Genomic DNA, 57671 nt, shown 5'->3' on the forward strand with positions numbered 1-57671 from the left:
TGGTCGGCCAGATCTCCAACCTCTCAATGCCTGAGATTATACAGAAGCTGGATTTGCAGGATCGCAGGGATAGACCGCTCTCGACGAAAGAACGAGACCCGGAAGAACAGCGCGGACGTAATCGTCCTGTGCCCTGCCAAGAGGGGTAGTCGGGCGCTAATCTACCGTGCGACTCCCGCCGAGAACGCGGATTTGATGAGTGTTTCGGTATATTCCGCCGTCGGCCTGTTGAATATGTCGTCCGTTTCTCCCTCCTCCACAATCTTCCCGTTTCTCATGACGATGACGTAATCCGAAATGGCTTTGACGACAGAAAGGTCGTGGCTGATGAAGATGTAAGAAAGGCCGTGCGTTTTTTGCAAATCGCGCAGCAGGTCGATAACCTGGCCCTGAACGGATCGGTCCAGCGCCGATGTAGGTTCGTCGAGAATGACGACATCAGGCTTAAGGATGATCGCGCGGGCAATTGCGATACGCTGACGTTGTCCGCCTGAAAACTCGTGAGGGTAACGGTTGCGGGCGGCGGGATCGAGACCGACTTCTTTCAGCGCTTCGATTGCGCGTTTGTCACGCTCCGCCCGGCTGAGTTGCTGCTCATGCACGAACAGACCTTCGGTGATTATTTCTCCGACAGTCTGTCTCGGCGAGAGAGAGCCATAGGGATCCTGGAACACCAGCTGTAGATGCCGTCGCAAAGGCCGCATGGCCTTTCGGTCGAGGCCGCTGATTTCCGTCGCGCCAAAGAAAATGCGGCCATTTGCATGGGCAAGACGCAAAAGCGCGCGACCGAGCGTGGACTTGCCCGATCCCGATTCACCGACGATGCCGATGGTCTGTCCCTGGTGAAGGCTGAAATTGACGTCATCGACGGCCCGAAACCTGCTCGGCTTCGACAGGAAGCCGCCGGGGATTTTATAATCGACTGTCACGTTCTGGCCGGAAAGAACGATCGGCGCCTCTTTACCGACTGCAGGCTTGTGCCCGCTGGGTTCTGCGTCAAGAAGCATCCTGGTGTATTCCGCCTGCGGACGATCGAAGATATCCTCCGTCGTGCCGGTCTCGACAATCTCGCCGCAGCGCATGACGGCGACGCGATCGGCAAAGTGGCGGACAACGCCGAGATCATGCGTGATCAGGACTATGGCCATGCCGAAGCGTTGCTGCAACGACTTCAGAAGGTCGAGAATCTGCGCCTGGATCGTTACATCAAGCGCAGTCGTCGGCTCATCTGCAATCAGAATGTCCGGTTCATTTGCGAGAGCCATGGCAATCATGACTCGCTGGCGCTGGCCGCCGGAGAGTTCGTGTGGGTAGCTGTCTATGCGCCGCTCCGGATCAGGAATTCCCACGAGCTTCAGGAGTTCGAGAACGCGTGCACGCGCTTGTCTTTTGCTGCCACCTTTGTGGTGGATGATCGGTTCGGCGATTTGCGCGCCTATCCTGTAGAGGGGATCGAGCGAGGTCATCGGCTCCTGGAAAATCATGGTGATTTTCGCGCCGCGGATGTCGTTCAGTTTGCTGACCGGCAGACCGATCAGCTCGCGCCCACGATATTTTGCCGAGCCCTCAATAACGCCGTTGGATGCAAGCAGCCCCATGATGCCCATCATGGTCTGGCTTTTGCCGGAACCGGATTCGCCGACAACGGCGAGCGTTTCCCCCGGTTTGACGTCAAGATCGATGCCTTTAACGGCATTCACCGTGCCATCAGGCGTGGTGAAATCGACCTTGAGATTGCGGACGGTGAGGATGGTTTCAGATGTCTTGGTCATATCAACGATCCTTGGGATCGAGCGCATCACGCAACCCATCGCCCACGAAATTGAGCGAAAACAGGGTCAGCACGAAGAAGATCGCCGGAAATATCAGGAGCCATGGTGCCGATTGGATATTGTTGGCACCTTCGGAAATCAGCGCGCCCCAGCTCGTCAACGGCGCCTGCACGCCAAGACCGAGGAAGGAGAGGAAGCTTTCCAGAAGAATGACCTTAGGCACGACAACGGTGACGAAGACGACGACGGGCCCGATCGTATTGGGAATGATGTGGCGGCGGATGATCTGCCAGTCGCTCAAACCCAAGGCTTGGGCAGCACTCACAAATTCCCGCCGTTTCAAGGCGAGCGTCTGGCCGCGCACGATACGCGCCATATCCAGCCATTCCACGGCGCCGATGACAAGGAAGATCAGGATGAAGCTGCGGCCGAAAAAGACCACCAGAACGACCACCAGAAAGACGAAAGGCAGCGAATAGAGGATTTCGACGAAACGCATCATCACATTGTCGACGCGCCCCCCGATATACCCCGCCGTAGCACCGTAAACGACGCCGATCCCAAGCGAAACGAGACTGGCGAGAACGCCGACGGTGATCGAGATCTGCCCACCCAGCATCACGCGAGCCAGCATGTCGCGACCGTTCGAATCCGTACCGAAGAAGAAGTATTCGCGGTTTACCTCGCCTTCCAGCTTCAGCGTCCGGCCTTCATCTTCGGTGGCGACGACATTCGTATTTTCGAATTCGTTGGCGCGGTCGAAATAACGTGTCGCGCGCGGGTCGATCGGGCTACTGGAGGTGATGGTTGCCGTGAAGGTCTGCCCCTCCACGGAAAATTCCTTCAGTTCCACGCGCGCGCGGCCTGCGACGCCCTCCATCACGCCCTGAAGGTTGTTCACATCCGGGCGTGGCTCAAGGCTTGGCGCCACGGAGACATAGGACGAAAACACCTGATCATAGGTGTGCGTAAGGAAATTCGGACCGATAAATGAGAAAAGCGTAATCAGCACGAGCATGATGGAGCCAGCCATGGCCGCCTTGTTTCGTTTGAAACGCAGGGCTGCCAGCTGGAACAGGCTTCGGCTTTTCACCGATGGTTGAGGGGCAATATTGCCGGAGATATCAGTCATGTCTGACCCTCGGATCGAGCAGGCCGTAGAGAATATCGACCACGAGATTGAACACGATGACAAAAATGGCGACGAGAACGACGGTTCCCATGACCAGCGTATAGTCACGATTGATGGCGCCAAGAACGAAGTAGCGGCCGACGCCGGGGATCGTGAAGATCGTCTCGACGACCGCCGAACCGGTGAGCAGGGCTGCGGCACAGGGCGCGAGATAAGAAACGACCGGAAGCATCGCCGCGCGCATGGCGTGGAACACCACCACGCTGCGCGCTGGAAGACCATAAGCCTTGGCGGTGCGGATATGGTCCATCCGCAGAGCCTCGATCATGGCACCGCGCGTCAGGCGCGCGATAACCGCAAGCTGCGGCAAAGCGAGCGCGATCATTGGAAGAATGAGATATCGCAGCGATCCGTCGCCCCAGCTGCCTGCCGGCAGAAGCCCGAGCATGACGGCGAAGATCAGCGTCAGAACAGGTGCGACAACGAAGTTCGGCACGGTGACGCCGACTGTCGAAATCGACATGATCGAGAAATCGAAGGCGCTGTTCTGCTTGAGCGCGGCGAAGGTGCCGGCAAGAACGCCGCCCACCAGCGCCAATAGAAGAGCATAGCTGCCGAGTTCCAGCGAATAGGGCAGACCCTTGCCGATCAACTGGGCGACGGTGTTGTCCTTGTAGATGTAGCTCGGACCGAAATCGCCGGTGACGGCATTGCCGAGATAGATGAGATACTGGCGCCACAATGGTTCATCCAGATGATAGGTTCTCATCAGGTTTTCCATCGTCTGCGGCGGCAGGGGGCGTTCAAGATTGAACGGACCGCCCGGTGCGAAACGCATCAGGAAAAACGAAATCGTGACGACGATAAACAACGTCGGCACGGCGCTCGCCAAACGGCGCAGAATAAACGAGATCATGGTTTTTCGGGCTCCGGCATGGCACGGCGGGTTTTGTCGCCGTGCCAGTGCTGCTTATTCGGAAACGCTCAGAAAGCGGCTGAGGTGTTCGTTGGCAGCATTATCTTCCCAACCCTTGACGCGGTTGGAAACCAGCCAGAGATCGGCCTGCGTGAGAAGCGGAGCAACCGGCTGTTCCTTCATGAGGATCGTTTCTGCCTCATGCAGCAGCTTGGAGCGCGCTGCCGGATCCTTTTCGTCATAGGATTTCTTCATCAACGCATCATATTCGGCGTTGTTGAACTTGGCGTAATTGAAGGTCTTGTTGGAGGATATGGAAAGCGCGAGGAAGTTTTCCGCATCCGCATAGTCGGCAACCCAGCCAGCACGCGCGACATTGAATTTGCCGCCTTCCTGCAGGTAGCCATAGTGCGAGGCGACGTCGAGGTTCACCAGCGACACCTTTGCGCCAAAGGTGTTCTTCCACATATCTGCAATAGCGGTGGCAACACGCTCATGGTTCGGGTTGGTGTTGTAGCGGATTTCGACGGAAAGAGGCTTGCCGCCCTCACCGTAGCCGGCTTCCTTCATGAGTTTTAGGGCTTCGTCTTCGCGATCAAGCTGGGACAGCGTCGCAAAGTCGGCCTTGGCTGGCTCGCCGTAGGAAGCCATACCGGGGGGAACCATCGAGTAGGCCGGAACCTGAGAGCCGCTGTAGATTTCCTTGGCGAGGAAATCGCGGTCCACCGCCATCGACAGGGCTCGGCGGACCCGGACGTCGTTATAGGGCGCTTCGCGGGTATCGAAGGTGTAGTAATAGGTCGCAAGCGTCGGCGAAACGTGAACCTGTTCACCATAGGCCTTGCGCAGACGGTCGATCTGATCTGCGGAAAAATTGTAGGCGAGGTCCATTTCCTTCGCTTCGAAACGGCGAACGGATGCGGCCTGGTCATCCACCGGGTAGAAGATGACCTTATCGATCTTGGTGTTTGCTGCGTCCCAGAAACTGGTGTTCTTGACGACCGTCAGGCTGTCATTCGGGACATGCGCTTCGAGCTTGTATGCACCGTTCGAGACCATGACACCAGGCTTTACGAAATTCGTGCCGTTCTTTTCGTAGCTCGCCTTTGAGATGGGCAGAGCCGCCTGATGGGCAAGCAGTTCAACGAAGAAGGGTGTCGGGCGCTCGAGTGTGATCTCAAGGGTCTTGTCATCCACCGCCTTCACGCCGAGCTGCTCAACCGGCGTTTCGCCCTTGTTGATCTTTTCGGCGTTCTTGATCGGGTAGAGAATATTCGCATATTTTGCGGCGGTCTTCGGGTCCTCGACGCGCTGGTAGGAGAAAACGAAATCTCCAGCCGTTACCGGAGTACCATCTGACCACTTCGCATCCGCGCGCAGCTTGAACGTGTAGACTGTGCCATCCTCAGACAGCGTCCAGCTTTCCGCCGTACCGGGAATGATCTTGCCGGCAGCATCGTAAATGGTGAGACCTTCATAAAGGTCTTTCAGGATAAAGGCTTCGATGTTGATCGAGGTTTGTGCCTGATCGAGCGTCTGTGGTTCCCCAGCATTACCACGGTGCAGAACTGTTTCTGCTAGTGCGGAACTGGCGCCGATCAGAAGCGATCCTGCCAGCAGAGTGATGCGAACTTTTGTTGTTATCGACATTGTTTTCTTTCCCCGTGAATATTTTGAGCCCACAAACAAGGCCAAATTGCTTCAAAGCGCAACCACAATAACGCAACCACAATAAATTGTGAGTTCTGGGGAAACCGCGCGTTTCACTTGGGATGACGTATCCAGCCTCCCGCGCTTGACCCGAGAGTTTCTTGTAGAAAACTTTGGTGGGAACTCGTCCGGCGGCAGGCTGTCGCGCAGCGAAAATGCCGGCCTTCGGGGGGCCGAACGGTTCGCGCCGCGACCTTGCCGATGCGTTATCCCTTTATCCCGCTCGCCGCGATGCTGGAGATGAACAGCCTCTGCAGGCAGAGATAAAAGATCAGCACCGGCAGCGTGATGATGGTGAGATAAGCCATCACCTCACCCCAGGGTGTGTTGAGCTGGAAGAAATATTGCAGCCCCACCATCACCGGCCTGTAGGCCTCGGACTGGGTAACGAGAAGCGGCCATAGATATTGCTGGCTGTACATGACGAGAAACTTCAGGATCGCAGCCGTTGCAATGACCGGGCCGCTGAGCGGCATCACCACCTGCGCGTAAATCCGCAGCCAGCCAGCCCCGTCGATGCGTGCGGCCTCCAGCAACTCCTTCGGCAGATCCTTGAAATATTGCACGAAGAGGAAAATCGTCAGCCCGTCTGCGATCCATGGAATGATCTGCACATGCCAGGAATTGAGCCATCCCCAGGTAAACCCATTGCTGCCGATCCATGGCAGGTTGTTGACTTCCAGCAGCAGCGGCACGGCAATGGTTTCAAAGGGAATGATGAGGGTGGAGAGGATGACCGAGAAGAGAACATCCTTTCCACGCCAGTTCAAAAAGGTGAAAGCGAAGGCGGCAAGTGAGCCAAGCAGCAGGGCGAGAAAGACGGTAACGCCCGTTACCAGCACCGAGTTGAATATGAAGGTCGCAATCGGCGCTCGGGCAAAAGCCGCGGTGTAGTTTTCGAGCGAAAGGTCTCCCACCGGCAGGAAAGCTCGTATCGACGTGGCATCACTGAGCAGCTGGTCGTTCGGTTTCAGCGACGAGAAGCCCATGAACAGTAGGGGCAAAATGAAGATCGCGGCGAAAGCCAGCATGAGTACATAGTTGCCGATGAGAAAAGCGAGGCTTTTGCGTTGTCCGGCCTGCATTATTGCTTCTCCCTTGTCAGGTATCGCTGGGTGAGCGATATGCACAGGACAAGCAGGAACAGGACGACCGAGATTGCCGAACCTGCCGCGATGTCCTGCTGTCGGTATCCCCGCTCAACCGCCTGATAGACGATGCTCTGCGTCGAATCGCGGGGTCCGCCCTTGGTCATCACATCGATCTGCGCAAAAAGGGCAAAAGCCTGCATGGTAATGACGATGATAATCAGCACGGCCGTGTTGCGCAGCAGCGGCCAGGTTATCATGCTGAACTTCTGCCAGCGGCTCGCTCCTTCGATATCAGCCGCCTCGTAAAGATCCGGAGAGATTGTTTGCAGGCCGGAAAGCCATATGACCATGTGGAAACCGACGCCCTGCCAGACTGACATCACCAGAATGGCCCACAGGGCGGTATCGGTTCTGCCCAGCCAGTCGACTGGCTGGAACAGCCCGAAGCTCATGTAACTCAAAAGGCTGTTCAGAAGACCGTTATCCGCCGCATAGATAAACCGCCAGAGCAGGGCCACCACCACCACCGACAGCACCACAGGCATGAAGTAGATCGCACGGAAAATCGTGACGCCGGGAATTTTCTGGTTCACCAACAGGGCAAGAAACAACGCAAGTGCTGCCTGAACCGGCGCAACGACCGCCACGAAGGAAAGCGTATTGACGAGTGCTGTCAAAAACACAACGTCGCGCGCCAGAATGACGATCTGGTTCTCGCCCCAGGTGAAGCTCTTATATTCCCGCATCCCTTCCAGATGGGGATAGTCGGGATTGTTGCGGGTGAAATTGCGAATTCGCGGATAGGAGATGGCGCCATCCGCACCCTGCTTGAGGCTCCCATCCGCCTCCCTTTCCGGCTCGAGCGTGAGCACGCCGATACCCAGCAGCCGGGTGTAGTTTTCAACGCCGACAAACTCGGTGGGATTGGGAGATGTCAGCCGCTGGTTGGTGAAGGAAAAACCGAGCCCCAGCAGAAAGGGCGTGATCAGGAACAGCCCGATCAGCACCATGGCCGGTCCAGCCATGAACCAGCCCGTGAAACCGTCCCGGGTCAGTTTCCCCTTTGAGGAAAAGAGCGCCATCGATCACATGCCCCTATTTGGGTTGGTAACCGGAATTGCGCTCTATGTTGTTGTTTATCTCGTCGGTTGCATTGTCCAGCGTGTCGGCAACATCCGCGCCGTTGGCAATGTCGGACACAGCCTTGGAAAAGACCGGCGAGATGAAGGCGTAAGCTGGCGTCACCGGACGCAATGTTCCCTGACGCTTGGAGAGCTCGAAGAAAACCTCGAGCTGGCCGCCCTGCTTGTAATTCTTCGTCATCTGGGCCGCCGAAGACGTGGCCGGGATCAGGCCGATCGCATCGGAGAACTGCGCGAGATATTTGTCCTGTATGGCGAATTCGATGAAGGCGGATGCGCCTTCGGGATGTTTGCTGGTGGCCGACACGCCAAACTGCCAGGACCCGGCGCCGATCTTCGGACCGTTCCCGAAGTCAGGGGCCGGCAGGAACAGCAGGTCGTCTCCATATTTCTCCAGAGCCTTCACCGCAACCCAGTTGCCCATCCATTGGAGGGCGTGGCGGCCCTCCAGAAATCCGGTTTCATGGTCGGCAGGCGACTGCGATGTTCCGGGTGCGAGCTTCTTCTGGAACAGGGACTGCCACCATTCTCCGAACTTGATGGCACTGTCTCCGTTAAGGACGTTCTCGGCGGTTTGATAATTTTCCTTGTCGATCAAACTGCCGCCGAAGCTTTCCAGAAACGGGCTGAAGGCATAGCTGTACCATTCGGTTTTATCGGCCATGCCGAGGTCGATCGCATAGTCGAACTTGCCGCTGGCCGCGAGCTTTTCGAGTGCTGCATTAAATTCTTCGCCGCTCCATGGCTGGTCCAGCGTTGGAATGCGAATGCCATTGTCATCAAGAACCGATTTGCGGGCGAAGACCGCGACGGCTGCGTCCCACAGGCCGACTGAATAGAGCTTGTCTCCCCACTTCCCGACGGCGCCCGGCAGGAAATTGGCAAGCTTTGCCTCATCGATCTGCAGTGGCTGCAGATAACCGGACCACGCCCAGTTTGGCATGTTTGGGCCGTCGACATCCAGAATGTCAGGCAGCTTGTTGGAGAGCGCAGCGGCGGTGACGGACTCGTTATATGCGCTCTGGGGAAATTCCTGAAGCGAGACCCGCCAGTCTGACTGAGACGAATTGAAGTCCTCGATAATGCCCGCCAGGATCTTGCGTTCTTCAACATTGCCCGCACCATGATACCACATCGTCAGGTCGGTTTGTGCCAATGCGGAAGTGGAAAAAAGCATCGACAGGGCAGTGGCTGCTCCGGCAAAAATGGCTTTGGTGGTCATAGATGGTCCTCCTCCTGAAGAAGGGTAACTTCACCATCTACAGATTGTTCCGCAGAAAATTCGCATTCGGACAACAGTGTCCTATTGCGAAAGCCTCGCTACGGCGGCTGCAAGTTCCGCTCCATCTCCGCCGTTGCGGCAATCTTTTGCAGCATACGCTTGGGGACGTTCGATCCGTTGACCGGCCCCGAGCGTATGCTGTCTGCCTTTGAAGCAGTGATTCCTGGCGGCCTCGGCCCGATCCGGGGAACGCCGGCCGGCGTCGTCGTTCTCGGTATCTCCCAGGCGGCTGGCAATAGGTGGCTCCAATGGCTTGTTTCGCTGCAAACCGAGTCGTAATCGGCTGCGAAAGGTTCCAGGAACCTTACGACTAAACCCGGTTAGCGATCACACAACGCCGTTGATAGAGCCAGATAAGACCTAGTCCCTTTTTTGTTCAATCGAAACCGTTGCAGTCCGGCCCGCTATCAGTTGCACGCCATCAGGGATCTCGTCGATCGATATCCGCACCGGAATCCTCTGGGCCAGACGAACCCATGAGAATGTTGGTGCCACACTTGCGAGAGCACCTGCGGAATCGCTGCGCTCCCGATCCTCGATGCCGGCCGCGATGCTTGCGACGTGCCCGATCACAGGTTCAGGCTCACCCATGATGTCGATCCTCACCCGATTGTTGACGTGGAGCCGGGGAAGCTTTGTCTCTTCGAAATATCCTGCGACATAGATGGATTCTCTTTCTACCAGCACCCCGATGGCATTACCCGAAGAGACATAGTTTCCGCGGCGCAGAGAGAAGTTCGTGACGACCCCAGTTGCGGGCGCTTTCACGGTTGTCCGCTCCAGGTTGAGCGCGGCGAGATCCCGGGTGGCAAGCGCAGATTGATATGAAGCGTCTGCCTGATGCATCTGGCTTTCCGCCTGCTGCTGCTGCTTCAGGCTGGCAGCCTCTTTCGAGGCGAGCAACTGATATCGTTCGAAATCGGCTCTTGCCAGTTCCGCGGAAGCCCTGGCGCTCCGCACCTGAGCTTCCGCGTCACGCAGTGCAAGCTCGAAACGAAGTGTTTCGATACGAAATAGCGTTGCGCCTTTCTCCACCCACTCGTTGTCCGACACCAGAACTTCCGTGACGGGGCCGGAGACATCGGGAGCCAACCTGACAATGTCGGCACGGACATGAGCGTCGCGGGTCCATGGCGCTTCCATGTAAAACGACCATAGGTGCATGCTCAGCACCGCAGCACAAGCGACCATAGACAGGGTCAAAAGAACCCGACCCGAAATATGTGTGACATTCTTCATCTTTGAAACCAGCTCATAGCAATTGAAAACACGCCGAGAAGGGTGACGTAGAGTGCGACGTTGAACAGCGAACGATGCCATACCAGCCGATAGAACCCGATCTTGGAGAGAGCCGATGCAAGAGCGCGGAGGACGCCGTAGGTGAACAGGGCGAGCGCCGCGAACGATGGCAGGAAGGCGCCATAGAGATCGAATTGTCCGGTCATGCCGCCATCTCGCTTGCAGGTGGCGTCGAGAAGCCCGGCGGATCAGCGTCCGGCGCAAGGCAAACACGAAGGGCGACGACCTGCACCAGAAGCTCCCGTTCCGCAGCCGCCGTGAGAGTGCCCGGAGCGGAAAGAACAAGCTCGTCCAAAACCGCAAGGGCATTTTCCAATGACTCACGGCGTCTGGTGGACTTCAGGTCGTATAGCCCTTCCACTGCCTTGAAGACGGCTTCCATTTTACAACGAACTGGCTCGGACGCTTCATCCGCAAGCCGCTGCATCTCCGCCACATGAAGGCCTGTGCGCAAATCCCGAATAAGATCGGCATTCGCGGCATCGGAAGTCGATGGGAGTTTTGCCGCTCGCGAAGCAAACAGACCGGCGATATCGATGACGTGATGGTGCGTGACATGAGCGTCTGCATGTCTGCCGGCGGCGATTTTCGCAACGTGCCCCTGTGTAACGGAAAAAAGCCTTCTGGCGTTTGTCTCCGCCCTTACGGACCGGAAGATACCGCAGACTATAATCGTCCAGACCATGGCAAGTACGGTGGCAATCCCCGTGTTCGAGAATGTGATGAAGTCGCTGCTCTGGTGTGCCTGGAGTGTGAGGAGAAGGGGAAAATTTATGCACAATCCCATGCCGACGAGTGCCAGCGACGGCACCGCGAGACTTATTCCCGCCGGGATCAGGAATAGCCCAAGTGCCGCGACGAGCGGCACGAAACCGTCGATCGCCGGAAGGATCGCGAAACCGTAGACGAATGCTGCGATGACAGAGCCAATCGTTACGCGGACAAACTTGCGCATCGCCGGAACCGGATCATCCATTGTGGCAAGGAGGCAGCAAGTGACCCCTGATATCTGCGCAAACGTCATTCCATCTGGCCAGCCGCTTGCGATCCAGAAGAAGATTGATGTCGCCAGGCAGATCGCCACTGAAAGCGCCGACAGCAAAGCCATTCCGATGTCGCGATGCTGGGCTGGCATTGTCTCGGGCGCCGTGAAGCGGCGGGTCGCTCTCGCCGTATTCTCTTCTTCCAGAGATTCTCGAAGAGTGCGGCACTCGTCGGATATCCGAAGAATATTCACGAGATTCCGCGAAGCGTTGGCGAGGAGAAGATTTTCCCAGGAATGAAGCGTATCGGACGGAGCAAGCGCATCGATCTCGACTTTCAGGCGTTCTGGGGTATTCGTCGAACGAGAAGCCACCCGTGCAATCACAACCAGAGCCCATTGCGCGCCGGAGGTATTCAGCCTGGTCAATGAGCGCCGCAAATCTTCGAGTTCAGCCAGTAATGGAAGTAAGGACACCATTCGGTGCTGCAGCGATCGGGTCAACGAAACAGCACGTCGATATCTGGAGCCGTCATATTGAAGATGCGTCGTAAACGAGCGCATTTCCACAGCATCCGCCGCGAGACCTTGTCGCTCCATCCTGCTCTGGATTTCGCTTACCTCTCCGACTGCCGTCGTGGCGAGGAGCGTTCGCGTCTTTGCCATCCATGCGTCGATCCGACCGACGAGAACGTTGCCCACATGGGCAGGAAAGACGACATGGCTGACGATCGAGGCGCACGTGATGGCAAGACCGATCTCCTCAATGCGCGATACGACCGTATCAAACGTGTTTGCGGGAGCCGTGACCAGCGGCAAACCCGCAAGAAGCACCGTATATCCGGCCAGTAGCGGAACATAGCTTCGGGGCGTGCGGTCGAGAAGACTGATGAAGGTGCATACCGAGACCCAGGCAATGATCGCGGCAGAAAGCAGTATAGGCTCGTTTGCGAGGGTGGGAACCATGAGGATCGTCGCGCCGCCGCCGATGAGAGTTCCGAGCAGTCGATAGACTGACTTGGAGGAGATCGCGCCCGAAAGCGGATGAGCGACGATGTAAACCGTAGCTACCGCCCAAAACGGTCGAGGCAGATCGAAGTTGATAGCGATGAAATAAGCCAGCATTGCCGCTGCGAACGTCTTCAAGGAAAAAATGACGTTGGCGGTGGTGACGACCGGGCGGGTGTTCACGCCTCATCTCCCGGCCGGGAGCTTCCGGTGGGGAGGTCTCGCTGGTTGTCGGCATCGGTGAGACCGTAGATTGCCGGTGAAACATAGCAGAAGGGCGGTGCCGCCAGGCAGGCATTCATATAGGCTTCAGCCGGGTCGGCACACGAAACAGTCGAGGTGGCTTTGGGCCGGCGGGCAAGGAACGTGTGGATTTTCAAGAGGAAGGCGCGTGTAAGCTTCCTCAAAAAGGTTATGCGCGTGGACCCGATCCGCCTGCGCGGTACGGGCAGGATGCAAAGTCTGCGAGAGCACCTGTGAGGCAATCGAATTTCAGTCGGTACTATATCGGACCACCAGTGAGGGTCGTGCTTTTGAATTGCCATCGTCATTCTCCGAAATCTTTTCGGATGATCCTATCGACAAGGCACTCGGAGGAATTTAGATATCCTCTCAAATGATCACTAAATCCAACCAGCCTCCGATGTCTCTTTCCGCAGCTCTCTTCGACCATGAGCTCGAAGAGTCCACGGCGCGAGCGCATGCCTTCAGGATCGACGTATCGCAAAACGAGCGCGAAGCTCCCGAGCACCAACATCGCAAGGGCCAACTCGTCATGGCTTTGCGAGGCGGGATCACCTGTCGCGTTCCAAGCGGGATGTGGATGGTGCCGCCTCATTGTGGTGTCTGGGTTCCAGGGGGCATGCCGCATAGCAATGTCGCGACCGCCAATGCTCGTCTGTTCTTCCTGTTCATTGAGCCGGGCGCCGCCGACCTTCCGGACCGGTGCTGCACGCTTTCCCTATCCCCGCTTGTCAGGGAACTTATCATCGAGATGGCTGACCAGTCCGAAGTCGCGATGGTGGATACCGAACTCTTCACCACATTGCTTCTATCGGCCTTGTCGCGTATGCCCATAGAGGATCTGCATCTGCCGATAACCGATGAACCTCGGCTTGCTCGGATCGCGTCGGCACTGGTCGACGATCCTTCTGACCGAAGCACGATAGCGCGATGGGCGACACGAGTGGCGTTGAGCGAAAATTCCCTCGCCCGTCTCGTTCAACGGGAGACCGGCCTAACTTTCGGGCGTTGGCGGCAGCAGTTACAGTTGATCATCGCGCTGCGAAGTCTTGCAGCGGGGGCAACAGTGCAGCAGGTTTCGGGCGACCTTGGGTATGAGTCCGTATCTGCCTTCATAACGATGTTCAAGAAAGCGCTCGGTACATCTCCGGCCAGGTATCTCAAGACCTTCGACCAATAATCATAAAGGGAATGCTGTCACTAAAGCGCAGGTTGGGCTTGAACAAGTTTTGATGGAGAGTCGCCTGTCAGCTCTATTCGGCCTATTCTGACTGAGCCCTCAATCTGCCTGTTCAAGAGCCTTCGGACTCAATCCTGACGGCCCCGTTTCCCCGGCCAGGCTGTCAGCGCGACGTCGACCAGAGCCTTCAATCTTGCCGTACATGCGCCATCACATGCCTGCGCAGACATGCCCTGAATGATGGCGCCATAAAAGCGCGCGAGGGTATCCGTGTCCGTTTGCTCGGGCAGTTCGCCTTCGCTGACGGCGCGGTCGAACCGCGTCTTGAGAATCTGTATTGCCGCCTCGCGCCATGCTGCCGCTGTGCGGGCGACAGAGGCGTTTTCTTCCGAATGCTGGAGAACGGCGGTAGACACGATGCATCCGCGCGGCTTGTCCGGCTGGGTGTCTCCTTCGGCAATGTCGTAGAGATAAGAGGCGAGCGCCTCGTAGGCCGGTATTTTCGCCTGCAGCATTTCGGAACGGCGTTGGCTTTGCTGCGCGATGCTATGATCGAGCGCCAGCCGGAATAATTCTTCCTTTGAACCGAAGGTCGCGTAGAGGGACGGCGGGGTGATGCCCATCGCATGGGTAAGGTCCGCTATCGAGGTTCCCTCATAGCCGCGTTCCCAGAACAGCCGGGCTGCGACATCGAGCCCTGCATTCCGATCGAGCAGACGCGGTCTGCCGCGTTTTCGCGTTGTTTCAGCCATTATTATATCGATCACTATAAAAATATTGACAGATCATGATTGGCTTTTATTATATCGATCGCTAGTTAAATCGCAACGGAGTGATCCATGTCCCGGAAACTATCCAACAAAGTCGCCCTCATAACGGGCAGTTCACGCGGTATTGGCCGCGCCGCCGCCCTGGCGTTTGCGAAAGAAGGTGCAGGTCTTATCGGCGTCCATTACGGCGCAAATCCCGATGCCGCACAGGCAACGATCCGCGAGATCGAGGCGCTCGGTTCGAAGGCGGTCGCGCTCAATGCCGATCTGCGGGCAGGGAAAGCAGCAACCGACAGCTTGTGGGAGCAGTTTAAGGAAGCCGCGATCGCTTTCACCGGCGCGCCATCGCTCGATATTCTCGTCAACAATGCGGGCATTGCCCCGGCGACACCGTTGAAAGAAACAACGGAAGCCGCGTTCGACGAGTTGATGACGATCAACTTCAAGGCGCCATTCTTCCTTATTCAGGCTGTCGCTGATCATCTCCGCGACAATGGCCGCATTATCAATGTTTCGACCGGTTTCACGCGCATTGCGGCGCCGACGCATCCGGCCTATGCGGCATCCAAGGGTGCGCTTGAGACATTGACGCTGGCACTCGCCCCGGAATTCGGCCGGCGCGGAATTACGGTCAATTCGGTTCTGCCGGGTGTTACTGAAACCGACATGAACGCCGAATGGCTGGCAGCGCCGGAGGCCCGTGCCGGTGCCGAGGCCCTGTCCGTCTTTTCACGTATCGGTCGCGCCGACGATATTGCTGACGTCATCACGTTCCTTGCCTCGGATGATGCCCGCTGGACGACCGGGCAGATGATCGATGCGACAGGCGGTGCGCGGATTTGATCCCGCGAGCGTAGACTTGGATGACGGGTGTCGGGCAGTTTCGCTCGACGCCCGGATGAGGAGGTGGGGCAGCTGTAATCCTCCTCCACCTCGAGTAGACATCTTGTATCCGGGGCCACGCCGCTGGCTTTGTCATGCCCCGCCTCATCTGGTTGCCGGTGTTATCCGTGCTTGCGCGCCCACCGCAGGTTCTGGGTTTGCCCGCCATAACCATAGGCATCGCCGTCGACGGCGTGAACCAGGACATAGCTCGCCTCGTGCACGGGGCCTACCAGCGCGTTCATCCCGTCATAAACCCGCCGGACCCATTCGGACGTTTCATCTTTTATGTTGGTGTGCTCGGTAATCGAAACCTCGACATAGAAGCTTCCGATCTTCTGGTCGGCGACACTCGATCCGGCAATGATCCAGTCCTCGGGATCGGCACTCTCGACGAGAACCGCGGTGACGGCCGGGTCCTTGTGCAGGATTTCCGCCGTGAGGCGAGAGAGCAGCGCGCCGCGACTTCCAGCTTTGGGTCGCTTCCGTTTTGGGGTTTGGTGTAACGCGCTTTGATCATGGGCATGGTCTTGTCTCCTTGTTGCCGAGACACCTTGCGCAAATTTCTTCATAATGAGAAGATGAGGATAGATATTCCATACATAGTGATTTCATATGATTGATCTTGAGAGCGTTCGCCTGTTCATTTTCTCCGTCGAGCTCGGCAGCCTGACAAAGGCGGCGGAGGCGGCGGGAACCGTGCAACCGGTCGTCAGCCAAAAATTGAAGTTGCTGGAGCAGCGTGTCGGCAGGCGGCTGATCGACCGTTCGCCGCGTCATCTGCGGCTCACGGAGGATGGTGAGGTGTTTCTGCCGAAGGCGCGCGAGTTGCTCGCCAAACACGAGGAAGCACTGACCTTCAATCATGAATCACCGCTGCACTTCAGCCTGGCTGCGAGTGACCATGCGATCGGGGGCCGCCTTTCGACGGCCATAAGAGCGGTGCGTGCGGCACTTCCTGCCAATGCGGTGATTGAAGTGAATGTAGGCTTTTCCCGGCACGTGAAGGAAAATTTCGCGTCCGGACAGGCGGACGCCGTCATTTTCAGGCGCAACGGCGGTGGCTCTGACGGCGAAATCCTGCGTACTGACAAGCTGGGATGGCGGGCCGCTCCAGACTGGCGGCCACGCGCGAACAGCGCCATCCCGCTGGTGTCGCTGGGAACCGGGTGTGGAGTCCGGGAAATTGCGGTGTCGGAGCTTAGAAGAGCCGGCGTGGATTGGCGCGATGCGTTCACCGCCGGAAGCTGCTCGGCGCTCCATGAAGGAATTCTTGCGGGAGCGGGTGTCGCGCCGCTCGGCGATATTAGCGCCCGTGGCCTGCCCGACAGGGGTGCGGAACTCGGGCTGCCTTCGTTGCCGCCTTCCGATATCGTTCTTCTTTCCCGTGCAAGAACGCCGGCACACGCATCGGCGATCAGAGCGCTGGCCGCAGCCGTATCGGGCACCGGCGATTAGGTGAAGGGGCGGACGTGCTTTAGTTTCCGGTTGCTGTTCGCAGCCCACGGTCAAGTGCGAAGCGCCTTCCTGATATCAAAACCATTCGGGAGGCACGCTTTACGCTATCAATGGGGATCATCCCTTTGTGGATAACGTATAGTGACGTCAGCCCGCATTGCCTAAATCCATGTAAGCGGGTTCAAACTCGTGGCCATCGGGATCGGCGAAGGTGCGGAGATACATGAAACCCAGATCCTGCGGCTCTCGAACATCCGCCTGTCCGCCCGCTTTTGCTGCGGCGTCAACCATGGCATCCACCTCTTCGCGGCTGTCGCGCGAAAGAGCGATCAGCATGCCGTTTGTTTTGTGAGCATCGGCGATCGGTTTGGCGGTGAAGGTCTTGTAATAGTCATGCCGCAGAAGCTGGAAGGTAATCGTGTCCGACCACACCATCGAGCTTGCGTCTTCGTTGGAAAACTCCTCGTTCTTCACGCAGCCGATTGCCCCGTAGAAGGTGGTTGAGACAGCCAGATCTTTCACCGGCAGGTTCAGGAAAATCATTTTGGCCATTGTCTTTCTCCTCTTGCTGGAACGGAATTACAGGAAGGTCTGCTGGAACGTTTCACTCGGATGGATGCAGATGATCTCCAGCCGGTCAGTGCCGATATTTTCAAAGCGATGGGGGATATTGGCAGGCCCGACGACGATGTCTCCCGACGAGCCGCGCGCCCGTTGATCGCCTATCGTGAACTCGGCCTCGCCTTTGCGCACCACCCAGGTTTCGGCATAGGGGTGAACATGCAGATCAGGGCCGCGACCCGGATCGGCATTGACGAGAAAGATGGATACGGCGCTTCCGTATTCGCATCCTTCATAACGCACTGTCCGGCTCTCGTCGGGCTTCGGCTCGTGATGACGGCGTATGGAAAACATCTGGTCTCCTCCCTGAGACAAAACTATCTTCGCGAGAAGATATATGTGCGATTTATCTTCCTGTCAAGATATCTATCTTCTCGCAAAGATATATTCACGGAGCAGGCAAAGCCGTATATGGTTTTCAGAGTGGTAATGGGGTGATGAGATGAAGCAGGCGATGCCGGACACGACGGCGGATCGGACGATTGAAACTGACAGGGAAGATCATGTCGATCGTCTCCGTGGCCAGTGGGCGCGGGAACTGCCTGATATCGATACCGAGCCGATGGCTATCTTCGGGCGCGCCAAACGGCTCAGCAACCTTCTGGCACCGTCAATAGAAGAGACATTCGCCGGCTTTGGTCTCGATCGCGGCGAGTTCGATGTTATCGCCACATTGCGCCGGTCGGGGCCGCCCTACCAGCTGACGCCGACGGAGATGTACACGACGCTGATGCTCTCTTCAGGCGGCCTGACGCACCGGCTCGACCGGTTGGAAAAGGCTGGCCTCATCGAGCGCAGAAAATCGAAGCTCGATGGGCGCAGCGTCGTTGTGTGCCTTATGCCGGCCGGCATCGAGCTGGCGGAAAAGGCGTTTCGCCGGGACATGAGAAGCGAACTGAATTTCCTGCAGGGCCTCACTCCGGACGAGCGCGAGAACCTTGCGGCGCTGCTGAAAAAGCTGGTGCTGGATATCGAGGCCCGGGTGTAGCTTCTGGTGCAAATTCGTTCATTCGAGCGATCTGCAAATCAGAGGCTGTTACCGCGCACCTACGGTTTGCGCCGCCACTAGCCGGGATGTCGTAGAAGGTATTTTTCTAAAGAGATCATTGTGTTTTCCAGGTCTCGAGCAGCATCCTCACAAATTTTTCGGCGGCTGGGGAAAGAGCACTGCTTCGCCTTTGCACGATGCCGATCGTACGGGAGACCACCGGGTTGACGATCGGCCGGGTGATGAGGAATGGATGATCGTCCTGCGGCGTTGCCAGCCGCGGCAGGACTGAAATCCCAAGCCCGGCTTCGACGAGACCGAGTGATGTGTTGAGATGCGTGACCTCATAAAACCAGTTCAATTTCAGATTGTGCCGTGCAAGCGCGCTGTCCAGAAGCGTCCTGTTGCCGCTTGAACGATCCACGACGACCAGCGGATAGGCCTCCAGCTGGTCCCACTCGATCGTTTCGAACGCTGCCAGAGGGTGGTCTTTTCGCATTGCCAGCACGAAGGGGTCATCGATGAGTGGCTCGAATGAAAGCTCGGGATCGGAATTGCCCATCAGGTTGATGCCGAATTCCACCTCGCCTCTGGCGACCGCCTGCAGACCCTCATTGGCCGTCAAGTCCCTGATCCGCAGCCTTATGTGGGGATATTGCTGGCTAAAGGTCTTTATGACGGTGGGAAGAAAGTAAAAAGCGGCGGTGGGGACGCAAGCCATTGTGATCAGCCCGCGCCGTTGCGCGCCGTCCTTCATGGCAAAAAGCGATCCGTCAAATTCCTCGAGCATACGCCGGACGAGGGGCATGACTTCCTGCCCCATGGCGGTGGGTGCGACGTGGCGCGTCGTTCTTTCCAGAAGTGGTGCCCCGATGGCCTGCTCCAGTTTCTGGATGCGGCGGGTGAGCGCCGGTTGCGAGATGTGCAGCGCCTCGGCGGCCCTGTGGAAACTGGCGAGTTCAACCACCGCTTGAAATGCCCGCAGATCCAGAATTTCACAATTGATGCTCATAACGCAATAAAACTCCGAAACATTGCATTTAACAGATTAGACTCTTTTGCTCATATTGCAACAACACGGCGTATTGATCCGCCAAATGCAATATTGAGGCAACCCATGAACGATCTGCTGAAGATACCCTGTGTGCTGATGCGCGGTGGAACGTCGCGTGGACCGTTCTTTCTTGCATCCGATCTTCCGCGTGATCGAGCAGACCGGGACGCGGCCCTTCTTTCCATCATGGGGTCGGGCCATCCGTTGCAGATCGACGGCATTGGCGGAGGCAATCCGGTCACCTCCAAAGTTGCGATTATCGGACCTTCCACGGTTAGGGGCGCCGACATCGATTATCTGTTCGCACAGGTTCGGACCGACAGGCAGTATGTCGATTATTCGCCAAACTGCGGAAACATGCTGGCCGCCGTCGGCCCCTTCGCCATCGAAGCGGGGCTTGTCGAAGCGCAGGGCAACGATACTCTTGTGAGAATTCATAACGTGAATACCGGCAAGCTGATCGAGGCGAAGGTACCGACACGCGGCCGCGAGGTTATTTATCTCGGCGACGCCTCGATCGACGGTGTTCCGGGTCTGGCGGCGCCCATCGCATTGACATTCATGGATGCGGCGGGTGCGAAAACCGGCAAGCTGCTGCCCACCGGAAAGCCGGTTGACGTGATCGATGGCGTCAACGTGACGGCCATAGACTGCGCCATTCCGATGGTTCTCATCCGCGCAGCCGATCTCGGCATGACGGGTTACGAGGATCCGCAAACCCTGAGCGCCCACAAGGATCTCATCGAACGGATGACCCGCATCCGCATTGAGGCCGGAACGTTGATGGGAATGGGCGATGTGAAAGACATGGTCATTCCGAAACCGGTGCTCGTTGCGTCGGCCCGCAGAGGCGGCACTCTCTCGGTACGGTATTTCATGCCCAACGAGTGTCATCCCGCACTGGCGACGACCGGTGCTGTTGGCATCGCAACGGCGGCTGTCACCAAAGGCTCCGTCGCATATGATGTGGCCGGAGGCCTTTCGGTGCCCACCCAGATCCGCATCGAACATCCCGCCGGCTGCCTCGACGTGCAGCTGGAAATGCGAAACGGCGCAATAACGGCCGGACTTGTAAGGACGGCGCGCAGGCTTTTCGAAGGCTTTGCCTTCGCCAAACCAACCGCTGCGATTGAAGACGCAGCCTAGACGCGGCCATAGTGGCGCAAAATATAGTTAAACCGGGAGGAGACCCTTATGCGTAAATATCTGCTTGCAACCGCCGCGCTCTGTGCGCTGGCGGCATCTGCCAATGCCGAATCCGTCAGGATGAGCGTTGGCTCGTACAACCTCAACAACCTGCCTTTCCCCGTGGCCGCCAGTCTAGGCTTCTACAAGGAGGAAGGCCTTGATGTAACGACCGAGAACTTTGCCCAGGGCGGCTCTAAGGTGCTTCAGGCTCTGGTTGCCGGTTCCACCGACGTTGCCGTGGGTTTCTACGATCATACGATCCAGATGCAGTCGCAGAACAAGCACGTGGTCGGCTTCGTGCAGCTTGCCCGTAACTCAGGTCTGGTTCTCGCCGGCAAGAACGACACCGATTTCGATCCGGCCAAGCCCGAGACGATCAAGGGCAAGAAGGTCGGCATCACATCGCCCGGCTCCTCTTCGGACTTCTTCATTCGCTACTACATGAAGCAGCATAATCTCAGCGACAACGACATTTCCATCATCGGTGTCGGTTCGGGCGCTGCGGCCGTTGCAGCCCTGCAGCAGGGCAAGATCGATCTGCTCGTCAATTACGACCCTGCCGCGACCATCGTCGTGGAGCGTGGGCTGGGCAAGATCCTCATCGATGCCCGTAGTGATCAGGGCGCCAAGGATGTCTACGGCGGCATCTATCCGACATCAGTTCTCTACGCGACGCAGGATTATATCAACGCCAATCCCGAAGTGATCCAGAAGGTCACCAATGCAACGGTTCGGGCTCTGCACTGGATGAAGCAGCATTCTGCGGAAGAAATCGTCGCAAAGCTTCCCGATGATTTCGTGTCCGGCGACAAGCAGACTTACATCAAGGCAGTTGAAGCGGCCAAGGCGATCTTCTCCGAAGATGGCAAGTTTGAGCCTGCCGATCTCGAAACGCCGCTGGCCGTCCTGAAAAGCTTCAACGATGCGGTCGCAAAGGCGACAATCGACCTCAACACCACCTACACCAACAAGTTCGTCGAGGCCGCGGCCTCGAAGGCCGCAAACTGAGAGGCCGCCATGTCTTCGCCAGCCAGAAAGCTAGAACCCGTGACGGAACTCAAACCCCAGCCGATGGTGGCAATCGACGACGTGACCATGGCGTTCGGTTCGTTTGTTGCCGTGCAAAACGTAAATCTCAAGGTCGGCGATGGCGAGTTTCTCTCCATCGTTGGGCCGACGGGATGCGGAAAGTCCACCATTCTCAACGCCATCGCGGGCCTGTTGAAGCCAGCGCAGGGCAAGGTTTCCATCGACGGTTCGCTCGTCAAGGGCGTACAGAACAACATCGGATATCTGTTCCAGCAGGACGCGCTTCTTCCCTGGAAGACCGCGTTTCAGAATGTCGAGCTTGGCTTGATGTTCCGCGGCGTTCCCGAAAATGAGCGGCGCGCCAAGGTTCAGGCCTGGCTTGAGAAGGTTGGCCTGAAGGGTTTCGGAGACCGTTTTCCGCACCAGCTCTCCGGTGGACAGCGCAAACGCGTGCAGATGGCGCAGGCGCTCATTACCGAGCCGAAGGTCATCCTGATGGATGAACCCTTCTCCGCATTGGATATTCATACCCGCCACCTCATGCAGAACGAATTGCTGCGCCTGTGGCAGGAGGATCGCCGTGCGGTGGTGATGATCACCCATGATCTGGAAGAGGCGATTGCGCTCGGAGACCGGGTTGTCGTTCTCGCTGCAGGCCCGAAAAGCCGAGTCATCGAGAGTTTCCCTGTCGATCTTGAACGGCCCCGCAACGTTGCGGAAATCAAACTCGATCCAAAATTCATGACGCTCTATCGCGATATATGGGCGTCCCTGCGTGGCGAAGTGGAGAAAAGCTATGCAAGCCGTTAATGTTCGTATCATCCAGATCGTTCTTCTGGTCGTGCTTTTGGGCGGGTGGCAGCTCGGTGTCACCTCGGGCGCCATCGACCGCTTCTTCTTTCCCGCGCCCTATGACATCGTCAAACAGGTGATTGACTGGGTTGCCGATGCCGGTTTTTACAAGCATGTCGGCATCACGCTGAGCGAAACGGTGCTTGGCTATCTCATCGGAACAGGTCTCGGCGTCGGCGCCGGCGTCTGGCTGGGCCTCAGCCCCTTCGTCGCCCGGGTGCTTGATCCGTTCATCAAGGCCGTGAATGCCATTCCGCGTGTCGTTCTGGCCCCGATCTTCGTGCTCTGGCTCGGTCTTGGCCTGTGGTCGAAGGTTGCGCTTGCGGTTACGCTCGTCTTCTTCGTCACGTTCTTCAACGCCATGCAGGGCGTGCGCGAAGTGAACCCGGTCGTGCTTTCCAATACCCGCATTCTTGGTGCGAAGCGCTCGGATCTGCTGCGTCATGTCTATTTCCCGGCGGCGGCGAGCTGGATCTTATCGTCGCTGCGCACTTCCGTCGGATTTGCGGTGGTCGGCGCAATCATCGGCGAATATCTGGGAGCTTCCGCTGGCCTCGGTTACCTGATCGCCCGCTCGGAAGGAAACTTCGATGCGGTCGGTGTTTTTGCGGGCATCATCATCCTCGCGGTCTTTGTTCTTATTATTGACCTCATTCTGGATTTTGCGGAGAAGAGGTTGATTACCTGGCGACCGAATGCAGGCGAGGAGCGTCCTGCGTAAGCGGACTGAAACAGGAATATTCCGTCGGGGGCGGTCCTTGATCGCCCCTTTTAAATGCCTGAGCCTTGCACGCAAAATAGGGCGTTCAAATCCTTCCATCCGCTAGACCAATTGCGATGCTGGACATCTATTGCGCCGATTTCGACACCGCCTTCATGCCGCCGGACTCGGGCTGCCTCGAACTCGCCGGCTCCATCGATCTTGATGCGCACCGTTTGCTTGCGGCCCTGTTCGACAAGGGCCGGCAGGCTTGCGCGGACCTCAGCTACTTCGACGACGCGCTGCTTGAACCCGCGCAGGTCGCGATATTGCTGAACATCCTCCTGATAAACGAATATGTTCTGAAAGGTAACGCGTGAAGGCAGATGGCGAGCTCTCTTCTGGCTTGCCTTTGGCGAGATGCTCCTATTGGCCGGGGGCTTTACGCTGCTTTTGCTTGTGCTGCTGGTGCCTTCGCGGCTTCTAAGCTTCCCAATCGCAGGTGCATGTGTGCTGGCCAGCCTGCCTCTCTCGACGTATAACTCCACCGATTCCGTCGTATGAACGAAGCTAGGGATACCCATGTTCGAGAGGTGTGTTTGGCATAATGAGCCGCAGCAATGGTCGCTCGATAACCAGGTCCTCCACGTCACCACTGATAAAGGCTCCGATTTCTGGCGTGAGACCTATTATGGCTTTACGCGCGATAGCGGGCACTTCTTCGGAATGGAATGGCAGGGGGATTTCACCGCTTCATTGCGGATCCATGGACGTTATGAGGAACTGTACGATCAGGCAGGGATCATGGTCCGGATTGATGAGTCACACTGGATCAAGGCGGGTATCGAATTGTCGGACGGTGTTGCCTGCATCGGCAATGTGCTGACTCTGGGGCGCTCGGACTGGTCCACAACTGCCTACGCAGGCGACGCGTCTGATCTGTATCTGCGCGTCACCGTTGCGGATGGCGTGCTGCGCGTTCAAACATCCGCTGATGGAATCCGCTGGCCTCTTCTAAAACTTTGCCCGTTTCCAAAATCGCAATTTTATCAGGTCGGGCCCATGTGCTGCACACCGGAGCGCGAGGGCCTGGAGGTCAGGTTTTCCGAGTTCCGTGTTGGACCTCCGCTCGGCAAAGCCCTTCATGACCTGACGTGAGAAATATCCGAAAAATCATCCGTTGCGGGGCAGAGCCACCGCGATGTCGGTCAGCTTTGCGGCGTCGGTTTCCGGCATAGCCGCAGAGGCCGCCGCTACACGTGAAAATGATGCCTGAACGGGTTTGCGGTGCAGCGGATTGTCAGCAATTGCATAGTCCGGGTAACACTTCATTTAGTGATTTTGTGAAATCTAAAATACGCAGGTTCCAAGGTTTCATCGGCGGAGCCGGTAGAACAAGTGAAGCCTCCTCGGCCTGCCTGGCGGCGGTTCGAAAATGGCGCTCGCTTGTCGCCCTATGAGGAGGGGCAACAGCTACCCGCGATGTTTCATCATATATTCCCCGGCCTCCCGCGAGGGCGGCTGGAGGAGTGCTTGCCTTGAGGCCATTCATGTCTTTCCTGAAGAATACCAAGATAAAAACGAAGGTCGTTTTTGTCATCTCGCTGATGAGCCTGATGTCGCTTTCCGGAATAAGCTACGTCAGCCTGCAATATCAAAAAACCGACAACGTCTATAGCGACTTCATCGGCCATGAGGCCCTTGCTGCGGTTCTGAACGCCAGAACCAGCGGAAACCTCAATGCGCTCGGCATGCAGATGCTTCGCGCCAGCCTTAACGAGCCGGCCAGCGGCGATTTCGAAGCTGCCGTCAAAACCTTTAGAGCCGACCGTAAGCAACTCGAGGAACGCCAGAACAAGATCATGGAGCTGGTGCCGGCGCGCACGGAAGCCGCCCGCGATATCCTCAAGGGTGTTGTCGAAGTCGAAGAGATCGGTAATCAGGTCATCGCCCTCATGCAGGCAGGGCAACGCGCCGAAGCGCAGCAGATGGCGCTTAACGTGCTTCGAAAAATTGCCGAAGTCTCGCCGAAGATCAGTGCCGGCAATGAGCAGCTCATCCAGGTCATGAATGAGGGGAGAGAGCGTCTTACAGCCAGCACCAATACGACGATCTGGACGGGTTTGATTACGCTCGCGCTCGTTTCTCTGGCTGTGATCGCACTTGGCCTGCTTGTTTCCTCCCGAGGCATCACCACCCCGATTGCGCGGCTTCGTGCACGCATGGAATCGCTGGCGGCGGGTGATACGGCGAGCGAAATCGCCGGAATGGATCGCAGGGATGAAGTTGGCCAGATGGCCGCCGCCGTTCAGGCATTTCGCGAAGGCGCAATCGAGCGCCTCCGGCTTGAGAATGAAACGGAGGCCAACCGGTCGACTTCGGAAAAGGACCGGATCGAGCGCGAGAAACAGAAGGCCAGGGAAGCTGCCGATGTACAGTTTGCCGTCGACAATCTTGCCACAGCCCTTTCGAAGATCGCCCAGGGCGACGTCACTTACCGGATCGTTGAGCCATTCGTCTCCGGCCTTGACGGTATCCGTGGTGATTTCAACCGGGCTGCGGAGCAGTTGCAGTCGACCTTGAGCCAGGTGGCGCAGAACGCACGCGGCATCGATGCCGGCGCCAACGAGATCAGGTCTGCGGCAGACGATCTGGCGAGACGCACGGAGCAGCAGGCTGCCGCCGTCGAAGAGACTGCGGCTGCGCTGGAAGAGATCACCACGACGGTGAAAGACGCCACGAAACGGGCGCAGGAAGCGGGTCACCTCGTCGGCCGCGCAAAAGTCGGCGCTGAAAAGTCCGGAGAGGTGGTGCAGCAGGCCGTTGCGGCAATGGAGCAGATCGCGACATCCGCCAATGAGATTTCCAATATCATCGGCGTGATCGACGAGATCGCGTTCCAGACCAACCTTCTGGCGCTGAATGCGGGCGTTGAAGCAGCCCGTGCGGGAGAGGCGGGCAAAGGCTTTGCCGTTGTCGCGCAGGAGGTTCGCGAACTGGCGCAGCGCTCCGCCGGCGCCGCCAAGGAGATCAAGAACCTGATCACGACATCGAACGGGCAGGTTCAGCAGGGTGTACAGCTGGTTGGCGAAACCGGCAGGGCGCTGGAACTGATCGTGACGGAGGTGAAGGAAATCAACCGGCACGTTGCGGCCATCGCGGAATCGGCGCAGGAGCAATCCTCAGGTCTTCAGCAGATCAATACGGCCGTGAACCAGATGGATCAGGACACCCAGAAGAACGCCGCCATGGTGGAAGAAAGCACTGCCGCCAGCCACGGCCTTGCGCGCGAGGCGTCTTCGCTGAACGGGCTCATCGCCCAGTTCAAACTGTCGGAAGGTTCGTTCAGCGAGGCCGCTGCGCCAGTGCGTTCGGCTTCACCTGCCGACAGGCCCGCTCGTTCTCCCGCCCGCGCCCTGGGCGGCAGGATCAAGGCTGCGTTTTCCGGCAATGCGGCACTGAATACCGCGGCGGATAATTGGGAGGAGTTTTGATCCCTGTCCCGCTCTTATGCCGGCCTCAGCTGAGGGACTAAAAGCACCGCTTTGAACATTGGCACCGGGGATCGGAGGTTTTGGAACCTGATCCCCGGTGTTCTGCTTTTGGGCGACATGAGCCCGGAACTGCCATCCATCTATGCGCTTGCATGGTGGTCAAGCCGGCTGGGGCTTCACCGGTTTTCAGGTCTGCTCACGAGCGAAAGTCAGACGTCCAGGTAGGACAAAATGGTTGCAGCGACGTCAGACGCCTCCTGCGTCTCACTCGAAGCGTTCGCTGATGTGTCGGTCCCGGCCGCACTGTCCGGGGTCGCAGCCTGCTGCTCGGTGGTTGAGATGAAGGAGGCGATATCCTGCACGGAGCTGTTTGTGGGCTTTGCGCTATTTAATGCCGTAACCTGCGCCGAGGTCATGGCGGCGATCTGACCTGGCGTGAAGGCGGCCGCCTGGGATGTTGTCAAGGCAGCGAGCGTACCGGTGCTCAATCCCGAGATCGCGCTCGAACTCAAGCTAATGATCTGCTCGGTGGAAAATGTTGTGAGGTCGTCGCCGCCAAGCGCGGCTGCCTGCATCGCATTGAGGGCGCTGACCTGGGACAGTGACAGCGCTCCGATTTGCGCAGATCCCATTGCCGCCATCTGGCCGTAGCTCAGCGAGGCCACCTGGCTTGTCGTCAAGGCGGCGATCTCCTGAGGCGACAGGGACGCTACAACGGCGGTGGACAACCCCCTGATCGCCGTCGAATTGATGGCAGCAAGCTCGCCGGTCGAGAATGTTGCCAGATCTTCAGTCGTCAACCCCGCAAGTCCGGCCGAACTTAATGCGGTGATCTGGCTTGTAGAGAGTGCTTCGATCTGATCCCTGCCAAGGGCGTTGATCTGATCGCCAGTCAATCCGGCGACGCCAGCCGTACTGAGGGCTGCGACCTCAGCGGTGGAAAGAGCGGCGATAAAGCCCGTGGACAGTCCCTTTATCGCGCTTGAGCCGATCGCGGCGAGTTCTTCTGTCGAGAAGGTTTCCAGCATCTCCGCAGACAGGCCCTTGAGTGCATCCGAATTCAACGATGCGATCTGACGGGTGGATAATGCCTGAACCTGTTCAATGCTCAACGCGCCGGTCTGCGCGCTGCCAAGGCCTGCGATCGCCTTGGCGTCCAGAGCAGCTATCTGGTTTACGGAAAGGGAGGCGATGTCGGCCGTATCCAAAGCCGCAACCTGTTTGGAGGTGAGGGCGGCGATCTGGGCATTGGTCAGCGCGTTCACCTGACCGGTGCCGAGGGCGGCGATCTGGTCCGTGGTCAGGCCCGGCATTGCCGCCGCACCCAAGGCTGCGATCTGAGCTGTCGTCAGCGAAGCGATCATTGCTGCCGACAGGCCCGAGACCGCACTCGAGCTGATGGCAGCCAGCTCAGCGGCGGTGAATGTATCGAGATCATCGGCGCCAAGGGCCGCAATCTGTTTCGAACCGAGAGCACCGATCTGAGCGCTGGTGAAGGCCTCGACCTGAGCGGTGTTGAGGGCCGTGATCTGATCAGCGGTCAGGCCTGCCGCGCCCGCCGTGCTGAGGGCCACGATCTGGGCTGCTGAAAGCGAGGCGATGCCGGCTACGCTGAGAGCCGCAACCTGCTTGGAGGTGAGGGCGCCGACCTGGGCGCTGGTGAGGGCCTCGACCTGGGTGATGCTGAGCGCCGCGATCTGGTCGGTGGTCAGGCCGGGTAGCGCCGCCGTGCCCAGGGCCGCGATCTGAGCTGTCGTCAGCGAAGCGATTGCAGCCGTCGACAGGCCCGAGATTGCACTCGAGCTGATGGCAGCCAGTTCGGCGGCGGTGAATGTATCAAGATCATCGGCGCTAAGCGCCGCAATCTGTTTTGCGCTGAGAGCACCGATCTGAGCACTGGTGAGGGCCTCGACCTGAGCGGTGTTGAGGGCCGCGATCTGGTCAGTGGTCAGGCCGGCTATACCCGCGGTGCTGAGCGCGGCTATCTGGGTTGCCGAAAGCGAGGCGATGCTGGCCACGCTGAGAGCCGCAACCTGTTTGGAGGTGAGGGCACCCACCTGGGTACTCATCAGGGCGTCCACCTGATCACTGGTCAGGACGGCGACCTGTCCGGTGTTCAGTCCACCAATGCCGGCCGTGCTCAACGCTGCGATCTGAGCCGTGGTCATCGACGCCACGGTTTCCGCTGACAGACCTGGGACGGCATTCGAACTGATCGCCGCGATGTCCTTGGTCGAGAACGTTGCTATGTCATCCGTACTCAAGACTGCAATCTGTTTCGAGCTGAGAGCACCGACCTGGATATCGGTCAGGGCCTCGACCTGCGTGGTGTCGAGGGCCGCGATCTGATCAGTGGTCAGGCCCGTTATACCGCCGGTGCTGAGGGCGGCGATCTGGGCCGCCGAAAGCGAGGCAATGTCAGCCACGCTGAGAGCCGCAACCTGTTTGGAGGTGAGCGCAGCAATCTGGGTATTGGTCAGAACGTCCACCTGATCGCCAGTCAAGGCGGCGACCTGTCCCGTGCTCAGCGCGCCGATGCCGGCCGTACTCAGCGCGGCGATCTGCGCTGTTGTCAGCGACGCTATGGTTTGCGTTGACAGGCCCGGGACCGCATTCGAACTGAGCGCGGCAATGTCTCTGGTCGAGAACGTTGCGATATCGTCTGCGCCCAGGGCCGCTACCTGCGTCGAGCTGAGTGCGCCGACCTGGGCGCTGGTCAAGGCCTCGACCTGAGCGGTACTCAAGGCGGCGACCTGCCCGGTGCTCAGTGCGCCAATGCCCGCCGTGCTCAGCGCTGCAATCTGGGCTGTCGTCAGCGACGCCATGGTTTCCGTTGATAAACCCGCGACCGCATTCGGACTGATCGCGGCGATGTCCTTGGTCGAGAATGTTGCAATGTCGTCCGCGCTCAAGGCCGCTATCTGTTTGGAGCTGAGAGCGCTGACCTGGGCGGTGGTCAAGGCCTCGACCTGGGCGATGCTCAGGGCCGCGATCTGCACGGTGCTCAACGCCGCGATGCTTTGCATATTCAGGGCGGCGATCTGGGCTGTCGTCAGGGAGGCGATGGTCTCCGCCGACAATCCTGAGATCGCACTCGAACTGATCGCGGCAATGTCCTTGGTCGTGAATTTCGCCAGATCGTCCGTTCCCAGCTGTGCAATCTGTGTGGAGCCGAGATTGACGATCTGCGCACTCGTCAGGGCTTCAGCCTGGCTGGTGCTGAGGGTCGCCAGTTGCTGCGAGCTAAGTCCCGCAATGCCCGCAGCGCTCAGGGAGGCAATCTGGGCGGTTGAAAGAGCGGCTATGTCGTCTGTACCAAGGGTGGCGACCTGTGCCGCGCTCAGCCGCCCCATCTGCTTGGTCGACAGTCTGGAAACCTGATCGGTGCTGAGGGCGGCGATCTGGCTGCTCGAAAGTCCGACGATGCCAGAGGTGCTCATTGCCGCGAGCTGGGCCACGGAAAGCGATGCGATATTGTCCGTGCTCAACGCCGCAATCTGTCCCGAGCTGAGAGCTCCGATCTGGACGGTGGTCAAGGCCGAGAACTGATCGATGCTGAGGGCTGCAATCTGATCCGTGGTCAGACCCTTGACGCCCGCAGCACTCAACATGGCTGTTTGGTTGGTGGACAAGGCGGTCACATCGTTGCCCAGGGCGGCGACCTGTGCTGCGCTCAATGCCTTGATCTGCGCGGCGGATAGAAGGCTGACCTGATTGCCGCTCAGGGCTTCGATCTGGTCGGAGGTCAGGCCGGTAATAGCACTGGTGCTCAGGGCACTGATCTGAGCCGTGGTGAGGGCTGCGATAACATCCGTGTTCAGGCCCGGCATGGCTCTGTTGGTGATGGCTGCGATATCGGCGGTCGAGAATGTCGCCAGATCTTCAATGCTCAGGGCCGCAATTTGCGTTGAACTCAGTGACTTCACCTGTGTCGGCGACAGGGCCTCGACCTGGCCGGTGCTCAATGCTTCGACCTGATCGGCCGTCAGGCCGGCGATGGCGCTGGTGGTCAGGGCTGCGATCTGGGCGGTGGTCAGCGCTGCGATTGCGTCCGTGCTGAGGCCGGCCATGGCCTTGCTCGTGATCGCCGCAATATCGGCGGTCGAAAATGTCGCTATGTCCTCCGCGCTCAGAGCCGCAAGTTGTACCGAGTTCAGCAACTTCACCTGTGCCGAGGACAGGGCTTCGACCTGCTGGGTACTAAAGGCTTCGATCTGATCGGCGATCAGGTTTGCGATCACCCCTGTGTTGAGGGCGGCAATCTGAGCGGTTGACAGGGCCTCGATCTGAGCAGCGCTTAGGGCCTGGAATTGCGCGACGCCAAGCGCGTTCATCTGGGCCGTCGTCAATGCGGCGACCTGATCTCTGGTAAGCGCGCCGATCGTCTCCGTGCCCAGACGTGGCATGGCTTTGGCGGTAATCTCCGCGATATCGGCGGTTGAGAATGTCGCTATATCCTCCGCACTCAGGACCACGAATTGTGCTGCACTCAACGATCTCACCTGTGCCGGTGACAGGGCTTCGACCTGGCTCGTGCTTAAGGCGGCGATGTGCGTTGTTTTGAGCGCGGCAATCTGAGCCGTCGTCAATGCGGCGATCTGGGCGGTGCTCAGGCTTTCGATCTGGTCGATTGTCAGACCCGCAATCGCACTTGCATTGAGGGCGGCGATCCGATCAGGGGTAAACTCTGCGATTGCTTCGGTGCTGAGGCCCGGCATGGCTTTGACGGTAATCGCCGCGATGTCGGCGGTGGAGAATGTCGCTATGTCATCTGTGCCGAGGGCCGCGAGTTGCATCGAGCTCAACACCCTGACCTGTGCCGGCGTAAGGGCTTCGGCCTGATCCGGGCTCAGGACCGCGATCTGGTCGGTTGTCAGGCTTGCAACGGCGCTTGTGCTCAGGGCCGCGATTTGATCCGGGGTCAGTCCTGCAATCACTTCCGTGCTCAGGCCCGGCACGGCTCTGTTCGTGATCGCGGCCATATCAGCGGTTGAGAATGTTGCGATATCTTCCGCGCTCAGGGCGGCAATTTGCGTCGCACTGAGGGCGCGCACCTGAGATGAGGTCAAAGCCTCCGCTTGATCGGTCGTCAGGGCCTGAAGCTGGGTGGTGGTGAGCGCAGAAACCTGGCTCGAATTCAGACTTTTAATGGCGTATTGATCGAGAATATTGAGTTGATCCAGCGTCAGGCCAACGATGGCGACCTGCGAAATGGCGCTCAACTGTTGCGAGTTGAGGACTTTGACATCCTCTACATCCAACGCCGCGATCTGAGCCGACGAGAGCGCTTTGATCTGCGTTGTGGAAAGCGACGCCACGTCGTCGGTTGTCCAGGCTGCGACCGCCTCTGTCGAAAGATATCTGATCTGATTGACATTCAGGGAAGAAATGATCGACGTCATGTCTGAAAAATCCTAAAGTCCAAGCTTAACAGGTGGATTTTCCGCCCAAGCCCCCCAAAGGGGCATCGGTTATTCGGGTCCACCATTTTTCAGATGTTGATTACGCAATCGGGCTTGCCTGAACCTGAAGTTGCTACGTCTCAGCCGATCTCCCTTTGCGATACTTGTCTTTAACGCCGCCGGCGAGGGACGTTATGCCGTCGCGGCAAAACGTCGGCGAGCTCCGGTAAAGCCGGCGGGTGTTATGGAGAAGAACGCGACAGATCCGTCTCAGACGGGCGAATGCAGAAATGCCGGCATGGGTGCGCCCTCCGATTGCCTGGCGAGATAGAGGCGGGCGGTATCGAGCGCCTCTCGAATGGTCGCATCCATGTCGAGATAACGATAGGTCCCCAGCCGTCCGACAAAGGTTACCGACGCTTCCCGTTCGGCACGCGCCACATATTCGGCAAGCTGTTCTTTGTCTTCGACCAGCCGGATGGGATAATAGGGAATGTCCTGCGGGCCGCATTCATGGGAGAACTCCCTGTAGCAGACGGAGCCTGCATGTTCCTCCCACGGAGAAAAGTGCTTGTGTTCGGTGATGCGGGTAAAGGGTACCGCAACATCGCCATAGTTCATCACCGCGCAGCCCTGGTAGTCGCCGTCATAGGTGAAGCGTTCGAAGTTCAGCGTCCGGTATGCCAGGCGGCCGAATTCGAAGTCGAAATAACCGTCAAGCGGACCGGAATAGAAAACGTGCCCGGAGGCGGGCGCCTCGGTGCGCTGGAAATGTGTGCCAAGCCTGACGGTGATGTTCGGATGATCGAGGATGCGCTCGATCATGTCCGTATAGCCGGTTTCCGGCATGCCCTGATATTTGTGGAAGAAGTAGTTGTCGTCATAGTTGAAGCGCACCGGTAGGCGCTTCAGGATCGAGGCCGGCAGCTCTGTCGGCGAGCAGCCCCATTGCTTCTCGGTATATCCCTTGAAGAAGGCCTCATAGAGATCGCGGCCGACGAAGCGTAGCGCCTGCTCCTCAAAGGTCTGTGGGTCGGTAATCGACTTGTCGGCCTTTTCCTCGATGAAGGCCCGGGCTTCATCGGGTCGGAAATTCTTGCCGAAAAACTGGTTGATCGTATGCAGATTGACCGGCAGCGAATAGACGCGCTCGCCGCTCGTCGTCTTGACGCGGTTCTTGTAGGGCATGAACGTCTGGAAGCCGTTCACATAGTCCCAGACTTCCTTGTCGTCGGTATGGAAGATATGCGGACCGTAAACATGCACCATGACGCCAGTCTCACTGTCGCGTTCGGTGTGGCAATTGCCGGCAATGTGATCGCGGGCGTCGACGATGTCGACCATATGGCCTGCCAGTGCAAGCTCCCGGCCAATGACTGCGCCGGAAAGCCCGGCGCCCACAATGACAATTCTTTCGTCCGCGAACATTGGTAATCAGTCCTGTTCATACGTCGCCCGGCGGGCGGTCAAGATTTGCATCGAAGAGCTGCCGTGCAGCGCGTGCCCCGGCCGGTCGAGAATAGTCCGCGCTCAGTTGTCCGGTTTCTGCCAGAGGCGACGGTCATAGGGGATTGGCGCATAGTCGTGCCACTGGGTGAGCTTCTTGAGGTAGCGGTTGCGGTAGCTCTGCTCGTCTTCAAACTCTATGTTCTCGAAAACGGCTTCCGCGCCCAGTTCGTAATAGAGATCGAGATTGCTGAGATCCGGCACCGGTGTCTCGCCGCGCTCACATTCGCCCTGCATTTGCCAGAACAGCTCTTCCAGACGTTGCGCCAGAGCGGGAATATCGCGCAATACGCTGGTGTCGCGCTGCCGGGCGATCGATTCTCTAACCTCCAGAAGGCTCTTCCGGTCGCGTTCGAAACCGATGGCGCGTGCGACATAATCTTCCGGCGAAGAACAAATCATTTCCGGAACACCCGCTGCTGTGACGATGCTGCCGCAGAAGCGCGCCGCAAATGTCTTGCCGGGCATGGTGAGGACGGGCAGGCCGGATGTTATCGCATCCGCGGCTGTGGAGTGAGCGCCATAGGGGAACGTATCCAGAAACAGATCGGCGACGCCAATACGGGCAATATGTTGCGGGTTCGGGACCTTCGGCGCAAATACGAGCCGTTCCGGTGCGATGCCACTTTTTTCTGCGATGCCTTGCAGGTGCTGATTGACATCTTCATCGCCCGCCAGCAACCACAACAGGCTGCCGGGCGTTTCAGACAGGATCGTCATCCATCGCGCAAAGCAGCTTTCGGTAATCTTCTGCATGCCATTGAAGCTGGCATAAACGAATGCATCCTCCGGCAGTCCGACCTCGGCCCGGCTTGGCCGGGCGGCGATTGGGCGCTTGCGATCAAGCGGCTGGTCACACGCGATGCGCAGGACTTTTTCGGAGTAATAGATGTCGTTCTCCGGCGGGATCATGTAGCCGTCGGAGATCAGATAATGATGGAAGGGGCTTCCCATCGATCCGGGATAGCCGCAGAAACTGACGATAACAGGCGAGGGACGATAGGCGAAAATCTTCGTGCGAGCGTCCTTGGTGTAGCCATTCACGTCGATCAGGATATCAATGTCGTCGGAAATGATCTGCGATGCCGCCGCGGCATCGTCGAGGCCATGGATATCCCGCCAGCAATGAACCGCCGCCTTGATCCGCTCCTGCGTGCTGTCAGTGTTGCGGACGTTACCGCAATAATAGGCGAAAACCTCAAGGCTGTTCTTGTCATGCAACTCCAGAACCTCGCAAAGAGCGAAGCCCACGGCATGGTCGCGAAGATCCGACGAGAGGTAGCCGACGCGCAGCCGCTCACCGGTCCCGGACTTCTGCTTCGGTGATCTGCGCGGAAAACGGCTGAGGTCCGGGCGCGTGCCGACCACCGTTTTGCTATAGCGATATGCCTTGGCCAGCTGGAACATCGGATCGTCGGCGTAACAGCTCAGCGTCAGCGACGACATGGCGTCGAGCATCTTGCGGGCAGGGACGTGGTTCGAGGGCGCAAGCACCGGCCATTTGCACTGCCGCTGCCGCAATGACACCCAGTGCTGGCCTGCTTCCGGCAATTCCGGCCGCAACTCGAACGCCTGCAGCAAGGCGGTCTCAGCGTCATCAAGCTTTCCAGCGCCTTCGAGGACCCGGCCGATGTTCTGCAGGGCCATATGCCGATGGCCCACCGCTTCGGCGTCGAGATGTTTCGTTGTCTCGGCATAATGCGACCACTGTTCCACAGCCTGGCCGATCAATCCGCTATCTTCAAGGACACGGCCGAGATTGATGTGGCCGGGAGCGAATTGCGGATTGGCCTTCAAACAGGCGCGGAATGCCTGTACGGCGCCCGCGCGGTCGCCGAGCTGGCTGAGCGCGACGGCATAGTTGAAATAGGCAAGATGAATGACGGGATTGTTGTCGTTGAATGCGACCCAGGTCTTGTAGAGTTCCACAGCAGCGGCTCGTTGGCCGGCGGCATTGAGCGCCTCGGTCACGCTCAGCAGATCCATGAGACTTAACCGTTGGTTCCGCGCAAGATCAAGTGCGCTGGGAGCGGTGTCGTCATTTGAAGGAGAGACGTGGTTGGCGGTCATGACATCCTGCGGCAAGGCGACAAAGGGTCGAAGATAAAAACGGCCTGTTGATGGGCCGTATTTAGCTATCGCAGGTAACTTGCCTGTGGCTGGATGTGTTTGAGGCGGGGTTGCGTGTCCAGATCAGCCGGCGGCCCGGCGGGGCGAAGGTTTCTCCCAGTCAGGCGCCGGCTTCTGAGGCGTTGATGCTGTCGTGCTGCAATAAGGATCGCTCACATGTCTAGCGACGGGAATGTTTCATCCTGTAGCTCGCCAGAGCGATTGACGGGTTTATCCTATAGACACTGTCGAAGTCTTCGTCTGTGAAGTATTGGTATGAATGTGCGACATATTCCCGGAAAAGACCGTGCAGGTCCTCCCGCATCTGCTTGGCCGCCCATTCCAGCAGACCTGCCTTGAAGACGATGAAGATCGGGTAATATTTTGCCCTGAAGATCGGATTTTCCAGGAAAAGCTTTTCGGTGTCTTTCAGCGCCGCGAACATTTCAAGTCGGCGCTCGTCGAAAGTGCTCGTATGCTGCTCCCGTCCCGGGATGAGGCGATGTGTTGTCAGGCTGCTGTTAATGGCCAGAAAGCGCCCGGCATTCATATAGGCCGCCCAATGCGGCAGGATGTCTTCGTTGATCCGCGCCGTGGAGAAGCGCCATTTCGTCTGGTGAATGAAAGATGTCCGCAGTATCTTGTTCCACGGGTAGTTGATCGTCACCAGGAATTGCGCGGTCGAGTCGAGATCGATCATGGCGCTGTCGCGACTACCGAGGACGCTATCCCAGATATTCTTGTCGATAGGCGCCATTTCGCCAGGAGCGCCACCGGCCGTTCTCAGCACGCTATATCTGAATGCCGCGACATCGATATTCGTCTCGTCCATCAGGGGCAGAACGGTATCGACGGCTCCCCCATGCAGGAGGTCGTCAGCATCGTGAAACAGGCAATATTCGCTGTCGATTGTCGCCAGCGCCCTGTTGCGGGCGACGCCCGGGCCGGTGTTCGTCTCGCTGCGCATCAGCCTTATATTGGCGTGCCGCGCCATGTATTGCTCAACGATGTCGCAGGTATTGTCGGCGGAGGCATCGTCGACAACGACGATATCCATTTCGGTTTCATTACGCAGAACACTGTCGAGTGTCTCGGCGATAAGACTGGCCATGTTGAAGGCCGGAATGATGATGGATATTTTTGCCATGACAGAGACTGAATGTCCTTCTGGGGCATTCTGCAATTAAAATGTTACGACGCGGCCCTGAGCCGCGTCGTAGGTTTTCTGGTCGTTTAAGTCTTATACTGCCTTGTAGGCTTTGATGACCGCCTCGACCTGTGCATCGTTCATGACCTTGAGCTGCTGGGGCGAGAGAGCGCCGGCCTGGGCGCTGTTCAGACCACCAATGGCAGCTGTGGAGAGACCGGCGACGGCATTTGCGCTGATCGCTTTGATTTCATCGGTCGAGAAGAGTGCCAGTTCGCTGCTGTTCAGGGTCGCGATCTGTGCGGAGCTGAGGCCGGAAACCTGATCGGAGTTGAGGGCCTTGATCTGGTCGGTCGACAGGGCCGCGAACTGTGCCGAAGAGAGCGCTGAGGCCTGTGCTTTGCTCAGGGCGGCGACGTTATCGGTGCTCAGCTTGCTGGCATCGAGGCCTGCGAGTGCCTTGGTGCTGATGGCCTTGACCTCGTCGGTCGAGAAGGTGGCAAGGCTATCAGAGGACAGGGCGCCAAGCTGTGCCGAAGACAGGCCAGCGATCTGCGTCTTTGTCAGTGCCGCGGCGTTTGCGGTGCCGAGGCCCGCGAGCGCCGCCGCGGAAAGACCGGCGATGGCATTTGCGCTGATCGCTTTGATCTCATCGGTCGAGAAGAGTGCCAGTTCGCTGCTGCTCAGGGTCGCAACCTGGGCGGAGCTGAGACCGGCGACCTGATCGGAGCCGAGGGCCGTGATCTGATCGGTCGAGAGAGCTGCGAACTGCGCCGTGGAAAGTGCTGCGGCCTGTGTTCTGCTCAGGGCGGCGATGTTACCGGTGCTCAGCTTGCTGACGTCGAGGCCTGCCAGTGCCTTGGTGCTGATGGCTTTGACCTCATCGGCGGAGAAGGTGGCAAGGCTGTCGGAAGACAGGGCGTTGAGCTGTGTCGAAGACAGGCCGGCGATCTGCGTCTTGGTCAATGCCGCAGCGTTTTCGGTGCCGAGACCGGTCAGGGTAAGACCGGCGATGGCATTGGCGCTGAGAGCCTTGATCTCGTCGGTCGAGAACAGCGCCAGTTCGCTGCTGCTCAGGGTGGCGACCTGTGCGGAGCTGAGGCCGGCAACCTGATCGGAGTTAAGGGCCTTGATCTGATCGGTCGAGAGAGCTGCAAACTGCGCCGAGGACAGTGCCGCTGCCTGCGTTCTGCTCAGGGCGGCGATGTTACCGGTGCTCAGCTTGGTGACGTCGATACCTGCGAGAGCCTTCGTGCTGATGGCCTTGACTTCATCGGCGGAGAAGGTGGCAAGGCTGTCGGAAGACAGGGCGTTCAGCTGTGTCGAAGACAGGCCGGCGATCTGCGTTTTTGTCAGAGCGGCGGCGTTTTCGGTGCCGAGACCAGCCAGGGTAAGACCGGCGATGGCATTGGCGCTGATGGCCTTGATCTCGTCGGTCGAGAAGAGTGCCAGTTCGCTGCTGTTCAGGGTCGCAACCTGGGCGGAGCTGAGACCGGCAACCTGATCGGAGTTGAGGGCCTTGATCTGATCGGTCGAGAGAGCTGCGAACTGTGTCGAGGACAGTGCCGAAATCTGCGTTCTGCTCAGGGCCGCAATGTTGCCGGTGCTCAGCTTGCTGGCATCAAGACCGGCGAGGGCTCTGGTGCTGATGGCCTTGACCTCGTCGGCAGAGAAGGTGGCAAGGTTGTCGGAGGACAGGGCGTTGAGCTGTGCCGAAGACAGGCCAGCGATCTGCGTCTTTGTCAGTGCGGTGGCGTTTTCTGTACCGAGGCCAGCAAGTGCAGCGGCGGAAAGACCGGCGATGGCATTGGCGCTGATAGCCTTGATCTCGTCAGAGGAGAACAATGCCAGTTCGCTGCTGTTCAGGGTGGCGACCTGTGCGGAGCTGAGACCGGCGACCTGATCGGAGGTGAGTGCCTTGATCTGATCGGTCGAGAGAGCTGCGAACTGCGCCGAGGAAAGCGCCGCTGCCTGCGTTCTGCTCAGGGCGGCGATGTTACCGGTGCTCAGCTTGGTGACGTCGATGCCAGCGAGTGCCTTGGTGCTGATGGCCTTGACTTCATCGGCGGAGAAGGTGGCAAGGCTGTCGGAGGACAGGGCGTTCAGCTGTGTCGAAGACAGGCCGGCGATCTGCGTCTTTGTCAGAGCGGCGGCGTTTTCGGTGCCGAGACCAGCCAGGGTAAGACCGGCGATGGCATTGGCGCTGATGGCCTTGATTTCGTCGGTCGAGAACAGAGCCAGTTCGCTGCTGTTCAGGGTGGCAACCTGTGCGGAGCTGAGACCGGCGATCTGATCGGAGTTGAGCGCCTTGATCTGATCGGTCGAGAGAGCTGCGAACTGTGCCGAGGACAGTGCCGAAATCTGCGTTCTGCTCAGGGCGGCGATGTTGCCAGTGCTCAGCTTGGTGACGTCGAGGCCGGCGAGGAGCTTGGTGCTGATGGCCTTGACTTCATCGGCGGAGAAGGTGGCAAGGCTGTCGGAGGACAGGGCGTTCAGCTGCGTCGAAGACAGGGCGGCGATCTGAGACTTTGTCAGAGCGGCGGCGTTTTCGGTGCTGAGGGCAGCAAGTGCAGCCGCAGAAAGGCCGGCAATTGCATTGGCGCTAATGGCCTTGATTTCGTCGGTCGAGAACAGAGCCAGTTCGCTGCTGTTCAGGGTTGCAACCTGTGCGGAGTTGAGACCGGCGACCTGAGCCGAGTTAAGAGCCTTGATCTGGTCGGTTGAGAGGGCGTCGATCTGGCTGGTGTAAAGTGCCGTAACCTGAGACGCCGACAGGCCGCTGATCTGAGCGGAGCTCAGTTTTGCGATCTGGGTCAGGGTCAGTCCCTTAAAGGCGCTTACGGAAATGGCCCGGAGGTCTTCAGAGCTGAAGAGCGCAAGGTTATCTGTGCTCAAAGAAGCGATCTGAGACGACGAGAGGGCCTTGATCTTGGTGCTGTCAAGGGCATTCACGTCTTCAGAGGTTAGGCTGGCAATGGTGGACGTGGAAAGCTTGGAAATCTGCACAGCAGACAGTGAGGAAAGAATCGAAGTCATGAACGTGTCCTTTACCGAATGGCGACTGGTCACGCCTATCTGCCGCCAGACACTGCCCATGATGACAGCGGTCCGACATCCGCAAATAAAGCGAAATTGTGGAGAACATGGCTCATGTGAACCTGCGCTGGAAAGGCATCATGCAATTCGAGCCGGAGAACGGGGCCCGGATTTTCCACGCTAGCTTGTGCGAATGCCGCTTAATAATTTCCGCCGCTTAACATCTTCGCGACGTGCGTGTCATATCAGGCGAACATTTAAAGCCTAGTTAATATTTGGAGGGGGCGCGTTTATTCTTGATGTTTGCGTATCTTAGAGCTTTATAGAGTATAAAATTGCGAATCCAATTACCCAGTCGGTCGGTTTTCACTGCGGGAAACCAGATATGTCCGCGCTCGTATAAGTAGCGCCCGTTTGAGCAGGCGGGAGCGCAAGGGTTTAATGTTTATTGTCGGTCAAAACGGAACAACAATTCTTGTCGCAAGCTGATTCGCTGATGTAACGGGCGTCAGCCGCAGTCAATAATTTGCTTTGTCTCCTTTATATCGGGTGCCGTGAAGTTTGTTTTTAGGGAGAGGAAGCTGTGATTTCCCGTTTCGTGGATATGGCAATGCTTTAGGCGGGCAGACGCGGGCCGCGATGATCCGCCACGAATGCCGGCCGGTTTGGGTTCAGGGCGGTTGTTCCGATAGGAGGTCAACCCTCCGTATCAGGCATGATGGCGCAGGGCGTCGATGATCACCTTCATCGCCGGAGACATCTGACGCCTGCTCGGATAATAGAGGTGATAGCCGGTGAAGGGCTCGCTCCAATTGTCCAGAACCGCCTGCAATCTCCCTTCAGCGATGTGCGCCTCGACGAGGTCTTCCGGAACGTATGCGATCCCGTAGCCTTTCATCGCGGCGTCGATCTGGGAGATCGAGGAATTGAAGCTTAGTTGTCCGTCAACCCTGACCCGCAGCTCCCGCCCGTCCTTTTCAAATTCCCAGGCGTAAAATCCACCCCAGGTTGCCTGACGTGTATTGATGCAGACATGGCCGACCAGATCCTGGGGTATGACAGGGATGCCGTGTCTGACGAAATAGTCTGGCGAAGCCACGGCTCTCAGACGCCAGTCCGGGCCGATCCGAACGGCGATCATGTCCCTGTCGACGCTCTCGCCCAGTCGCACGCCGGCGTCGAAGCGTTCCTCGACAATATTGCGCATGCCATTGTCGCTATAGAGCTCAATACGAATGTCGGGATAGTTGGACAGGACGCGGCCCAGTTTCGGCCAGACGGTTGTTTGCAGGGCGTGATCGGACAGGGTGAGGCGCAAGGTGCCTGAGGGCTTTTCGCGAAAGGCGACGAGATCCGCCAGATCCGCCTCGATCCCCTGAAATCGCGGAGCGATAGATAAAAGCAGGCGTTCGCCGGCTTCCGTCGTGGCCACGCTGCGTGTCGTCCGCGTCAGCAGGCGCACGCCCAGCCGGGCTTCAAGCTGCTTGATTGTATAGCTCAATGTCGATTGCGATGTTCCGAGCGTCGCCGCAGCCTTCGTAAAGCTCCGCTCTTTGGCAACCTCCATGAACCAGAGGAGATCCTTCATATCCTCTCGCTGCATCAAAAACCTCTGATTAATATTGAATTTCGATAAGTCCATGCGAATTAGCACGGATTGTCCGCAAAGTCGCCCGGCAATATCTTCCCGCCATCGAAAGAAACCGGGATTTTAGTGGGATCTGGCGAATGACTCTCACCTATGACGAAAAGATGGGCAGCAGACATGCGGCATGGAGCGCCGTGTTTTGCATGACGCTCTGCGCCTTCGTGTTGATCGCTTCGGAATTCATGCCCGTCAGTCTGCTGACGCCGATCGCCGCCGATCTCGGCGTTTCAGAAGGTAATACGGGGCAGGCGATCTCCATCTCCGGCATCTTTGCGGTTATCACCAGCCTGTTGATTACCGGCCTGACCCGGCGGCTGGACCGGCGCGTTGTCGTACTCGGCCTCACGGCGCTCTTGATGGTGTCCGGCATCGTGGTCACCCTTGCACCGTCTTTCCCGCTCTTGATGCTTGGCCGGGCATTGCTCGGAATCTCGATCGGCGGCTTCTGGTCGATGTCCACCGCGATCGTGATGCGTCTCGTCTCCCATGATCAGGTGCCGAAAGCACTTGCACTGCTGAATGCCGGCAACGCGGTTGCGGCAACGGTTTCCGCCCCACTTGGCAGCCTGCTGGGCGCCTATATCGGCTGGCGCGGCGCCTTCTTTCTGGTCGTGCCTATCGGCCTGCTTGCGCTCCTGTGGCAATGGATCGTCCTGCCGGAACTTCCGCCGCGCCGCGCCCTTTCATCCGCGAATGTCTTCAGGCTGCTTGGACGTCCAGCCGTCACGGCGGGCATGGTCGCGATCCTGCTGTTGTTCATGGGTCAGTTCGCACTTTTTACTTATCTGCGGCCCTTTCTCGAGCAGGTCACGCGGGTCGAAATCACGATGCTGTCGCTGCTGCTGCTGATCATGGGATTGGCGGGGGCGGTTGGAACCTGGGTCGTCGGCCGGCTGCTGCAACACCGTCTCTTCAGCATTCTTGCGATCATTCCCCTGTTGATGGCCGGTATCGCGCTCTTCATGGTCGCCTTTGGCGACGCGAAACTTCCTGTCGCAGCCGCACTTGTCGGCTGGGGTTTCGTTGGAACCGCCGCACCGGTTGGCTGGGGCACCTGGCTGAGCTGCATTCTGCCTGATGATGCCGAGACCGGCGGCGGGCTGCAGGTTGCCGTCATTCAACTGGCGATCACGGCGGGGGCCTCGGTCGGCGGCATTTTATTCGACAGTTTCGGCTGGTGGTCGGCCTTCACACTGAGCGCATTGTTGCTCTGCGGTTCCTCGCTTGCCTCTTTTGTCGCCTGGCGGCTGGCGCGGAGGCGATCGTGAATGGTCGCCCGGCGGTTTTCGCCCGACGCATCCTGCTGGCGATGGCCGCCGCCTTCATCCTGCCCGGGCGAGCTTTCAGCAAAGGCGGGCCTAACAATCAGGAGAGGACCGATTTGAAGATCAAGCTGATTTTCGCAGAAAACACGATGATAGCGACGCTCTACAACAATCCGTCAGCCCGCGATTTCGCGTCCATGCTGCCGCTCGACGTCAGGATCGCTGACTTCGGCTCCAACGAGAAGATCGCCTATCTCCCTCGAAAGCTGACGGTCGAAGGCCACGGTCCGTTCGAAAACGAGCGACCTTACGACCTTTGTTATTACATGCCCTGGGGCAATCTCGCGATGTTCTATGCCGACTACAGGCATCCCGGCCTCATCCGGCTGGGACGCTTCGATAAAGGCTATGAAGCGCTTCATATCCCCGGGGAATTTCCGCTGCGCATCGAACGCGTCCAATGAACCGAACCACAACAGGAGTTCCCAGCATGAGCAAGCCAGTTGAAACTGATGAAACCTGCAATACCGGCAGGCGCAACCTGATGAAGGCAACGGGCATCGCCGTCGCCGCAATGGGCATGGTGCCGATGGCGAGCGCGACGCAGGCTTTCGCCCAAACCTCTTCATGGGACAAGGTCTTCCCGAAGAGCGACAATGTCGATCACCAGAAGGTCTCGTTCAAGAACCGCTACGGCATTACCCTGGCAGGTGACCTCTACCTGCCAAAGAACCGCGAAAGTGCGCCTTTGGCCGCCCTTGTCATCAGCGGCCCCTTCGGTGCGGTAAAAGAACAGTCATCCGGTCTTTATGCGCAGACCATGGCGGAGCGCGGATTTGCCGCGCTGGCGTTCGATCCCTCCTATACCGGAGAAAGCGGCGGCGAGCCCCGGAACGTCGCCTCGCCGGATATCAATACCGAGGACTTCAGCGCCGCGGTGGATTACATCGGGCTGCAATCCTATGTGGATCGCGAGCGTATCGGTGTCATCGGTATCTGCGGCTGGGGCGGCATGGCGCTGAACGCTGTCGCGGCGGACAAGCGCGTGAAGGCGGTCGTGGCCAGCACCATGTATGACATGACGCGGGCCATGTCCAAAGGCTACAACGACAGCGTTACCCTCGAACAGCGCGCACAGGCGCTGGAGCAGATGAGCCGGCAGCGCTGGCAGGATGCGGAAAAGGGAAGCCCCGCCTATCAGCCGCCTTATAACGATCTCAAGGGTGGCGAAGCGCAGTTCCTGATCGACTATCACGACTACTACCGGACGCCGCGCGGCTATCATGCGCGTGCTGTCAATTCGGGTAATTCCTGGACGCAGACGACACCCCTGTCGTTCATGAACATGCCGATCCTGACCTATATCGCCGAAATATCGCCGCGCCCGGTGATGTTCATCCATGGCGAGAAAGCGCATTCCCGATATTTCAGCGAGACAGCTTTCACTGCCGCTGCCGAACCGAAGGAACTCGTGATCATTCCGGACGCCAACCATACGGACCTGTATGACCGCGCCGACAAAATCCCGTTCGACCGGATCGCCGCCTTCTTCAGCCAGCATCTGGCCTAGAGGCCCGACCATCAGAACGTTGCGGCAGCCCCGGCTATTGCCATTTCTTGCTGCCGCCACGCTAAGCCACGCATCAGGCCGACGCGCTCGTGCGCGTCGGCGGGGTCAAGGTCGCCGGCTCTAGTCCAGCATCACCATATGCGCCGGCAATTGTTCCTCGAAGAATTTCGAGAAGGTCGCGATACGGGGCGGCAGCGTCTGATAGGGCGGATAATAGAGCGTCAGCCAGAGTTCGGGCGGCGCCCAGCCGGGCAGGACATGAACGAGCCGGCCGCTATGGATATGCTCGGCGATATTAAATCCCGGCAGCATCGCCACGCCCGCGCCATCTGCCGCCATATCGGCCAGAACCTCGCCGCTATTGGCGCTGAATGCGCGGCCGGCCGAGATGGCGATGCTCGATCCGCCGTCTGACAGGACCCAGTTCTCCCGCCGGCTTTCACCGCTATAGGCAAGGCAATCGTCAGGGGTCAGTTCGCTTGGATGTTCCATCTGCGTGAAGCGGCTGCCCGGTGCCGCCACCAATATTCGCGGCACGGCCCTGATCTTGCGCCAGATGGTGAATTTGTCTGACGGGGCGGACGAGATGCGGATCGCCAGATCGTAGTCGTCATCCACGATATTGATCAGGCCGTCCGACAGGGAAATCTCGAAGCACATTTTTGGATAGAGTTCCCGGAAACCCGACAGGATCGGCGGCAGCACCGTCTTGCCAAGCCATGTCGGCGCGCTGATCCTCAGGCGCCCCTCATCGGCCTTATGGGCGTTGCGGACATCGCGCCGGGCGTTCTCAAGCGCCTCGACCGCCGGCTGGATCTGTGCGGCGAAGATGGCGCCGTCCGTCGTCAAGGAAACCTGTCGGGTGGTGCGGACAAACAACTGCACACCGAGATCGTCTTCAAGCGCGGCAATCGCACGGGTGACGGCAGCCGCCGTCATGCCCAGTTCACGGGCGACCTGCGCGAAGTTGCGCTTTTCGGCCGCCATCAGAAAGGTTTTCAGAGCTTTATGGTCGTTCATCTCTATTATTTCAAAAATCGCAATTCATTCGAGAGAAATATTGCAATTCCGCGATGCAATCAAGCGGGTTACATCTCTGTCCATCGAAACGGACACACCAACAACGAAAGGCGCCGCCGATGATCAAGGATATCAAGGGCCTGCACCACGTCACCTCGATGGCGTCGGATGCGCGGCAGAACAACAGTTTCTTCACCGATACGCTCGGCCTGCGCCGGGTCAAGAAAACCGTCAACTTTGACGAACCCAGCGTCTATCACCTTTATTACGGCGACGAAAATGGCACGCCCGGCACGGTCATGACCTATTTTCCCTTCGCCAACATGATGGCCGGCCGTCCCGGCGTCGGCGAGGTGGGCGAGACGCAGTTTTCCATCCCGAAGGGTTCGCTGGGCTTCTGGAAAGAGCGCCTGCTTGCCAAAGGCGCCGCCGGCCTTCAGGCCGACACGGTTTTCGGCGCCGAGCGCCTGCGCTTCACCGGTCCCGATGGCGATGGACTTGCGCTGATCGAAACGGAGAATGATGCCCGCGCCCCCTGGCTGGCCGAGGGTATTTCCGAAGACAGCGCCATACGGGGCTTCACCGGCGCGCGCTTCAATCTGAACGACACGGCCGCGACTGAGGAACTCCTTCGTTTCATGGGCTATGAACGGGCTGATGCTGAAGGCAATGTGACGCGCTTCATCATTCCCGGCGGCAACGGGGCCGACACGATCGATCTTGCGGCCCTGCCGAAGACGCCCTTTGCCCGTCCGGGGGCAGGTTCGGTCCACCATATCGCTTTCGCAGTCGAAAACCGCGAAAAGCAGCTGGAAGTGCGCAAGGCGCTGATGGATACGGGCTATCAGGTCACCCCCGTCATCGACCGCGATTATTTCTGGGCGATCTATTTCCGCACGCCGGGCGGCATTCTGTTCGAAGTCGCCACCAATGAACCCGGTTTCGACCGTGACGAGGATACCGCGCATCTGGGCGAAGCGCTCAAGCTGCCGAGCCGCTACGAGCCTTTCCGCAACCAGATCGAGGCCAACCTCGCTCCCCTTGCGGCATAAAGCGGGTCTCTGATCCGCGTCCACTGACCAAAACAGATTTATACTTTTCAAGACGGCTGCCCCTGCCGGGCAGCCGACCGGCGAAGCCTTCCTAGTTTCCACCGCCGTAGATCGGCAATCACCACCTGAACGGAGAACTGAAAATGTCCAAGCTCGAAGTCCTTACCCCCGCCAACAGCCAGCTCATCTTCATCGACCAGCAGCCGCAGATGGCTTTCGGTGTGCAGTCGATCGATCGCCAGACCCTGAAGAACAATGTCGTCGGCCTCGCCAAGGCGGCAAAGATTTTCAACATCCCGACGACCATCACCACGGTTGAAACGGAAAGCTTCTCCGGTAACACCTTCCCGGAACTGCTCGCGGTTTTCCCGGAAAACGACATTCTCGAGCGTACCTCGATGAATTCCTGGGACGACCAGAATGTCCGCGATGCGCTGGCGAAGAACGCCGCTGGTGGCCGCAGGAAGATCGTCGTCTCCGGCCTGTGGACGGAAGTCTGCAACACCACCTTCGCACTCTCGGCGCTCCATGATGTCGCGGATTACGAGATCTACATGGTGGCGGACGCCTCCGGCGGCACCTCTCTCGACGCGCATAAATATGCCATGGACCGCATGGTGCAGGCCGGCATCATTCCCGTGACCTGGCAGCAGGTGCTGCTCGAATGGCAGCGCGACTGGGCACGCAAGGAAACCTATGACGCCGTCACCGCACTGGTGAAGGAACATTCCGGCGCCTACGGTATGGGCATCGATTATGCCGTCACCCATGTCCACGGCGGTGCCGAGCGCGTCAAGCACGGCAAGCGCATCGGCCCCAACCCGGCCAAGAAATAAGCTTTCAACCACGCCGCGCCGGCAGGATCGTCATCCAGTCCGGTGCGGCTTTTACCCATCGAGGAGGTTTCGATGAAAGTCTATCTTCTGTCCCTTGGCGCCGGTCTGCTGGTCGGCATCGTTTACAGCCTGCTCAATGTGCGTTCTCCCGCACCACCCGTCATCGCTCTCGTCGGTCTGCTCGGCATATTGGTTGGAGAGCAGATCATCCCTTTCGCGAAGACGATCGTCGGTAAGGAACCGGCCGCCGTTTCGTGGATCAACCAGATCAAGCCGCATATGTTCGGCCATATGCCGAAGGGTGGCGCTGAAACAACTGGCCTTGCCGAGGTCAAACAGCCTATCAACCGGGAGAGAAGCTGATGCCGACACGACGCACCTTTCTTGGCGCGGCTTCGAGCCTTGCCTTTCCGAATCTGTTTTCACCGGCTAAGGCCGCTGATCTCATCAAGACCGGAGGTTCTTCCATGCATCCAGATACGATCCTTCACAACGGCCGCGTCACGACGCTCGATCGCGGCAATCCGAATGCAACGGCAGTGGCCATCAAGGATGGCCTGTTCCTGGAAGTGGGAAGCGATGCCGAGGTCATGGCCCTTGCCGGGCCGGATACGAAGATCGTCGACCTGAAGGGCAAGCGGGTTCTGCCCGGCCTGATCGACAATCATACCCACGTCGTGCGCGGCGGCCTGAACTTCAACATGGAACTGCGCTGGGATGGCGTGCGCTCGCTTGCCGATGCCATGGACATGCTGAAGCGTCAGGTGGCTATTACCCCGGCCCCGCAATGGGTGCGGGTCGTGGGCGGTTTCACCGAGCATCAATTCGTTGAAAAGCGCCTGCCGACCATCGAGGAAATCAATGCGGTGGCGCCGGATACGCCGGTCTTCCTGCTGCATCTCTACGACCGGGCGCTGCTGAACGGCGCAGCGCTTCGTGCCGTCGGTTACACCAAGGATACGCCGAACCCGCCCGGCGGCGAGATCACCCGCGATGCGAACGGCAATCCGACCGGCCTGCTGCTCGCCAAGCCGAATGCCGGCATCCTCTATTCGACGCTCGCCAAGGGGCCGAAGCTGCCTCTCGATTATCAGGTCAATTCCACCCGCCACTTCATGCGCGAGCTGAACAGGCTGGGTGTGACCGGCGTGATCGACGCGGGCGGCGGCTTCCAGAATTACCCTGATGATTACGAAGTGATCCAGAAGCTGTCGGATGAGAACCAGATGACGGTTCGGCTGGCCTACAACCTCTTCACCCAGAAGCCGAAGCAGGAGAAGGAGGACTTCCTCAACTGGACGTCATCGGTCAAATACAAGCAGGGTAACGACTACTTCCGGCACAATGGTGCAGGCGAAATGCTGGTCTTTTCCGCTGCCGATTTCGAGGATTTCCGCCAGCCACGGCCGGACATGCCGCCGGAAATGGAAGGCGAGCTTGAAGACGTTGTCCGGATTCTGGCGGAAAACCGCTGGCCCTGGCGTCTGCACGCCACCTATGACGAGACCATTTCGCGGGCGCTGGATGTCTTCGAAAAGGTCAACCGGGATATCCCGCTCGAAGGGTTGAACTGGTTTTTCGATCATGCCGAAACCATCTCCGACCGCTCGATCGACCGCATCGCCGCGCTTGGCGGCGGCATCGCAACCCAGCACCGCATGGCCTATCAGGGCGAATATTTCGTTGAACGGTATGGCCAGGGCGTGGCGGAGGCCACACCGCCGATTGCGCGGATGCTGGAAAAGGGCGTGAACGTTTCGGCCGGTACGGATGCAACACGCGTCGCCTCCTATAATCCGTGGGTGTCGCTGTTCTGGATGGTGACGGGCAAGACGGTGGGCGGCATGCAGCTTTATCCGCGCGCCAACTGCCTCGACCGCGAGACGGCGCTGCGCATGTGGACCGAAAAAGTCACCTGGTTCTCCAACGAGGAAGGCAAGAAGGGCCGCATCGAAAAAGGCCAGTTCGCCGATCTCGTGGTGCCGGACAAGGATTATTTCTCCTGCGCGGAGGATGAAATCTCCTTCCTTACCTCCGAACTGACCATGGTCGGCGGCAAGATCGTCTATGGCGCCGGCGACTTCAGGACGCTTGATGAAAGCAATATTCCGCCGGCGATGCCCGACTGGTCGCCTGTGCGAACCTTCGGCGGTTATGCCGCCTGGGGTGAGCCGCAGGGTGCCGGAAAGAACTCGCTCAGACGGGCGGCGATCTCGTCCTGCGGCTGTGCCAGTGATTGCGGTGTGCATGGTCACGACCATGCCGGCGCATGGACGTCGAAACTGCCGATTGCCGATCTGAAGGGCTTTTTCGGCGCTCTCGGCTGCTCCTGCTGGGCGGTCTGAGGCTGATTGGCAAGATAAATCCAACGGGCAGTGGATTGCCGCTGCCCGTTGTCTGCGAAAGATCCGGCGATAAAAAGAATATTACAAAATTCGCAATTATATAGAAACTATTGATGCAATTGTTGGCGGTAATCCTTTGCGCCAATATCGCTCCATCACATGAACGCAGCGCCGCTCGAACCGACCGGCCAGATCGCAGGAGCAAAAAATGACCGAGCCATCTTCAACCCTTCGCCTTCGCGGCTTCCTCGCAAATGTCGTTGCCGCCCCCGCCACAAAGACCCTTGCGCTTCTGGCGCTTTGCTCGGCCTATATTCAGGGGCCGCTGACCAAGATCTTCGACTTCCCCGGCGCGATCGCCGAGATGAACCATTTTGGCCTTCAGCCGGCGGCCGCATTCGCCGTCGTCGTCATCCTGTTCGAACTCACCGCCTCCGCATTGGTGGTGTCGGGCTTCCTGCGTTGGGCCGGTGCTCTGGCACTTGCGGGCTTCACGCTTCTGGCCACCTTCATCGCTCTTCGCTTCTGGGAAATGGCGCCCGGCATGGACCGCATGATGGCCACCAACGCCTTCTTCGAGCATCTTGGCCTTGCCGGCGCCTTCATCATCGTCGCCGCAATCGATCTCACGAAAGGAACAGGCAAATGAGTGCCGCAAAATCCTCGGCGAGCAGCTTTGCTCCTCTTGCGCAACCAGTTTTCGCCGTCCTCTGGGCCGCGACGGTGCTCGGCAATACCGGCAGTTTCATGCGTGATGTCGCCAGTTCATGGCTGATGACCGATCTTTCGGCCTCGCCGGCGGCCGTCGCCATGGTTCAGGCGGCAGGGACGCTGCCGATCTTTCTTCTGGCAATTCCGGCCGGCGTGCTGACCGATATTCTCGACCGCCGCAAATTCCTGATCGCCGTGCAGCTGTTGCTGGCCTCCGTCAGCGTCACCCTCATGGTTCTGGCCCAAACCGGCCTGTTGTCCGTCAGCGCGCTGATCGGTCTCACCTTCCTCGGCGGCATCGGCGCCGCGCTGATGGGCCCGACCTGGCAGGCCATCGTGCCGGAGCTGGTGAAACGTGAGGATATCAAGAGCGCCGTGGCGCTGAACTCGCTCGGCATCAACATCGCCCGTTCCATCGGCCCGGCCGCCGGCGGCATCCTGCTCGCGGCCTTCGGGGCGGCCTTTACCTATGGCGCTGATGTCGCCAGCTATTTCGTGGTTATCGCCGCCCTTCTGTGGTGGCCACGGGCAAAGAACGCCAATGATGCACTGGCGGAAGGTTTCTTCGGCGCATTCCGGGCGGGCCTTCGTTATACCCGCGCCAGCAAGCCGCTGCATGTCGTCCTGCTGCGGGCAGCGATCTTCTTTGCATTCGCCAGTGCTGTCTGGGCACTGCTCCCTCTGGTCGCCCGGCAACTGCTCGGTGGAGATGCGAGCTTCTACGGTATCCTGCTCGGTGCCGTCGGTGCCGGCGCCATCTGCGGCGCGCTGGTCATGCCGAAGCTGCGCGAACGTTTCGATGCCGATGCCCTGTTGCTGGGTGCGGCTCTCACGACTGCGCTCGTCATGGCTGGACTGTCCTTCGCACCGCCAAAGTGGCTTGCCATCATCATCCTGCTGTTCCTCGGTGGCGCATGGATCACGGCGCTGACGACGCTGAATGGCGCAGCCCAGGCAGTTCTGCCGAACTGGGTGCGTGGCCGTGGCCTTGCCGTTTATCTCACCGTCTTCAATGGCGCGATGACGGCCGGCAGCCTTGGCTGGGGTGCTGTTGGTGAAGCCACAGGCGTGCCGGGTGCGTTGCTGATCGGCGCTGCGGGATTGCTGGTTGCGGGCCTCGTCATGCACCGTCTGAAACTGCCTGCGGGCGATGCGGATATGGTGCCGTCCAACCATTGGCCCGAACCGCTCGTTGCCGAGCCGGTGGCTCATGATCGCGGCCCGGTTCTGATCCTGATCGAATATAATGTCGAAAAGCATCACCGTTCCGATTTCCTGCATGCGCTGGACGAACTCTCCCAGGAACGTCGCCGCGATGGCGCCTATGGCTGGGGCGTGACGGAAGACTCCGCCGATCCGCAGAAGATTGTCGAATGGTTCATGGTGGAATCCTGGGCTGAACATCTGCGCCAGCACAAGCGGGTTTCCCATGCCGACGCGGATTTGCAGGGCAAGGTGCTGGCTTACCATTCCGGACTGGAAAAGCCTGTCGTGCGGCACTTCCTAACAATCAACCGTCCGGGGAAGGCATAAGACAGAAAGGGGCCGAAAGGCCCCTTTTTTGTTGTTGCCGTTGCACCTGTCCGGCTATTGCGTAATCCGCTCCAGCACGCGGCTCAATGCGTCTTTCAGCGCCCCTGAGCCGCCCTTGCCGTCGAAGTCCAGCAGCACCTGCTCGTTGAGGCCGCCTTTTGTCGCGAATTCACGGCTGATCCCGTTGAAATCCGCCTTGCTTCCAGCAAGCACCGCCACCTCGGAGAGGCCGGCGAAGAGGGGGGCAAGATAAGCGCGCGCCTTTTCTTCCGGCAGACCATTCTCGGCCAGCCATTCGGTCGTGGTCTGCATGATGCCGAAATAGGTGGCCATCAGAGCGCTGGCCGCGGCCAGAAGGTCGTATTCCGCCTTGGTCTCGCATTCCACCGCATTGCCGAGCACGTTGAAGATTGCGGCAGTATCTGTATCGGCGGGATAGATGGCGGTGACGCCCTTGCGCCGGGCGACGAAGGGTAGCGGGATCGCCTGGGTGAGACGCACATCCGCGCCGATCCAGTCCAGGAGCGACTCGCGGCTGGTTGCCGCCACGACGCTGATGACCTTCTGCCCGTCGCGGAACCGGAGAGGCCGGATGACCTCTTCGGCGATCTGCGGACGGATCGCGAGCATGACGGTATCGCAGCCATCGACGATCGCCTGATTGTCGCCGGAGATGATCACCTGCGGAAAATCGACTGCAAGCCTGGCCGAGATATCCGCGCTGCGCTGGGACACCATGACATGCGGCAAGGCGGTAGGCCTGGCGAGCAGGCCGCGCACCATCGCATCCGTGATGGCACCCGTTCCGATAAAGCCGATTTTCTGGGGAAGGGACATGAGGGGACTCCACTGCAGCGATTGGACCGAGAGAGACATCGGCCGGGTCATTTTCGCCCGATGCTAGATTTTCCGCCGGTAGTTGTCGACAAGCGGACGGTGTCAATCTGCGTGATCATGGTCACGATCCCGGCCGATGCTCGCGAAAGGCGGCGGCGAGCGTGCGTAACGCCTCCCGGGATCTGCTGTCCGTCAGGGTCGAGAACATGATGATTTCGGTAGAGGGCAGGGGTGGCAGGCCAAAACGCTGGCTGACCTCCACCGTGCCGGGTGGTGCAAGACGGGAGGAGAAGGCGGAAACCGCAAGCCCGGCCGAGACGGCTGCCGTCACCATCGACGATGTGCCGCCAAGAAACACCTCCGTCCACGCAATCGCCGCCGCATCCAGGGCGCGGGTGGCTATGTCACGCACACCACAGGCGGGTGAGAGCGCCGCCAGCCGCAGCGGTTCACCCTGACGGTGTTCGAATTGCGGGGTTGCATACCAGCCGAAATGTTCCGGTCCCAGCACCTCGCCGTCGCGCCGGTCGTCCTCGCGGCGGATGATTGCCGCATCGATCTCTCCGCGGTCGAAGGCATCTAGCAGGGATCGGGAATGATCCATCCGCACTTCAATCGTAAGCCCGGGGTCGTGGTCGTTGAGACGTGCAAGAAGGGTCGGAACCTCCGGTCCCGCCACATGGGCGGCAATACCAAGGCCGAAACGGCGGCGCGGCGAGGAAAGCCCTGCAAGAGCCCGATCATGCGCGGCGAGAAACTCGCGGGCGGGTGCCAGAAATACCGCACCCTGTGCGGATAGCCGCACGGAGCGGGGTGTGCGTTCGAGCAGCCGCTGGCCGAGCCTGTCCTCCAGCCGTTTGAGCTTGACGCTGATGGCGCCCTGGGTGGTGCCGAGCGCTTCGGCAGCGCGGGTGAAGCTCTGCATATCAGCGATGGTGACGAAGGCCTCGACGGCCTCAACATCCAGCGTGCTCATGTCGATTATTCCGATTTGTTGTCTCTGAAATAGCCAATCATCCAATTCAGTTATGGTCAAGCTTTGTCTAGCCTGCCTCCTCCACAGATCGGTTTTCGCCATTGCGCGCCGACCCATGAAAGGCTGAAGAATGACCCTTGCCGTTACCGCACCAGCGGGCAGCAGAAGCGCCACGGCGCTCGCTGCCGTCTGTCTCTCCGCCCTGATGTTCGGACTGGAAATTTCCAGCGTTCCGGCGATCCTGCCAACACTCGAACAGGTGCTGCACGCGGATTTCCGGCAGCTTCAGTGGATCATGAATGCCTATACGATCGGCGTGACGATGGTGCTGATGGCGACGGGCGCGCTGGCCGATCGCTTCGGCCGCAAACGTGTCTTCATCGCCAGCATCGCCGCTTTCTCGCTGTCCTCTCTCGCCTGCGGAATGACGGAAAACGTCTCGGTGCTGATCGGCGCGCGTTTCCTGCAGGGACTGAGCGGCGGGGCGATGCTGGTGTGCCAGATCGCCATCCTGTCGCATCAGTTCCGCACGGCCCGTGAACGCGGCATGGCGTTCGGCTGGTGGGGCATCGTCTCGGGCGTGGGGCTGGGTTTCGGCCCGATCATCGGCGGCGCCATCGTTGCGCTGTGGAGCTGGGAATGGGTGTTCCTCGTTCACGTCGCGCTTGGCGTGGGAACATGGCTGCTCGCCGCCGGTGGTGTGGGAGAATCGCGAGATCCGGAAGCGGCGCGTCTCGATATTGCCGGCATGGTCACGCTCTCGGTTGCCGTTTTTTGCCTTGCCTTTTTCATCACGCAGGGACCCGAACTCGGTTTTGTGGGCCCGGCGGCGCTTCTGATCCTTGGCGTCTCGGTTGCGAGCTTCATCGCCTTCGTGTTCGCTGAAAAGCTCAACACGCGACCGATGTTCGACTTCTCCGTCTTCCGCATCCGGCCTTTTTCCGGGGCGATCATCGGTTCGGCGGCGATGAACATCAGCTTCTGGCCGTTCATGATCTATCTGCCGATCTGGTTTCAGGCAGGCCTCGGTTATGACAGCGTCACCGCCGGCCTCGGCCTGCTTGCCTATACGCTGCCGGCGCTGGTGGTGCCGCCTTTGGCGGAGCGCCTGTCGTTGCGTTACCAGCCGCGCCTCGTCATACCGGCCGGACTGTTCATCATCGGCCTCGGTTTCATGTTGATGAAATTGGGAAGCGGCATCGAAAATGCGAGCTGGCTCACCATGCTGCCCGGCTGCATCCTTGCCGGTATCGGGCTCGGACTGACCAATACGCCTGTTACCAACACCACCACAGGGGCGGTTTCCCCCGCCCGTTCCGGCATGGCTTCGGGTATCGACATGAGCGCGCGCATGATCTCGCTCGCCATCAACATCCCGATCATGGGCTTTATTCTGGTCGAGGGCGTCCGGGCTTCGCTTCGGGCAAACCTGCCAACAGGTGCTGACATCAATGCGTTGCAGTCGCTTGCGGAAAAGATCGCGGCGGGCACCGCCGGCGCGGCGCAGGGTGTTTCGGAAGAGCTCATCCATCAGGCGCTTGCGGACGGTTTTGGTCTGGTCATGCTTTATGCCGGCATCAGCGTCTGGCTCCTTGCCGCCATCAGTTTCATGATCTTCGGTCCGGCGCGAAAACCTGCCCATGGTTAGCGCGAAGTCCCAGGCAACCTGGGACGAGCCTCAGCCGCTTTCGTTTACTCCGGCCTCGGCAAGACGTTTGCCGAGGCTGAAAAAAGAGGACTTCATTTGGCTGCGTTTATCTCCACCCTCAAGGTTGGAGAAGGGCACCTTGAAACCGAATATTTCATCCGGCTCGCCAGAGCGTTCCCGCCAGAATGCATCGATGTCCGAAACCATCATTTTTTGCCGTCGGGCGCGCCGGTAACGGATGGGGTGTCTGGAGTGGGCGACAGCGAAATAGTCATGTGCATCCTCACCGGCGAGACCTTGCAGAACCATCAGTGCAGCCTCCTTGGGACGAAGTCCCGAGAGATCGCGCGTCATCGACACCATTTGTTCCTTCGCGGCGCGCGGACCCTGCATGCCGCCAACGACAATCGTGTGGTTCTGTGTTTCGCACCCTTCCACGAAAGTAAACGTTGCCGTCCACAGAACGGTGTTGTCATGGCTATCCATGAGTCTGATGGAAAACGCACCCTCGTGTCGGCCGCCGCAACAATCCGCCAAGGCCAGTATGCATCGATATTCATCGTTCCGGCCGCAAACGGTGCCCATATCAATGGTTTTTCCCGCCCACAGCCCGGCCATCACGCTCCTGGAAAAATGCCGGTCCGCAATTGCGAAATTATCCATGAGAAAAGCCAGCCGTCTCTTCTGGGAAACTTTATTGATAAGAAGTTTCGACAGGGGTTTCTGGAGAAGGTCGTCATGCGGGAGCGGTAATTTTCGCTCTGTTGAAAAATCCGCCAGAAACCGCCACCACCGAAAGGTGACCAATGGATTGATCGCAAAACGCAGCCAGAAAAGGACCGCCCGCTTCCAGTAGGCGCGTCGGGCAAAGGTCATAATTCTCCAGAGCAACAAAAAACGGGGTGTTTCCGAAACTGTCTCGGCCACATCATCCGTGACCGGGAGTTTCTCTGCCAGAACGGCAGCATCTTGAATGCGCGACATAAATGGGCTTCCGGCAGAACATGGTGTTCAGCCGGGGCATGCGCCGGAATTGTCAAGATTCTGTCGAGAAACAGCCTGTCCCATGTGAAGACCGGTTCGTCGCCTCAGCGCAAAAACAAGCAACCGCAAAGAGACGGTTGGCCGGGATATTTTAGGAGGCTTCCCCGAAGACAATCGTCACGATAGTTCCGCCATCCGGCCGCGCCTTTATCTGGAGATCGCTGTCATGCGCCCGTGCGATTGCGCGGGCAATCGACAGGCCGAGACCTGTGCCACCGGTTTTGCGCGCGCGCGACGGTTCCGTCCGCCAGAAGAGTTCGATGCCGTGCGCCTCGACGCCAGCGGGAAAGCCCGGCCCCTTATCCTCGATCGCGACAAAGGCGCGCCCGTCCTGAACCCCGGTCGAACAACGCAGAAACCCGCCGCTCGCCGCGTAGCGGCGCACATTATCCATCAGAATCAGCAGAAGCTGCCGAAGGCGTTGTCGATCGCCGCAAACGGGTGCGGGCTCCAGCGACATATTGAGATCAATGCCGACCTCATCCATCAGTGGCCGGGCCGCTTCAGCCACCGCCGCGCATTCGGCGGCAAGATCAAGCGGTTCGGTGTCTTTGACGAGACTGTTGGTTTCCGCCAGCGAAAGTGTGCGCAAATCGTCAACAAGACGCGCCAGTCCCTCAACATGGACGATGAGGTGGCGAATGGCTTGCTTGTCGAGGGGAAAGACATCATCCGCGATGCCGTGCAAACGGCCCCGCAGGATCGTGAGTGGGGTGCGCAGCTCGTGGGCCACTGCCATCGTGTTGAACTTCAGCCGGCGTTCCATCATCTGAAGTTCCCGCGTCAGAGTCTCGAAACTGTCGACCAGAAATGCGACTTCGGTGATGGGGCTCGCCTTGATCTTTGCGCCGCCGCTGAAGTTGCCGGTCGCCATGCGCCGCGCGGCATCAGCAAGTTCGCCGAGAGGTGCGGCAATGCGCCGAGATATGAAATAACCAAGCAAGCTGCACAGGAAGACACCGAGCAATCCGAAGACGAACACCGATTTGATAAGCTCGTTATCTGCCTGATCTTCCAGGCCCGGCAAAACCTCGACAAGGGCTTGAAGTTGGCGTTGATCCGGCATCATGCCCAGGTCGATATCCGAGAAGGCCTTGGCGGCATCGGGCGACAGCTGGGCGATGATGCGCTCCTCAATGTTGTCCGCATACCAGGAAACGCCGAAATAGACCAAAGCAACGGCAAAGATGAGC

47 protein-coding genes and 1 pseudogene (1 of these 48 running past the window's edge) are annotated in these 57671 nt (G+C 58.9%); 21 read left to right on the forward strand and 27 right to left on the reverse strand.

The genetic code is table 11. The features are described from left to right. Positions 1-161: 161 nt before the first annotated feature. The 11 genes from V6R85_RS15795 to V6R85_RS15845 all read right to left on the reverse strand — a co-directional run bounded on the left by V6R85_RS15795 (position 162) and on the right by V6R85_RS15845 (position 12741). Positions 162-1772, reverse strand: coding sequence for an ABC transporter ATP-binding protein (locus V6R85_RS15795; protein WP_336377078.1), 1611 nt, complete (start codon positions 1770-1772; stop codon positions 162-164). Position 1773: 1 nt separating this feature from the next. Continuing rightward, positions 1774-2904, reverse strand: a complete 1131-nt coding sequence (locus tag V6R85_RS15800; protein WP_112295895.1) for an ABC transporter permease — start codon at positions 2902-2904, stop codon at positions 1774-1776. Further along, positions 2897-3820 (reverse strand): oligopeptide ABC transporter permease OppB, encoded by a 924-nt coding sequence (gene oppB, locus V6R85_RS15805; protein ID WP_003510218.1) that lies wholly within the window; start codon positions 3818-3820, stop codon positions 2897-2899. Before oppB ends, V6R85_RS15800 begins: the two co-directional genes overlap by 8 nt. A 54-nt stretch (positions 3821-3874) precedes the next feature. Continuing rightward, the gene (locus V6R85_RS15810; protein ID WP_080864656.1) at positions 3875-5470 is read right to left on the reverse strand and encodes a peptide ABC transporter substrate-binding protein; all 1596 of its coding nucleotides are present in this window, start codon (positions 5468-5470) and stop codon (positions 3875-3877) included. Positions 5471-5736: 266 nt separating this feature from the next. Continuing rightward, positions 5737-6615, reverse strand: coding sequence for a carbohydrate ABC transporter permease (locus V6R85_RS15815; RefSeq protein WP_162694840.1), 879 nt, complete (start codon positions 6613-6615; stop codon positions 5737-5739). Then, entirely contained in the window at positions 6615-7703 is a 1089-nt protein-coding gene (locus V6R85_RS15820; RefSeq protein WP_060723737.1) for a carbohydrate ABC transporter permease, read from the reverse strand. The genes V6R85_RS15815 and V6R85_RS15820 overlap by 1 nt, the downstream gene beginning before the upstream one ends. Before the next feature lie 13 nt (positions 7704-7716). Further along, positions 7717-8985 (reverse strand): sugar ABC transporter substrate-binding protein, encoded by a 1269-nt coding sequence (locus tag V6R85_RS15825; RefSeq protein WP_112295894.1) that lies wholly within the window; start codon positions 8983-8985, stop codon positions 7717-7719. 420 nt (positions 8986-9405) lie between these two features. After that, positions 9406-10284, reverse strand: a complete 879-nt coding sequence (locus V6R85_RS15830; protein WP_112295893.1) for an efflux RND transporter periplasmic adaptor subunit — start codon at positions 10282-10284, stop codon at positions 9406-9408. Continuing rightward, complete coding sequence (locus V6R85_RS15835; protein ID WP_060723741.1) at positions 10281-10490, reverse strand: DUF1656 domain-containing protein; 210 nt, start codon at positions 10488-10490, stop codon at positions 10281-10283. The genes V6R85_RS15830 and V6R85_RS15835 overlap by 4 nt, the downstream gene beginning before the upstream one ends. Then, positions 10487-12517: an FUSC family protein gene (locus V6R85_RS15840; RefSeq protein WP_112295892.1), complete on the reverse strand. Its 2031-nt coding sequence runs from the start codon at positions 12515-12517 to the stop codon at positions 10487-10489. The genes V6R85_RS15835 and V6R85_RS15840 overlap by 4 nt, the downstream gene beginning before the upstream one ends. After that, positions 12514-12741: a hypothetical protein gene (locus V6R85_RS15845; RefSeq protein WP_129565387.1), complete on the reverse strand. Its 228-nt coding sequence runs from the start codon at positions 12739-12741 to the stop codon at positions 12514-12516. Before V6R85_RS15845 ends, V6R85_RS15840 begins: the two co-directional genes overlap by 4 nt. A gap of 209 nt (positions 12742-12950) precedes the next feature. Here V6R85_RS15845 and V6R85_RS15850 point away from each other — a divergent pair, with 209 nt between their 5' ends. Further along, entirely contained in the window at positions 12951-13757 is an 807-nt protein-coding gene (locus tag V6R85_RS15850) for an AraC family transcriptional regulator (RefSeq protein ID WP_162686083.1), read from the forward strand. A gap of 128 nt (positions 13758-13885) precedes the next feature. On the opposite strand, the gene V6R85_RS15855 is transcribed toward V6R85_RS15850, so the two are convergent. Next, positions 13886-14509 carry a TetR/AcrR family transcriptional regulator gene (locus V6R85_RS15855; protein WP_112295891.1) on the reverse strand — a complete coding sequence of 208 codons (624 nt, stop codon included), beginning with the start codon at positions 14507-14509 and terminating at the stop codon, positions 13886-13888. An 87-nt stretch (positions 14510-14596) separates the two neighbouring features. Between V6R85_RS15855 and V6R85_RS15860 the strand changes: the two genes are divergently transcribed. Next, on the forward strand, positions 14597-15370 hold the full coding sequence (locus tag V6R85_RS15860; RefSeq protein WP_003510207.1) for an SDR family NAD(P)-dependent oxidoreductase: 774 nt from the start codon (positions 14597-14599) through the stop codon (positions 15368-15370). A gap of 161 nt (positions 15371-15531) precedes the next feature. Here the strand turns inward: V6R85_RS15860 and V6R85_RS15865 are convergent. Further along, positions 15532-15935 (reverse strand): annotated as a pseudogene (locus tag V6R85_RS15865) (tautomerase family protein). Positions 15936-16024: 89 nt separating this feature from the next. Here V6R85_RS15865 and V6R85_RS15870 point away from each other — a divergent pair. Further along, a complete protein-coding gene (locus tag V6R85_RS15870; protein ID WP_065695317.1) occupies positions 16025-16867 on the forward strand; it encodes a LysR family transcriptional regulator in 843 nt (280 codons plus the stop codon). A 147-nt stretch (positions 16868-17014) separates the two neighbouring features. On the opposite strand, the gene V6R85_RS15875 is transcribed toward V6R85_RS15870, so the two are convergent. Then, positions 17015-17419 (reverse strand): VOC family protein, encoded by a 405-nt coding sequence (locus V6R85_RS15875; RefSeq protein ID WP_174054853.1) that lies wholly within the window; start codon positions 17417-17419, stop codon positions 17015-17017. A 27-nt stretch (positions 17420-17446) separates the two neighbouring features. Further along, positions 17447-17782, reverse strand: coding sequence for a cupin domain-containing protein (locus V6R85_RS15880; RefSeq protein ID WP_112295890.1), 336 nt, complete (start codon positions 17780-17782; stop codon positions 17447-17449). Between the two features lie 148 nt (positions 17783-17930). Here V6R85_RS15880 and V6R85_RS15885 point away from each other — a divergent pair, with 148 nt between their 5' ends. Next, on the forward strand, positions 17931-18476 hold the full coding sequence (locus V6R85_RS15885) for a MarR family winged helix-turn-helix transcriptional regulator (RefSeq protein ID WP_060723751.1): 546 nt from the start codon (positions 17931-17933) through the stop codon (positions 18474-18476). A gap of 115 nt (positions 18477-18591) precedes the next feature. Here V6R85_RS15885 and V6R85_RS15890 read toward each other — a convergent pair whose 3' ends face one another. Continuing rightward, on the reverse strand, positions 18592-19488 hold the full coding sequence (locus V6R85_RS15890; protein ID WP_003510199.1) for a LysR family transcriptional regulator: 897 nt from the start codon (positions 19486-19488) through the stop codon (positions 18592-18594). 105 nt (positions 19489-19593) lie between these two features. On the opposite strand from V6R85_RS15890, the gene V6R85_RS15895 reads away from it, so the two are divergent. The 7 genes from V6R85_RS15895 to V6R85_RS15925 all read left to right on the forward strand — a co-directional run bounded on the left by V6R85_RS15895 (position 19594) and on the right by V6R85_RS15925 (position 26793). Next, entirely contained in the window at positions 19594-20676 is a 1083-nt protein-coding gene (locus V6R85_RS15895; protein WP_112295889.1) for a 4-oxalomesaconate tautomerase, read from the forward strand. 48 nt (positions 20677-20724) lie between these two features. Continuing rightward, entirely contained in the window at positions 20725-21726 is a 1002-nt protein-coding gene (locus tag V6R85_RS15900) for an ABC transporter substrate-binding protein (RefSeq protein WP_003510196.1), read from the forward strand. A gap of 63 nt (positions 21727-21789) precedes the next feature. Continuing rightward, positions 21790-22557, forward strand: a complete 768-nt coding sequence (locus V6R85_RS15905) for an ABC transporter ATP-binding protein (protein ID WP_003510194.1) — start codon at positions 21790-21792, stop codon at positions 22555-22557. Further along, positions 22544-23320: an ABC transporter permease gene (locus V6R85_RS15910; protein ID WP_112278065.1), complete on the forward strand. Its 777-nt coding sequence runs from the start codon at positions 22544-22546 to the stop codon at positions 23318-23320. The genes V6R85_RS15905 and V6R85_RS15910 overlap by 14 nt, the downstream gene beginning before the upstream one ends. A 116-nt stretch (positions 23321-23436) precedes the next feature. After that, the gene (locus V6R85_RS15915; protein WP_003510191.1) at positions 23437-23679 is read left to right on the forward strand and encodes a hypothetical protein; all 243 of its coding nucleotides are present in this window, start codon (positions 23437-23439) and stop codon (positions 23677-23679) included. Positions 23680-23881: 202 nt separating this feature from the next. Continuing rightward, a complete protein-coding gene (locus V6R85_RS15920) occupies positions 23882-24457 on the forward strand; it encodes a DUF1349 domain-containing protein (RefSeq protein WP_060723754.1) in 576 nt (191 codons plus the stop codon). Between the two features lie 392 nt (positions 24458-24849). After that, the gene (locus V6R85_RS15925) at positions 24850-26793 is read left to right on the forward strand and encodes a methyl-accepting chemotaxis protein (protein ID WP_112295888.1); all 1944 of its coding nucleotides are present in this window, start codon (positions 24850-24852) and stop codon (positions 26791-26793) included. 209 nt (positions 26794-27002) lie between these two features. Here the strand turns inward: V6R85_RS15925 and V6R85_RS15930 are convergent, their stop codons facing one another. The 6 genes from V6R85_RS15930 to V6R85_RS15955 form a co-directional block, all read right to left on the reverse strand. Beyond that, positions 27003-32195: a beta strand repeat-containing protein gene (locus V6R85_RS15930; protein WP_336377079.1), complete on the reverse strand. Its 5193-nt coding sequence runs from the start codon at positions 32193-32195 to the stop codon at positions 27003-27005. Positions 32196-32465: 270 nt separating this feature from the next. Further along, on the reverse strand, positions 32466-33623 hold the full coding sequence (gene glf, locus V6R85_RS15935; protein ID WP_003510423.1) for a UDP-galactopyranose mutase: 1158 nt from the start codon (positions 33621-33623) through the stop codon (positions 32466-32468). A gap of 102 nt (positions 33624-33725) precedes the next feature. After that, a complete protein-coding gene (locus V6R85_RS15940; protein ID WP_112295887.1) occupies positions 33726-35771 on the reverse strand; it encodes an O-linked N-acetylglucosamine transferase, SPINDLY family protein in 2046 nt (681 codons plus the stop codon). Positions 35772-35991: 220 nt separating this feature from the next. Continuing rightward, positions 35992-36957, reverse strand: a complete 966-nt coding sequence (locus tag V6R85_RS15945; protein ID WP_112295886.1) for a glycosyltransferase — start codon at positions 36955-36957, stop codon at positions 35992-35994. 93 nt (positions 36958-37050) lie between these two features. Further along, complete coding sequence (locus tag V6R85_RS15950) at positions 37051-39993, reverse strand: beta strand repeat-containing protein (protein ID WP_112295898.1); 2943 nt, start codon at positions 39991-39993, stop codon at positions 37051-37053. A gap of 709 nt (positions 39994-40702) precedes the next feature. After that, positions 40703-41596 carry a LysR family transcriptional regulator gene (locus V6R85_RS15955; RefSeq protein WP_035213264.1) on the reverse strand — a complete coding sequence of 298 codons (894 nt, stop codon included), beginning with the start codon at positions 41594-41596 and terminating at the stop codon, positions 40703-40705. 125 nt (positions 41597-41721) lie between these two features. On the opposite strand from V6R85_RS15955, the gene V6R85_RS15960 reads away from it, so the two are divergent. From V6R85_RS15960 to V6R85_RS15970, 3 genes are read left to right on the forward strand one after another with little or no spacing between them, the layout of a single operon-like run. Next, complete coding sequence (locus tag V6R85_RS15960; RefSeq protein ID WP_112295885.1) at positions 41722-42909, forward strand: MFS transporter; 1188 nt, start codon at positions 41722-41724, stop codon at positions 42907-42909. Next, complete coding sequence (locus V6R85_RS15965) at positions 42906-43370, forward strand: cyclophilin-like fold protein (RefSeq protein ID WP_111792738.1); 465 nt, start codon at positions 42906-42908, stop codon at positions 43368-43370. Before V6R85_RS15960 ends, V6R85_RS15965 begins: the two co-directional genes overlap by 4 nt. A 26-nt stretch (positions 43371-43396) precedes the next feature. Further along, entirely contained in the window at positions 43397-44476 is a 1080-nt protein-coding gene (locus V6R85_RS15970; protein WP_112295884.1) for an alpha/beta hydrolase, read from the forward strand. Between the two features lie 120 nt (positions 44477-44596). Here V6R85_RS15970 and V6R85_RS15975 read toward each other — a convergent pair whose 3' ends face one another. Continuing rightward, positions 44597-45496, reverse strand: coding sequence for a LysR family transcriptional regulator (locus tag V6R85_RS15975; protein ID WP_003508348.1), 900 nt, complete (start codon positions 45494-45496; stop codon positions 44597-44599). Between the two features lie 119 nt (positions 45497-45615). Here V6R85_RS15975 and V6R85_RS15980 point away from each other — a divergent pair, with 119 nt between their 5' ends. The 6 genes from V6R85_RS15980 to V6R85_RS16005 all read left to right on the forward strand — a co-directional run bounded on the left by V6R85_RS15980 (position 45616) and on the right by V6R85_RS16005 (position 51973). After that, complete coding sequence (locus V6R85_RS15980) at positions 45616-46548, forward strand: VOC family protein (RefSeq protein WP_080864639.1); 933 nt, start codon at positions 45616-45618, stop codon at positions 46546-46548. Positions 46549-46691: 143 nt separating this feature from the next. Then, positions 46692-47384 carry a hydrolase gene (locus V6R85_RS15985; RefSeq protein WP_087746307.1) on the forward strand — a complete coding sequence of 231 codons (693 nt, stop codon included), beginning with the start codon at positions 46692-46694 and terminating at the stop codon, positions 47382-47384. 72 nt (positions 47385-47456) lie between these two features. Beyond that, entirely contained in the window at positions 47457-47747 is a 291-nt protein-coding gene (locus V6R85_RS15990; protein WP_087746309.1) for a XapX domain-containing protein, read from the forward strand. Beyond that, positions 47747-49729, forward strand: a complete 1983-nt coding sequence (locus tag V6R85_RS15995) for an amidohydrolase (protein ID WP_020010106.1) — start codon at positions 47747-47749, stop codon at positions 49727-49729. Before V6R85_RS15990 ends, V6R85_RS15995 begins: the two co-directional genes overlap by 1 nt. Before the next feature lie 208 nt (positions 49730-49937). Continuing rightward, on the forward strand, positions 49938-50378 hold the full coding sequence (locus V6R85_RS16000) for a DoxX family protein (RefSeq protein WP_020813628.1): 441 nt from the start codon (positions 49938-49940) through the stop codon (positions 50376-50378). Continuing rightward, entirely contained in the window at positions 50375-51973 is a 1599-nt protein-coding gene (locus tag V6R85_RS16005; protein WP_003508354.1) for an MFS transporter, read from the forward strand. The genes V6R85_RS16000 and V6R85_RS16005 overlap by 4 nt, the downstream gene beginning before the upstream one ends. Before the next feature lie 54 nt (positions 51974-52027). Here the strand turns inward: V6R85_RS16005 and V6R85_RS16010 are convergent, their stop codons facing one another. Together V6R85_RS16010 and V6R85_RS16015 are read right to left on the reverse strand one after the other, a co-directional pair. Then, positions 52028-52810 (reverse strand): pyrroline-5-carboxylate reductase, encoded by a 783-nt coding sequence (locus V6R85_RS16010; protein ID WP_112295883.1) that lies wholly within the window; start codon positions 52808-52810, stop codon positions 52028-52030. Between the two features lie 121 nt (positions 52811-52931). Then, on the reverse strand, positions 52932-53786 hold the full coding sequence (locus tag V6R85_RS16015; protein ID WP_003522061.1) for a LysR family transcriptional regulator: 855 nt from the start codon (positions 53784-53786) through the stop codon (positions 52932-52934). 130 nt (positions 53787-53916) lie between these two features. Here V6R85_RS16015 and V6R85_RS16020 point away from each other — a divergent pair, with 130 nt between their 5' ends. Continuing rightward, positions 53917-55434 carry an MFS transporter gene (locus V6R85_RS16020; protein WP_112295882.1) on the forward strand — a complete coding sequence of 506 codons (1518 nt, stop codon included), beginning with the start codon at positions 53917-53919 and terminating at the stop codon, positions 55432-55434. 30 nt (positions 55435-55464) lie between these two features. Here V6R85_RS16020 and V6R85_RS16025 read toward each other — a convergent pair whose 3' ends face one another. Both V6R85_RS16025 and V6R85_RS16030 read right to left on the reverse strand, forming a co-directional pair. Continuing rightward, complete coding sequence (locus V6R85_RS16025) at positions 55465-56418, reverse strand: DUF535 family protein (RefSeq protein WP_112295881.1); 954 nt, start codon at positions 56416-56418, stop codon at positions 55465-55467. A gap of 151 nt (positions 56419-56569) precedes the next feature. Beyond that, on the reverse strand, positions 56570-57671 hold the 3' portion of the coding sequence (locus tag V6R85_RS16030) for an ATP-binding protein (protein WP_020813631.1). 56 nt of this gene lie beyond the right edge of the window; 1102 of the gene's 1158 nt are visible here — the last part of the coding sequence; its start codon lies beyond the right edge, outside the window; the stop codon is at positions 56570-56572.

The sequence above is a fragment of the Agrobacterium sp. CCNWLW32 genome, assembly GCF_037083425.1.
Classification (GTDB): Bacteria; Pseudomonadota; Alphaproteobacteria; order Rhizobiales; family Rhizobiaceae; genus Agrobacterium; species Agrobacterium radiobacter.

Coding starts and splice junctions, on each gene's coding strand:
- V6R85_RS15795 (WP_336377078.1), bottom strand. CDS start 1,772: ATGACCAAGACATCTGAAACCATCCTCACCGTCCGCAATCTCAAGGTC.
- V6R85_RS15800 (WP_112295895.1), bottom strand. CDS start 2,904: ATGACTGATATCTCCGGCAATATTGCCCCTCAACCATCGGTGAAAAGC.
- oppB (WP_003510218.1), bottom strand. CDS start 3,820: ATGATCTCGTTTATTCTGCGCCGTTTGGCGAGCGCCGTGCCGACGTTG.
- V6R85_RS15810 (WP_080864656.1), bottom strand. CDS start 5,470: ATGTCGATAACAACAAAAGTTCGCATCACTCTGCTGGCAGGATCGCTT.
- V6R85_RS15815 (WP_162694840.1), bottom strand. CDS start 6,615: ATGCAGGCCGGACAACGCAAAAGCCTCGCTTTTCTCATCGGCAACTAT.
- V6R85_RS15820 (WP_060723737.1), bottom strand. CDS start 7,703: ATGGCGCTCTTTTCCTCAAAGGGGAAACTGACCCGGGACGGTTTCACG.
- V6R85_RS15825 (WP_112295894.1), bottom strand. CDS start 8,985: ATGACCACCAAAGCCATTTTTGCCGGAGCAGCCACTGCCCTGTCGATG.
- V6R85_RS15830 (WP_112295893.1), bottom strand. CDS start 10,284: ATGAAGAATGTCACACATATTTCGGGTCGGGTTCTTTTGACCCTGTCT.
- V6R85_RS15835 (WP_060723741.1), bottom strand. CDS start 10,490: ATGACCGGACAATTCGATCTCTATGGCGCCTTCCTGCCATCGTTCGCG.
- V6R85_RS15850 (WP_162686083.1), top strand. CDS start 12,951: ATGATCACTAAATCCAACCAGCCTCCGATGTCTCTTTCCGCAGCTCTC.
- V6R85_RS15855 (WP_112295891.1), bottom strand. CDS start 14,509: ATGGCTGAAACAACGCGAAAACGCGGCAGACCGCGTCTGCTCGATCGG.
- V6R85_RS15860 (WP_003510207.1), top strand. CDS start 14,597: ATGTCCCGGAAACTATCCAACAAAGTCGCCCTCATAACGGGCAGTTCA.
- V6R85_RS15870 (WP_065695317.1), top strand. CDS start 16,025: ATGATTGATCTTGAGAGCGTTCGCCTGTTCATTTTCTCCGTCGAGCTC.
- V6R85_RS15875 (WP_174054853.1), bottom strand. CDS start 17,419: ATGGCCAAAATGATTTTCCTGAACCTGCCGGTGAAAGATCTGGCTGTC.
- V6R85_RS15880 (WP_112295890.1), bottom strand. CDS start 17,782: ATGTTTTCCATACGCCGTCATCACGAGCCGAAGCCCGACGAGAGCCGG.
- V6R85_RS15885 (WP_060723751.1), top strand. CDS start 17,931: ATGAAGCAGGCGATGCCGGACACGACGGCGGATCGGACGATTGAAACT.
- V6R85_RS15890 (WP_003510199.1), bottom strand. CDS start 19,488: ATGAGCATCAATTGTGAAATTCTGGATCTGCGGGCATTTCAAGCGGTG.
- V6R85_RS15895 (WP_112295889.1), top strand. CDS start 19,594: ATGAACGATCTGCTGAAGATACCCTGTGTGCTGATGCGCGGTGGAACG.
- V6R85_RS15900 (WP_003510196.1), top strand. CDS start 20,725: ATGCGTAAATATCTGCTTGCAACCGCCGCGCTCTGTGCGCTGGCGGCA.
- V6R85_RS15905 (WP_003510194.1), top strand. CDS start 21,790: ATGGTGGCAATCGACGACGTGACCATGGCGTTCGGTTCGTTTGTTGCC.
- V6R85_RS15910 (WP_112278065.1), top strand. CDS start 22,544: ATGCAAGCCGTTAATGTTCGTATCATCCAGATCGTTCTTCTGGTCGTG.
- V6R85_RS15915 (WP_003510191.1), top strand. CDS start 23,437: ATGCTGGACATCTATTGCGCCGATTTCGACACCGCCTTCATGCCGCCG.
- V6R85_RS15920 (WP_060723754.1), top strand. CDS start 23,882: ATGTTCGAGAGGTGTGTTTGGCATAATGAGCCGCAGCAATGGTCGCTC.
- V6R85_RS15925 (WP_112295888.1), top strand. CDS start 24,850: ATGTCTTTCCTGAAGAATACCAAGATAAAAACGAAGGTCGTTTTTGTC.
- V6R85_RS15930 (WP_336377079.1), bottom strand. CDS start 32,195: ATGACGTCGATCATTTCTTCCCTGAATGTCAATCAGATCAGATATCTT.
- glf (WP_003510423.1), bottom strand. CDS start 33,623: ATGTTCGCGGACGAAAGAATTGTCATTGTGGGCGCCGGGCTTTCCGGC.
- V6R85_RS15940 (WP_112295887.1), bottom strand. CDS start 35,771: ATGACCGCCAACCACGTCTCTCCTTCAAATGACGACACCGCTCCCAGC.
- V6R85_RS15945 (WP_112295886.1), bottom strand. CDS start 36,957: ATGGCAAAAATATCCATCATCATTCCGGCCTTCAACATGGCCAGTCTT.
- V6R85_RS15950 (WP_112295898.1), bottom strand. CDS start 39,993: ATGACTTCGATTCTTTCCTCACTGTCTGCTGTGCAGATTTCCAAGCTT.
- V6R85_RS15955 (WP_035213264.1), bottom strand. CDS start 41,596: ATGCAGCGAGAGGATATGAAGGATCTCCTCTGGTTCATGGAGGTTGCC.
- V6R85_RS15960 (WP_112295885.1), top strand. CDS start 41,722: ATGACTCTCACCTATGACGAAAAGATGGGCAGCAGACATGCGGCATGG.
- V6R85_RS15970 (WP_112295884.1), top strand. CDS start 43,397: ATGAGCAAGCCAGTTGAAACTGATGAAACCTGCAATACCGGCAGGCGC.
- V6R85_RS15975 (WP_003508348.1), bottom strand. CDS start 45,496: ATGAACGACCATAAAGCTCTGAAAACCTTTCTGATGGCGGCCGAAAAG.
- V6R85_RS15980 (WP_080864639.1), top strand. CDS start 45,616: ATGATCAAGGATATCAAGGGCCTGCACCACGTCACCTCGATGGCGTCG.
- V6R85_RS15985 (WP_087746307.1), top strand. CDS start 46,692: ATGTCCAAGCTCGAAGTCCTTACCCCCGCCAACAGCCAGCTCATCTTC.
- V6R85_RS15990 (WP_087746309.1), top strand. CDS start 47,457: ATGAAAGTCTATCTTCTGTCCCTTGGCGCCGGTCTGCTGGTCGGCATC.
- V6R85_RS15995 (WP_020010106.1), top strand. CDS start 47,747: ATGCCGACACGACGCACCTTTCTTGGCGCGGCTTCGAGCCTTGCCTTT.
- V6R85_RS16000 (WP_020813628.1), top strand. CDS start 49,938: ATGACCGAGCCATCTTCAACCCTTCGCCTTCGCGGCTTCCTCGCAAAT.
- V6R85_RS16005 (WP_003508354.1), top strand. CDS start 50,375: ATGAGTGCCGCAAAATCCTCGGCGAGCAGCTTTGCTCCTCTTGCGCAA.
- V6R85_RS16010 (WP_112295883.1), bottom strand. CDS start 52,810: ATGTCCCTTCCCCAGAAAATCGGCTTTATCGGAACGGGTGCCATCACG.
- V6R85_RS16015 (WP_003522061.1), bottom strand. CDS start 53,786: ATGAGCACGCTGGATGTTGAGGCCGTCGAGGCCTTCGTCACCATCGCT.
- V6R85_RS16020 (WP_112295882.1), top strand. CDS start 53,917: ATGACCCTTGCCGTTACCGCACCAGCGGGCAGCAGAAGCGCCACGGCG.
- V6R85_RS16025 (WP_112295881.1), bottom strand. CDS start 56,418: ATGTCGCGCATTCAAGATGCTGCCGTTCTGGCAGAGAAACTCCCGGTC.